Raw genomic sequence first — 56,775 nt, 5'->3', positions numbered from 1 at the left:
CCGGCGGCGACGGCGAGATCGTGCGCCCCGACCTGTTCGCCGAGGAGAGCCTCGACCCCCGCCACCGCGAGGTGGCCGCCCGGCTCGGCTACGCCGCCGGTTACGCGCTGCCCCTGACCACCGAGGCCGCCGGCCGGCTCGGCGCCGCCCTGTGGCTCTACGACGAGCCCGCCGAACCGACCGACCGCCAGCGCCACCTGGCCGGCCTCTACGTCCGCTTCGCCACCGAGCACCTCGCACGTCTGATCGACTGCGAGCGCACGCGCGCGGCCATGGCCACGATGTACGAGGAGCTGCTGCCGTCCCGGCTGCCACGGGTGCCCGGCATCCAGCTCGCCGCCCGGCACCGCACCGGTCCGCGCGGCGGCGGCGACTGGTACGACGCGCTGCCCCTGCCCGACGCCGCGCTCGGCCTCGCGGTCGGCTCCGTCACCGGCTCGGGCCCCGGCGCAATCGCCGCGACGGGCCGGCTGCGCGCCTCCCTGCGGGCGTACGCCGTGATGGAGGGCGAGGACCCCGTCGCCGTCCTGTCCGACCTGGAACTGCTCCTGCGGCTGACCGAGCCCGCCCGCTCGGCCACCGCCCTGTTCGCCTACTGCGAGCCCGCGCTGCGCCGGATCACCGTGGCGGGCGCGGGGCACTGCCCGCCGCTGCTGGTCGGCGAGCGGCGCACCGAGTACGCGGAGACGACCGTGTCGGCGCCGCTGGGCATGCTCGCCTGCTGGGAGGCGCCCAGCGTGGAGTTCCAGGTCACAGCAGGCGAAACGGTGCTGCTCTACACCGACGGGCTGCTGCACCGCACCGGCGACCCCGTCGACCGTGCCTTCGCACGGCTGCACGCCGCCGCGGCGGGCGTCCCGCGCGCGATGCGCCACGACCCGGACGCCGTGGCCGACCACGTGCTGCGCACCGTCCTGCCCGACGGCCTGGACGTGACCGACGGCACGGAGGACGTGGTGCTGGTGGCGGCCCGCTTCGAGTAGCCCGCAGGGCACGCCGTCCGGTGGCGGTGTCCGCATCTTGCCGACGCGCAGCCGGTGACGGCCCCGGCCCGTGACGACACGTCCGGTGGGCGGTACGCCCGCGACGGCGCGCCCAGGGCGGCGCGCACGGTGACGCGTCGCCGGTGGCGTGCTCCCGGTAACAGGTGCGCGCCCCTCGGGGCCCTTCCGTACGACCGTACGATGGGGGGTGGTCCAGTGCCGTATCGAGGAGGAAGACCGTGGCGGACGAGCTCAACCCGGAGACCCCGGAGACCGAGGGCGAAGAGCCGATCAAGCAGCGCAAGAACGGCCTGTACCCGGGCGTGTCCGACGAGCTCGCCGAGAACATGAAGTCCGGCTGGGCCGACACCGAGCTGCGCGACCTGGAGCCGGTCGGACAGGCCGCCCACACCGCCCGCCGCCGCGCCGCCCTGTCCGCGCGCTTCCCCGGTGAGCGCCTGGTGATCCCCGCGGGCAACCTGAAGACCCGCTCCAACGACACCGAGTACGCCTTCCGCTCCTCGGTGGAGTACGCCTACCTCACCGGCAACCAGACGGAGGACGGCGTCCTGGTGCTGGAGCCCACCGCGGACGGCCACCGCGGGACGCTCTACCTGCTGCCCCGCTCCGACCGGGAGAACGGCGAGTTCTGGCTCGACGGGCAGGGCGAGCTGTGGGTCGGCCGCCGCCACTCCCTGACCGAGTCCGAGGCGCTGTACGGCATCCCCGCCGCCGACGTGCGCGAGCTGGCCGGAACGCTGCGCGAGGCCACCGGCCCGGTCCGTGTGGTGCGCGGCCACGACGCCGGCATCGAGGCGGCCCTGACGGACAAGGTCACCGCCGAGCGCGACGAGGAGCTGCGCGTCTTCCTGTCCGAGGCCCGCCTGGTCAAGGACGACTTCGAGGTCGGCGAGCTGCAGAAGGCCGTGGACTCCACGGTCCGCGGCTTCGAGGACGTGGTGAAGGTCCTCGACAAGGCCGAGGCGACCAGCGAGCGCTACATCGAGGGAACGTTCTTCCTGCGCGCGCGCGTGGAGGGCAACGACGTCGGCTACGGCACCATCGCCGCCGCCGGCCCGCACGCCTGCACCCTGCACTGGGTGCGCAACGACGGCCCCGTCCGCTCCGGCGACCTGCTGCTGCTGGACGCGGGCGTGGAGACCCACACCCTGTACACCGCGGACGTCACCCGCACGCTGCCGGTGAGCGGCACGTACAGCGAGATCCAGAAGAAGGTCTACGACGCCGTGTACGAGGCCCAGGAGGCCGGCATCGCGGCGGTGAAGCCGGGCGCCAAGTACCGCGACTTCCACGACGCCGCGCAGCGCGTGCTGGCCGAGAAGCTCGTCGAGTGGGGCCTGGCCGAGGGCCCGGTCGAGCGGGTCCTGGAGCTGGGCCTGCAGCGCCGCTGGACCCTGCACGGCACCGGTCACATGCTCGGCATGGACGTCCACGACTGCGCCGCCGCGCGCACCGAGACGTACGTCGACGGCACGCTGGAGCCGGGCATGGTCCTCACCGTCGAGCCGGGGCTGTACTTCCAGGCCGACGACCTGACGGTTCCCGAGGAGTACCGCGGCATCGGCGTCCGCATCGAGGACGACATCCTCGTCACCGAGGACGGCAACCGGAACCTGTCCGCCGCGCTGCCGCGCCGCTCGGGCGAGGTCGAGGCGTGGATGGCGGCCCTGAAGGGCTGATCGACGGACGGCGGCCGGGCACCCGAGCGGTGCCCGGCCGTACACATGCCCAGGGGGAGGGGTTTCGTGGACATCGGGGACGACAGGGATATTCGGGACTTCCGGGATTTCCGGGACGCGAACGGCTTCTGGTCCGCGGTCGGAGTGGACCTGCATCTGGAACCGGACGCGGCGGCGGGCCGCCGGGCGGGACTGGAGAAGGCGCTCAGGAACGCCGTGCGGGACGGGCGGCTGACCCCCGGGAGCCGGCTGCCGGCGACCCGGCGGCTGGCGTCCGAGCTGGGCGTCTCCCGAGGCACCGCGAAAGCGGCGTACGACCAGCTGGTCGCCGAGGGGTACCTGACGGCACGCCAGGGCTCCGGCACCCGCGTCGCCGCCCTGCCCGCCGTGGACACGGAGGAGCCCGGAGCGGCGGCCCGCGCCCGTGCGCCCCGTCTGGACCTGCGGCCCGGCAGCCCGGACGTGGGCGCGTTCCCGGCGGCGGCCTGGCTGCGGGCGCTGCGCCGCGCCATCGCGACGGCGCCCTCCCTGGCGTACGACTACGGCGACCCGCGGGGCCGGATCGAACTGCGCACCGCCCTGTCGGGCTACCTGGGGCGGGCCCGCGGGGTGATCGCGCCGCCGGAGCGGATCGTGATCACCGCCGGATACGTCCAGGGACTGGCCCTGCTGACGCGCGTGCTGGACGGCGCCTCGGTCGCCATGGAGGACCCCGGGCTGCCCTTCCACCGGGACGTGGTGCGGCACAACGGCGGCACTGTGGCGCCGGTCCGGGTCGACGAGCGGGGGGTGCGCGCGCAGGACCTGGACGAGCACGGCGCCGTCGTCGTCACCCCCGCGCACCAGTACCCGACCGGGGTGACCCTGCACCCCGAGCGGCGGCGGGCGCTGACCGACTGGGCACGCGCGCGTGGTGCCCTGATCGTCGAGGACGACTACGACGGCGAGTTCCGCTACGACCGCCAGCCCGTCGGCGCGCTCCAGGGCATGGCGCCGGGCCAGGTCGCCTACCTCGGCACCGCCTCCAAGACCCTCGGCCCGGCGCTGCGGCTGGGCTGGATGGTCCTTCCGCCGCACCTGGTCGACGCGGTGGCCGACGCCAAGCTGCACAGCGACCACCACACCGAGACCATCGGGCAGCTGGCGCTCGCCGAGCTGATCGACAGCCACGCCTACGACCGGCACGTGCGCGCGTGCCGGCTGCGCTACCGGCGCCGCCGGGACCAGCTCCTGGACCGGCTGGGGCCGCGCCGCTCCGTGCGCGGCATCGCCGCCGGGCTGCACGCCCTGGTCGACGTCGCGGACGAGGACGCGGTGCTGGCCCGCGCGGAGGCGGAGGGGCTCGCCCTCGGCCGCCTGGGCGAGCACTGGCACACCCCCGGCGCGGGACGGCCGCAGGGGCTCGTCGTCGGTTACGGGACGCCGAGGGAGCGGACGTACCCCGAGGCGTTGGACGTGCTGGCGAAGGTCCTGGACGGCGCGTGAGGGAGGCGTACGTGAGGGAGGCGTGGCCGCACGGGGCCCGGGCCGATGCGGCCGGGAGGCCCGCCGGGCCGGTGTGACCGGTGTGACCGGAAGGCGCCCCGGGCCGGTGTGACCGGAGGGCCCGGTGCCGCGCCTAGACCGCCGCCAGGGGTGCGTCCTCGCGCCACTTGAGGATCTTGTCGAAGCTCACCACCGCACCGCCCCGGCCCGGCTTGTTGCCGATGTGGACGTGGTCGGCGAGTTCCCGGATGAGGCACAGGCCCCGGCCGTGCTCGGCCTCCGCGGGCGGGACGCGCGGCGGCACCCGGAGCCCGCCCGCCGGGAAGCCGGGACCCGTGTCGGCCACCTCGATGCGGCACGTCTCCCCGTCGAGGTAGGCCGTCACGCGGTAGGCCTCGCAGGTGGCGCCCCCGCCGTGCTCGACGGCGTTCGCGCAGGCCTCGCTCAGGGCGACGGACAGGTCGTAGGAGACGTCGGGGTCCACGCCCGCGGTCTCCATCGTGCCGAGCAGGAGCCGGCGGGCGAGCGGCACGCTCGCGGCGTCACGCCGCAGATGGAGTGACCACCAGATGCTCATGCTCCAGCCTCCCGGCCGCGGCTCGACATACCGTTACGTATTGCCCCGTGTGCCCGCACGTAAGCACCGAGTTGACGCGAGAGCGCCCGATCGGCGGATGTGGCGGGCACGGAATCGGTGTATGCGTGGGACCATCTGCCACAGAAAGTGACCTATACGGAGGTACCGCACCTTGTGGACCTGCCGTACGGACCGCCGGTGCCCAGTGGGATGATGAGCGCGCCATGACTGCCCCCCACTCGCGCACGGCACCCGCCGGGCGCGGTCTCAGGCTGCTGCGGGCCGCGGTGTTCGCCGCGGTCTGCGTCGTGCTGGCCGCTGCCGGTCACACGATGGGCTCGTGCGCCACGGTCCCGCTGTGGACGCTGGGCGCCGGCTTCCTCGGGGCACTCCTGGTCGTCGTCCCCCTGGCCGGGCGCGCCCGGTCGCTGCCGGGCATCGCGGCGCTGCTCGCGCTCGGGCAGACCGTGCTGCACGCCCTGTTCGGGCTGGGGCAGCACGGAGCGGCGGGCATGGCGTCCGGCGGGATGTCCATGGGCCCGATGGGCTCGATGAGTTCGATGGGCCCGTTCGCCTCGTCCGCGCCGACGGTGCCGGCGGGCTCACTCGCGCACGCCGGGCACGCGCTGTCCGACGCCGCGCTGGTGGAGCGGGCCACGCGGTACATCTGCGGCACGACGACCGCCGCGATCACTCCGGCCCGGGCCTACCGGATCCTCGTCGACGCCCACCTCTACCCCCGCTCCGCCCCCGACCCCTCCGCCGCACCGCACCCCACGGGCGCCCTGCGGGCCCTCGGTCCTGCCGCCTCGCTGCTGCCGTCCCTGCCCATGCTGCTCGGTCACGTGCTCGCCGCGCTCGCCGCGGGCTGGCTGCTGCGCCGCGGTGACCTCGCGCTGCTGCGCCTCATCGCACTGTCGGCGCACGGAGTCGCCGAGGGCACGCTCGTACGATCGCTGCGCGCGGCGCTCGCCCTGGCGTGCGCCCTGTGCGCCGGGCTGCCCACGGCGCCGCGGACGGGCCCGCGCCCCGCGCGCGCCGCCGACTCCGTGCTGCGCCCGCCGGCCACCACGGCGCTCCAGCACACGGTGATCCGCCGCGGCCCGCCCGCCGCCTTCGCCCTCGCTGCCTGACACGACGCGCCCAGCGCTCCACCGGACCCGGCCGACCGGGTTCCGCGGGGGGAGTGGCCGCCGTCGTGCGGCACACGCGCGTGCCCTTCTCCCCGGTGTCCCGCACCGGCGGACACCCCGGCGCACGCGCCCCTCCCGACCACCGGAACTCTCCGGAACCCACCGGAACCCACTCGAAGTGGAGTGCTCTTCGTGATGAAGGCCATCAGCCGCAAGACCTCTCGTCTCGCCACCGTCGGCGCCCTCGCGGGCACGGCCGTCCTCGCCGTCTCCGTCCCCGCGTTCGCGCACGTCACCGTGCAACCGGAGGGCGCGGCGGCCAAGGGCGGCTACGCCGTCGTCGACTTCAAGGTGCCCAACGAGCGCGACAACGCCTCCACCACCAAGCTGGAGGTCAACTTCCCGACCGACCACCCGCTGGCCTCGGTGATGCCGGAACCGATCGACGGATGGAAGATCGCCGTCACCAAGTCCAAGCTGGCCAAGCCGCTGGAGATGCACGGCGAGAAGATCTCCGAGGCCGTCACCAAGGTCACCTGGACCGCCGACGGCAAGGGCGTCCAGCCGGGCTACTTCCAGAAGTTCCCGGTCTCCGTCGGCGCACTTCCCGAGGACGCCGACCAGCTCGTCTTCAAGGCCCTGCAGACGTACTCGAACAATGAGGTCGTCCGCTGGATCGAGGTCCCGCAGAAGGGCCAGGCCGAGCCCGACAACCCGGCGCCCACGCTGCAGCTGACCGCAGCGGACGACGCCCACCAGGCGGCCGCCCAGGGCACCTCGACCGGCTCGAAGGCCGCCGCGAGCACCACCACCGCCTCCGCCGAGAGCGGCAACGACACCACCGCCCGCGTCCTCGGCATCGTGGGCATCGTCATCGGCGCGGCCGGCGTGGCATACGGCGTCTTCGCCGGACGCCGGCGCACCACCGCCGCCTGATCCTGCACGTCCGCGCCGCGCACCGGGGTCCAACCCCTGCCCGTACGGCCCCGTACGACCGCAGAGGCGTACGACCCCGGTGCGCGCCGGAGCTCTCACATCTGGGACATTTCTCTATGCGCAAGAAGACGTTCGCCGCGGCCGCACTGCTCGCCGCCGCGACGATGACCCTCTCCGCCTGCGGCAGCGGCGCGGACAGTGCCAAGCCCGCCACCGTCGTCGCCGAGGAGACCTCGCAGAAGCCCTCGACGGTCCTCGACCAGCCGTTCGAGAAGCCCGACCTGGTGCTCACCGACACTCACGGCAAGAAGTACGACCTCCGCAAGGAGACCGCGGGCCGGCCCACGCTGCTCTACTTCGGATACACCCACTGCCCCGACGTCTGCCCGCTGACGATGAACAACCTCGCCGTCGCCAAGAAAGCCCTGCCCAAGGCGGAGCAGGACAAGCTGCGGGTCGTCTTCGTCACCACCGACCCCGGCCGCGACACCCCCGCCGAACTCGGCAAGTGGCTCAACGGCATAGACCCCCAGTTCGTCGGACTGACCGGCGACTTCGCCACCATCCAGGCGGGAGCACGCAGCGTCGGCATCGCCATCGAACCGACGAAGAAGGACAAGAACGGCAAGCTCGTGTCCGTGCACGGCACCCAGGTGGTCGCCTTCTCCCCCAAGAACGACAGCGGTTACGTGGTCTACGACGAGGACGCCGACGTCGGCGACTACACCAAGGACCTGCCCAAGCTCATGAAGGGACAGAACCCGTGAGGCGCCGCACCACGGCGACCGCCCTGACCGCGGCGGCCCTGGCCGGCACGGTGCTGCTGAGCGGGTGCGGCGGATCGGCCTCCGGCGCGCAGTCCGACGGGAAGGCCGAACTGGCGGTGACCAACGCCTACATGCCCCAGCCGGTCTCCGACTCCATGGCGGCCGGATTCCTGACCATCGTCAACAAGGGCGACGCCGACGACAAGCTGACCTCGGTCACCAGCGACGCCGCCGGTTCCGTCACCGCGCACCAGACGGTCGGCGGGACGATGCGGGAGGCCGGCGCCCTCACCGTGCCCGCCCACGGACAGCTCGTGTTCAAGAGCGGCGGCAACCACCTGATGTTCGACATGCTCAAGCACAAACCCCGCCAGGGCCAGACGGTCCCCGTCGAACTGCACTTCGCCAAGTCCGGCGACCTCCGGGTCGAGATACCGGTGAAGTCGGCCACGTACAACCCCGAGACCGGACACTGAGGGAAGGACCACCGTGCCGCGGACCATCGCCCCCCGCCTCCGGAACCTGGTGCTGCTGCTCCTGGCCGTCACCGGCGCGCTCCTGGCCGGCGCCGCACCGGCCTCCGCGCACGCCGCGGTGACCGGCAGCGCCCCCCAGCAGGGGGCGGTGGTCGCCACGGCACCCGCCCGGGTCTCCCTGACCTTCTCCGAGAAGGTCGCCATGAACGACGACTCAGTGCGCGTGCTCGACCCCGGCGGCAAACGGGTCGACACCGGCAAACCGACCAACACCAGCGGCACCACGTACACCGTCGGGCTCCGCGGCGGCCTGGCCAAGGGCACGTACACCGTCACCTACCAGGTGATCTCCGCCGACAGCCACCCGGTCGGCGGCGCCTACACCTTCTCGATCGGAGCGCCCTCCAAGACGTCCGTCGTGGCCGGCGGCCAGGACGTGGGCGGCGGCCTCGTCGGCTGGCTGTACGGCCTCGGACGGTACGTCTCCTACGCCGGCTTCATCGTCCTGGCCGGCGGCGCCGCCTTCGTCCTGGCCTGCTGGCAGCGCGGAGCGGGCGTACGGGCCCTGCAACGGCTCGTCGTCTCCGGCTGGGTGGCGCTCACCGCGGCGACCCTGGCACTGCTGCTCCTGCGCGGCTCCTACACCACTTCCGGGAAGGCCGGGGACATCGTCGACCTGGACCTGCTGGGCCAGGTGCTCCAGACCAAGACGGGCGCGGCCCTCGTCTCCCGGCTGCTGCTGCTCGCGGCGGCGGCGCTCTTCGTCGCGGTGCTCTTCGGGGCGTACGAGAAGCGGGAGGACGAGGAGAAACGGGACCTGACGTTCGGGCTGGCGATCGGCGGCGTCGTGGTCGCCGCCGGGCTCGCGGCGAGCTGGGCGCTGGCCGAGCACGCCTCGGTCGGCCTCCAGCCGGGCATCGCGATGCCCGTCGACGTCGTCCACCTGCTCGCCGTGGCCGCCTGGCTCGGCGGACTCGTCGCTCTCCTGGTCGCGCTCTACCGCGCCCCGGCGGACACCCCCGTCGAGGCCTCGGCCGTACGCCGCTTCTCCCGCGTCGCCTTCGGCTCCGTGGCAGCCCTGGTGGCCACCGGCGTCTACCAGTCCTGGCGTCAGGTCGGCTCGTGGTCGGCGCTGACCGGCACCCGCTACGGGCAACTGCTCCTGATCAAGGTCGGCCTCGTCGTGCTGATGGTCGCAGTCGCGGGAATCTCGCGGCGCTGGACCGGCCGGCTCGCGGACACGGTGACCGCCAAGGCCGCCACCAGATCCGGCACCATGACCGCCACCGAGGACCGCACGAAAGAACGCGACAGGCACCGGACCCAGGAACCCGCACGCAAGGAACCCGTGGCCGCGGGCAAGGGCGGCGCCGACGGGAAGAACCCGGCCGGGGGCGACTCCCGGCGGGCCGCCCAACTGGCCAGGCAGCGGGCCGCCGTGGACGCCGCACGGCAGAAGCGGCAGCGCGACGCCGACCCGAACCGGTTCGGGCTGCGCCGCTCCGTGATGGCGGAGGCGGGCGTCGCCGTCGTCCTGCTCGCCGTCACCACCGTGCTGACGCAGACCGAACCCGGCCGCACGCAGGAGGAGGCCAAGGCCGCCACGACCTCCTCCTCATCCTCCCCTTCTTCCTCGTCCGCGGCAGAGGCGGTCACCCTCGACATGCCCTTCGACACCGGCGGCCAGGCCGGCAAGGGCGTCGTACGGCTCGACCTCGACCCCGCACGCGTGGGCGGCAACGAGATGCACCTCTACGTACAGCGGCCCGACGGCAAGGCGTTCGACGTGCCCGAGATCAAGACCGCCTTCACCCTGACCGCCCGGAAGATCGGCCCGCTGTCGGTCACCCCCGAGCACATCACCACCGGTCACTGGGCCGCGAGCGGCGTACAGATCCCCATGGCGGGTTCCTGGAAGGTCGCCGTGACGGTACGGACCTCCGACATCGACCAGGTGACCGTCTCCAAGAACGTGCAGATCGGCTGAACGACCATGACCGACCAGTCCTCCTCGAAGGCAGCCTCTTCGGCCTCCTCTCGCGCCTCCTCGCCGGCCGCCCCCTCAGCGGTGCCCGAACCCCGGCGGGCCGGCGCCCCCGCCACGGCGGGCGTCACGCGCCGACAGCTGCTCGGCACGGCCGGCGCCACCGGAATCGTCCTCGGTGCCGCGGGCGCGGCCATCGGCTACACCTCCGCGCCCGCCGGCGCCACACCGCTGACCGCCCTCGGCTCACAGCGGTCGGCGTTTCACGTGAAACATCAGCCCGGCATCACAGACGCCCTCCAGGCCTGCGGCCATCTCCTCGCCTTCGACCTGACGGCAGGCTCGGGCCGCAAGGAGGCCGCCGCGCTGCTGCGCCGGTGGTCGGACACCGCCGCGCGGCTGATGGCGGGCGAACCCGCCGCGCACAACGACACGGACGTCGCCCGGGACGCGGGACCCTCCTCGCTGACCATCACCTTCGGCTTCGGCCGTTCGTTCTTCGACCGGACGGGCCTGCACAAACAGCGCCCGGCCGCCCTCGACCCCCTGCCGGACTTCTCCTCCGACCGGCTCGACAAAGCCCGCAGCGACGGCGACCTGTGGGTACAGATCGGCGCCGACGACGCCCTGGTCGCCTTCCACGCGCTGCGCGCCGTCCAGAAGGACGCGGGAAGCGCCGCACGCGTGCGCTGGCAGATGAACGGCTTCAACCGCTCTCCGGGCGCCACCGCCCACCCCATGACGGCCCGCAACCTGATGGGCCAGGTCGACGGCACCAACAACCCGAAACCGGCCGACGCCGACTTCGACCAGCGCCTCTTCGTCCCCGCCGGGGGCGAACCGGCCTGGATGGCGAACGGCTCCTACGCCGTCGTCCGCCGCATCCGCATGCTCCTGGACGACTGGGAGAAGCTGCCCCCCACCCAGCAGGAGAACGTCATCGGCCGCCGCAAGTCCGACGGCGCACCGCTGACCGGGGGCACCGAGACGACCGCCATGGACCTGGAGAAGACCGGCGCGGACGGCACCTACGTCGTCCCGGTGAACGCACACGCCCGCATCACGCGCCCCGACCAGAACGGGGGCGCGGCCATGCTCCGCCGCCCCTTCTCCTACCACGACGGCATCGCCCCGGACGGCGCACCGGACGCGGGCCTGCTGTTCATCTGCTGGCAGGCCGACCCGCTGCGGGGCTTCGTGCCGGTGCAGCGCAAGCTGGACCGCGGCGACGCCCTGTCGCAGTTCATCCGGCACGAGGCCAGCGGCCTGTTCGCCGTGCCGGGCGGCGCGGCGAAGGGCGAGTACGTCGGACAGCGGCTGCTGGAGGGATGACATGCCGGACGGCCTCAGGGCCGGGGACGTGGCACCGCCGGGACAGACGGCGATGCCACGACAGGGCCTAGGGTGAGGGCATGTCAGCGAGTTACGCCTATCTCGGCCCCGAGGGCACCTTCACCGAAGTGGCCCTGCGTACGCTCCCCGAGGCGGCCACCCGCGAACTGGTCCCGTACGTGTCCGTGCAGTCCGCGCTGGACGCGGTCCGCAACGGCGAGGCCGAGGCGGCCTTCGTGCCGATCGAGAACTCCGTCGAGGGCGGGATCACCACGACGCTCGACGAGCTGGTCGCGGGGCGGCCGCTGGTGATCTACCGCGAGGTGCTGCTGTCGATCACCTTCGCACTGCTGGCCAGACCCGGCACCCGGCTCGCCGACATCAAGACGGTCACCGCCCACCCGGCCGCCCAGCCGCAGGTGCGCAACTGGCTGAAGACGCACCTGCCGAACGCCCTGTGGGAGTCGGCCGCCTCCAACGCCGACGGCGCCCGCCTGGTCCAGGAGGGCCGTTACGACGCCGCCTTCGCCGGTGAGTTCGCCGCCGCGCGCTACGGGCTGGAGCCCCTGGAGAGGGACATCCACGACGCGGAGAACGCGCAGACCCGGTTCGTGCTCGTCGGCCGCCCCGCGCGCCCCGCCGCCCCGAGCGGCGCGGACAAGACGTCCGTGGTGCTGTGGCAGCGCGACGACCACCCCGGCGGGCTGCGCGACCTGCTGGGCGAGTTCTCCGGGCGGGGGATCAACCTGATGCTGCTCCAGTCGCGCCCGACGGGCGCGGGCATCGGCAACTACTGCTTCTGCATCGACGCCGAGGGGCACATCACCGACCGCCGGATGGCCGAGGCCCTGATGGGTCTGAAGCGGATCTGCCTCCAGGTGCGCTTCCTCGGCTCCTATCCGCGCGCGGACGTCGGTACGGCGGACGTACGCCCCCCTCTGGCCGGGACGTCGGACGAGGACTTCGCGGCCGCTGCGGACTGGGTGGCACGCTGCCAGGACGGTCGTTCCTAGCCACCCCTTGACCGTGTGTGACCGGTCGTACCTGCAGATCTTCGTTATCCACAGAAGTTATCCACAGGTCCTCTTCTCGACCTGGGGACAAGTCGACACCGATCGGCGACTCGGTCGACAAATCGCCCTCCAGCCCTCAAGGCGGTCGATCGCCACGCAGGTCACCCTTCGTCCACTCGTTTCCTTTGGTTCATCTTTTGGGACGACCCTTTTCCACCCGAAAGTGGGTGTCGGGGTGGTTTGAGACGGGAATTCTTCCCCCGTGCGGCACTTCCGGAGTGATCAATTCCAAAGTCCACAGATGTTGCGCACAGCCTGTGGATAACTCTCCCGGAGGGGGCGGTTCCTGTGGACAACCGACCGCCCAAGTCCGGTGCCCCACAAGCAGATCCAGTCAACAGGGGGCCTGTCGGCCGCCCTCTTCCAGGGGGCCGGGTTCTCCCTTCTTGACACGATGCGCAATTCCTCCATAACGGTGGGTACGGCCGTGCGGCGGCGCGCTCCGGAATACTGGGTCGTGAGCCGGAACGCCGCACCGGTAGCCTTGGCCACGTGATTGACCTTCGTCTGCTCCGTGAGGACCCTGACCGTGCGCGCGCCTCGCAGCGCGCCCGTGGAGAGGACGTCGCGCTCGTCGACTCCCTCCTGTCTGCCGACGAGCGGCGCAGGTCGTCCGGCGTCCGCTTCGACGAGCTGCGCGCCGAGCAGAAGGCGCTGGGCAAGCTCATCCCCAAGGCCGCCGGCGACGAGAAGGCCGAGCTGCTGAAGAAGGCGAGCCAGCTCGCCGCCGACGTCAAGGCGGCCGACGCGGAACGCGACGCCGCCGACGCGGAGACCCAGGAGCTCCTGCTTCGCCTCGGCAACCTCGTCCACCCCGACGTACCCGTCGGCGGCGAGGAGGACTTCGTCACGCTGGAGACGCACGGCACGATCCGCGACTTCGCCACCGAGGGCTTCGCGCCCAAGGACCACCTGGAACTGGGCCAGCTCCTCGGCGCCATCGACGTGGAGCGCGGCGCGAAGGTGTCCGGCTCGCGCTTCTACTTCCTCACCGGTGTCGGCGCCCTGCTGGAGCTGGCGCTGGTGAACGCGGCGATCGCCCAGGCGACCGCGGCCGGCTTCACGCCGATGCTCACCCCGGCGCTGGTGCGCCCGCAGTCCATGGCGGGAACCGGCTTCCTCGGCCAGGCCGCCCAGGACGTCTATCACCTCGACAAGGACGACCTGTACCTGGTCGGCACGTCCGAGGTGCCGCTGGCGGCGTACCACATGGACGAGATCATCGACGCCGAGCGGCTGCCGCTGCGCTACGCGGGCTTCTCGCCGTGCTTCCGCCGCGAGGCCGGATCGCACGGCAAGGACACGCGTGGCATCTTCCGCGTGCACCAGTTCGACAAGGTCGAGATGTTCTCCTACGTCGCCCCCGAGGACTCGCGGGCGGAGCACCAGCGGCTGCTGGAGTGGGAGAAGCAGTGGCTGACCTCACTGGAGCTGCCGTTCCGCGTGATCGACGTCGCCTCGGCCGACCTCGGCGCCTCGGCGGCCCGCAAGTTCGACTGTGAGGCGTGGATCCCGACCCAGGGCAAATACCGCGAACTGACCTCGACGTCGGACTGCACCGAGTTCCAGTCCCGGCGCCTGTCGATCCGCGTCCGCGACGGCAAGCAGGTCAAGCCGCTCGCCACCCTCAACGGCACGCTGTGCGCCGTCCCGCGCACCATCGTCGCCCTCCTGGAGAACCACCAGCAGGCGGACGGTTCCGTGCGCGTGCCCGAGGTGCTGCGTCCCTACCTCGGCGGCCGGGAGGTCCTGGAGCCGCAGGCCAAGTGACCGCCACCGTCCCCGCGGCCGTCGGCGAGAGGTCCGGCGGCCTTCCCTACCGGCTGGTCGCGACCGACCTGGACGGGACGCTGCTGCGCTCGGACGACTCGGTCTCGCCCCGCACCCGTGAGGCTCTCGCCGCGGCGACCGCGGCGGGCGCCGCGCACATCGTCGTCACCGGCCGCGCGGTCCCCTGGACGCAGCACATCCTCGACGACCTCGGCTACCGCGGCCTCGCGGTCTGCGGCCAGGGCGCCCAGGTCTACGACGCCGGGGAGCGGCGTCTGCTGACGTCGGTGACACTGGACCGGCAGCTGGCCGGTGTGGCCCTGGCGAAGATCGAGGCCGAGGTCGGCCCGCTGTACCTCGCGGCCAGCCGGGACGGGCTGGACGGCGAGGTGCTGGTGGGGCCCGGTTACGCCCTGACCGGCTCCCTGCCCGCCACGCCGCTCACAGACGCCTCGGACCTGTGGAGCGCGCCGCTCAACAAGATCTACGTCCAGCACCCGACGCTGTCCGACGACGAACTGGCCGAGGCGGCCCAGCGGACCGCGGGCGGTTTCGTCACGGTCACGATGGCCGGTGAGGGCATAGTGGAGCTGCTTCCGCTCGGTCTGTCGAAGGCCACGGGGCTCTCGCTGGCCGCCCGGCGGCTGGGTCTGAAGGCGGCCGACACGCTCGCCTTCGGCGACATGCCCAATGACATCCCCATGTTCGCCTGGTCCGCCCACGGCGTGGCCATGGCCAACGCCCACGACGACCTGAAGGCGGTCGCGGACGAGGTCACGGCCTCACACGAGGAGGACGGCATCGCGGTCGTCCTGGAACGGCTGCTGGGCTAGGCGCGACGCACCCGAGGGGCTGCGTGGGGGTGCGTAAGTGCAGGTCTCTGCGGAGGATGCACGGATCGAACGTGCGCGGGGGTGACCCCGACCACGGCTTAGCAAGCCAGTGCCTTACCACTCGGCCAATCCTCCGGGTGGGCGGCCCACGCGACAGCGGGTCGCGTGCTCGAAGCGGCCGCCCCGGGCAGTTCCCGGTGCGGGGCGGGCTCGACGGAGCGGTCAGTCACTCCGGAGTCCGCCGCGGGCTGCCCTGACGGGAGCCGGGCGTACTGCTGTGCATGGGCATCGCCCCGCTCCTCTCCCAGAACATGGCGCCGGTGCGATCCGGCGCTGCGGTCATCTCCACTGTGCCGGTGCGGCGACCGCGACGCCACCGAATTAGAGGCCACCGAGTCGAAGGGGACGATCGCCTCCGCCCCTGCCGTATCCGCCCCGGGTCCGGAGCCGTCGCCGGTCAGCGCCGACGCCACCTGCGGCGGCGCACCTTGCTGAAGAACCAGCCCGCGGGCGGTTCGTCGGAACGCCACGGCTGCGGTTCGGGCGCCTCGCGGCGCCAGCGTGCGGCGAGCATCCGGGCGCGGGCGGACGGCTCCGTGGCCTCGGCGGCCCGTACGAAGTCGGTGTCGAGGACGATGTCGTCCCATTCCCCGCCGGTCGTCTGACGGTCCTCGCTGCGCGGAGTCTCGCCGGTCATCTCCGTCCTCCTGGTCGTCCGTCCGCTGCGCCCAGTGTGCGTGTACGGCGGTGAAGCGTGCGTGAAGGGCGAGCGGAGTCCGCTCGCCCCCCGAAACCGTCGGTGTCTCACTCCTCGCCGGCGAGGGTCAGGGACCGCAGTTTCTGCCCGGCGTACCAGGTGGCCAGCACGGTCACCAGCACCAGCAGGACCGTCGCCGTCGTCAGTCCGACGTCGGAGGTCACCAGTTCACCGCCGGCGACCTTGTGCGCGACGGCCAGGGCCCACTGCTGGATGCTCAGCGTGCGTGCCCCGGGCACCAGGGAGCCGAACAGCGCCTCCCAGACCAGCGCGTACACCAGTCCGAAGACCACCGCGTGCCGGGAGACCGTGCCCAGCAGGAGGAAGAGGGCGGCGTAGGCGATGGAGGCGACCAGCGCGGCCACCGTGTAGGCCACCGCGATCTGCTGGCCGTTGCCGTTGAGGATCAGTCCGGCGATCAGCGTGGGCACCGCGGAGAACACCATGGTCACGGCGACCGCCACGATCAGCTTGGTGAAGATGATGGTCGGGCGCTTCAGCGGCTTGGACAGCAGGTACACCACCGAGCCGTCGTCGATCTCCGGCCCGATCGCGCCGGTACCGGCGATGACGCCGATGATCGGCACCATGGTGGCGAGCGCGAAGCCGCCGAGGACGTTCACCGCGGTCTGGTCGTCGGCGCCGGTGAGGGCGCGCACGACGACCGCGATGACGATCAGCAGCAGGGGCAGTGCGCCGAGGATGAGGGCCCGGCGGCGGCCGAGCAGGGCCCGGTAGGTGAGCCGGGCGACTGTGGGGTCGTACATCTTCGGCCTCCTACGCCGCGACAAGATACGAGAAGACGGACTCGAGGGACTCGTCGGACGGCGAGACCGTGTGCAGCCGGATGCCGTGGTCGCGGGCCACCCGCGGCAGCAGGACGGTGAACCGGCCGAAGTCGACGGCCTGGATGCGCAGCGCGCCCTCGGCGAGGTCCACCTCGATCCCGGAGGTCGACGGGTCGGCGATCAGCGCGGCGGCCAGGGCGCGGTCGTCGCTGGAGCGCACCAGGTAGCGGTGCGGCCGGTCGGTCATCAGGCGGCGGATCTTGCGGAAGTCACCGCTGGCCGCGTGCCGGCCGGCGACGATGACCTCGATGTGCCAGGCGAGCTGTTCGACCTCTTCCAGGATGTGGGAGGAGAACAGCACCGTGCGCCCCTCGTCGCCCATGCGCCGCAGCAGGTCCATCAGCTGCATGCGCTGGCGCGGGTCCATGCCGTTGAACGGCTCGTCCAGCAGGAGCAGGGAGGGGTCGTGCACGAGGGCGCTCGCCATCTTCACGCGCTGGCGCATGCCCTTGGAGTACGTGGAGATCTTGCGGTCCTGGGCGTACTCCATCTCGACCGTGGCCAGCGCCTTCTGTGCCGCCTTGGCGCCCAGGCCGTGCAGTTCCGCATTGGCGACGACGAAGTCGCGGCCGGTGAGGAAGTCGTACATCGCCTCCCGCTCGGGGACGACGCCGATGTGCCGGTAGATCTGCTCGTTGCGCCAGACGGGCCGGCCGTCGAGGGTGACGGTGCCGGTGGAGGGCGCGAGGAAGCCGCCCATCATGTTGATCAGGGTGGACTTCCCGGCGCCGTTGGGGCCGAGCAGGCCGGTGACGCCGGGACCGATCGTCATGGTGATGTCGTTGACGGCGACCACGTTGCCGAACCAGCGGGAGACGTGGTCGATGCTCAGCGTGGTCACAGTCCCACCTTCTTGTAGCGGCGCAGCAGGAGGCCGTAGGCGGCGGCGATGAGGCCGAGGACGACCAGGACGTAGACGACGCCCTGTCCGGTGCCGGGGCCCGCGGCGCCGGGGGCGGAGGAGGTCGCGCCCAGGAAGGCTGTCTGTACGCCGTCGATGAGGGTGATCGGGGAGAACAGGCCGATCCACGGGATGGCGCCGGTGCTGTTCTGGGCGTCCGCGATGGCTTCGAGCGTGGAGACCGCGCCGTAGGAGATGACGAGCACGGCGATCACGGCCGCGATACCGAAGCCACGGCGGGGGGTGACGGCCGCGATCACCAGGCCGATGCCGGCGAAGAGCAGTGAGAGCAGGGCCACGGAGACGAGTCCTTCGGCGAATCCCTTGGTCTGGTCCGCGAAGTCGAGCTTGGCCAGCAGCGCGCCGACGTAGAGCACGAGCAGCGGGGCGGCGGTCAGGATGAACAGCGCCGAGGCCAGCGCCGCGTATTTGGCGCGGACGTAGTCCGCGGTCTCGATGGGTCGCGAGAAGTACAGCGGCACGGTCTTGAAGCGCAGGTCGCGGGAGACGGACTGGGGTGCCTGTGAGGCGACGTACAGGCTGATGACGCCTTGCAGGATGACGGCGTAGCGCGTGTAGTCGACGGGCAGGTCCTTGGCCTTGGTGGCGACCGCGACGGCGACCATGATGGCCGCGGGCACGCACATCACCACGAACAGCAGCATGGGCAGCACCTTGGACTTCACCGAGCGGCCGAGGCCGTAGGAGCCGCGCAGGGACTGCGAGTACAGCGAGCGGCGGGCATAGGCGCGGCCGAGGCGGGGGCCGTCGTAGTTGCGGTAGCCGATGTTGTGGATCCGGGTCTGGTCGCCCGGCGGCGGTACCGGATTGCGCAGGGGCTGCTCAAGCGCCATGGTCGGCCGCCTCCTTCCGCTGTCCTTCGCGCTGTTCGTCGTCGTCCCGGAAGACCTCCGAGATGTGGTGCCTGCGCTGTTCCATGCGGACCAGGCCGAGGCCGAGGTCCGCGATCACGTCGCGCACCAGGTCGTGCGTCTCCTCGCCCTGGGCGGTGAGCAGCAGGACGTGTCCCGCGCCCGGCAGCCCGGTTCCGTCCTCGGTCTCCACACCGCGCGCGTGGAGCGCCTCGCGGACCGCCCGGGTGCCGTCGGGGTGCTCGTCGCTGTCGGTGACCTCGACGGCGAGGGTCGTCGTGGTCTGGGTGAAGTCGGTGGTGGAGCTGGACCGCAGCAGCTTGCCGCCGTCGACGACGACGACGTGGTCGCAGGTGCGCTCCAGCTCGCCCAGCAGGTGGGAGGTGACGAGGACCGAGATGCCGAAGTCGGTGTGGATGCGGCGGATGAGGCCGAGCATGTCGTCGCGGCCGACCGGGTCGAGGCCGTTGGTCGGTTCGTCGAGGAAGACCAGCTGCGGGTCGTGCACCAGGGCCTGGGCGAGCTTGACGCGCTGCTTCATGCCGGTCGAGTAGCCGCCGATGGGCCGGTAGCGCTCCTCGTAGAGACCGACGTGGCGCAGCGTGTCCGCCGTGCGCTCGCGGGCAGCGGTGGGCGGCAGGCCGGACATGCGGGCCATGTGGACGACGAACTCGGTGGCCGAGACGTCGGGCGGCAGGCAGTCGTGCTCCGGCATGTAGCCGACGCGCTCGCGGATCGCGGCGCCCTTGGTGGCGACGTCGAGGCCGAGCACCTCGGCGCGGCCCTCCGTTGCGGGGGACAGACCCAGCAGGATCTTGATCAGTGTGGACTTGCCGGCTCCGTTGGCGCCGACGAGTCCGGTCACACCGGGTCCGACGTCCACGGAGAGCCGGTCAAGCGCGGTCACCCGGGGGAACCGCTTGCTCAGGCTTTCGGTCGCGATCACAGTCACGTCTTCGACGATAGTGACGGCGGCCACGCCGGTCGTCAGACCGCAGAGCCGTCTTGCGGTCCCTCTTGAGTATTACGGGGCCCTAAGGGGTGCACCCCTGAGGTAGCCCATCATCCGGGACAACCGGGGTCTACCAGGCCCCCGCCCACCCTATTGACGTTCAGTCTAACAACTGCCACAGTTCGCCGAAGTCACGTGACGGGCACACGCCCCCGGCGAACGCGAGCATGGGGATGTGCCGCCGGGCGGAGGAGAGGTGATGCGCGTGTCGCCGCTGAAGGGCGCGCGGGAGCGCCGGGTACAGGCCGGCGAGGTCGAGCTGTGCGTGGCCGAACTGGGGGATCCGCGCCGGCCGACGGTCGTCCTGGTGCACGGGTACCCGGACAGCAAGGAGGTCTGGTCCGAGGTGGCCGAACGCCTCGCCGAGCACGGTGACTTCCACGTCGTGCTGTACGACGTGCGGGGCCACGGCCGCTCCACCGCGCCCCGCCCGTTGCGCGGCGGCTTCACGCTGGACAAGCTCACCGACGACTTCCTGGCGGTCGCGGACGCGGTCAGCCCGGGCGAACCGGTGCACCTGGTGGGGCACGACTGGGGCTCGGTCCAGGCCTGGGAGTTCGTCACCGTCGAGCGCACCAAGGGCCGGATCGCTTCCTTCACCTCCATGTCCGGCCCCTCGCTCGACCACTTCGGCCACTGGATCAACTCCCGTGTCACCCGTCCCACGCCGCGCCGGGTGGGCCAACTCCTCGGCCAGGGCGCCAAGTCCTGGTACGTCTACCTGCTGCACACACCCGCGCTGCCCGAACTCGCCTGGCGTGGCCCCCTCGGCAGGCGCTGGCCGAAGATCCTCCAGCGCGTCGAGAAGGTGCCCGCGGGCGACTACCCGACCCGGTCGCTGCCCCAGGACGCGGCGCACGGCGCCTGGCTGTACCGGGACAACGTCAGGGACCGGCTGCGCCGGCCACGCCCTGACGCCCGCGCCCACGCACCGGTGCAGCTCATCACCCCGGTGAACGACGCCTTCCTGTCGGAGAGGCTGTACGACGACCTGGATCAGTGGGTCCCCCGCCTGGTACGCCGCACCCTTCCCGCCCGGCACTGGATCCCCCGCACCCGGCCCGACCGGCTGGCCGACTGGATCACCGATTTCGTGACCGCCGTCGAGGACGGACGGCCGTCGCCGGCCGCCGCCGGACGCCACGCCGACCGGTTCGCCGGACAGCTCGTCCTGGTCACCGGGGCGGGCAGCGGCATCGGACGGGCCACGGCGCTCGCCTTCGCCGGGGCCGGGGCCCGTGTGGTGGCCGTCGACCGGGACGCCGAGGCCGCGACGCGCACGGCCGAGCTGGCCCGGCCGCTGGGCGCGCGGGAGGCCTGGGCGGAGACCGCGGACGTCTCCGACGAGCGGGCCATGGAGAAGCTGGCCGAGAAGGTCGTCGCCGAGTACGGCGTGGTGGACGTGCTGGTGAACAACGCGGGCATCGGCCTGTCCGGCTCGTTCTTCGACCACACCACGGAGGACTGGGGCAAGGTCCTCGACGTCAACCTGTGGGGCGTGATCCACGGATGCCGGCTCTTCGGCCGGCAGATGGCCGAACGCGGCCAGGGCGGCCACATCGTCAACATCGCCTCGGCGGCCGCTTACCAGCCGTCCCGGGCGCTGCCCGCCTACAGCACCTCCAAGGCGGCCGTGCTGATGCTCAGCGAGTGCCTGCGTGCGGAACTTTCCGGGCAGGGGATCGGTGTCACGGCCATCTGCCCCGGGTTCGTCAACACCGGCATCACGTCCGCGGCACGCTTCGCGGGTGCCGACGCGGCCGAGGAGAAGCGCCGCCAGAAGCGCACGGCCCGGCTCTACCGGCTGCGCAACTATCCGCCGGAGAAGGTCGCCGACGCGGTCCTGCGCGCGGTCGTGCGCGACGCCGCGGTGGTGCCGGTGACACCGGAGGCCCGGCTCCTGCACGCGATGTCCCGCTTCACCCCGCGGGCCCTGCGCAGACTGGCACGGGTGCGGCCACGCCTGTGAGGTCCGTTGCGCTCGGCCGATCCCGGCGAAATCCCCAAGGACGCCCGTGAGTTGTCCACAGATTGCTCAATTAGCCTGTGGATAACCTCACTTGCTTGTGGATCAAACCTGCCCGGCGGAGAAGTTCTGCGTGAGGCTGGTCTCTTCCGGCAGGCTGGCGGCATGAACGAAAGGCGCACCGTGCAGGTCTCGAAGTACCTCTCCCGGCACCTGCGCCACCAGCCCGCGAGGATCGGACTCACGCTCGACGAGGCCGGATGGGCCCGGATCGACGCCCTGATCGCGGCGGCGACCACCCACCGCTTCCCCACCACCCGCGAGGAACTCGACCACGTGGTCGCCGCCAACGGCAAACGGCGCTTCGAGATCCAGGGCGACCGCATCCGGGCCGCCCGGGGCCACAGCGTCGATGTCGACCTGGGACTACCGCCGGCGACCCCGCCGCCGTACCTCTGCCACGGGACGGTCGCCGGAGCCCTGGAGGCCATCCACGCCGAGGGCCTGCGGCCCATGAACCGGCACGACGTGCACCTCTCACCCGACCGGGAGACCGCGACCCGCGTGGGTGCCCGCCGCGGCCGGCCGGTCGTACTCGCCGTGGACGCGGCGCCATGCACCGCGACGGTCATGTCTTCCGGGTCAGCGTCAACGGCGTATGGCTGACCGAGGCAGTACCGCCGCGCTACCTGCGGTTCCCTCCTGCCATTGAGCCCGTCCGGCATGATCGGCACCATGGACCGCCCTCTCGCCACGACCCAAGCCGCCGTCACCGCCTGCCGCGCCATCGCCGCCGCCTACGCGCGCGAGATCGAGGTGACCGACGACATCGGGGCCGACCAGACCTCCCGTCGCAGTGCCGCGGGCGTGGGTGTCGCCACCGATCCGGACGGTTCGCTCCCGCACGAGGCCTTCGTCGAGTTCGGTGGCATGCCCCGGCTGACCGTACGGCTCTACCCGGAGGAGGACGCCCTGATCACGGTCGAGGGCGTCGAGTTCCACGACCTGCCCCGCGACGACGTCCCCGCCTTCCTCCGAGCCGTCCTGGACGACACCGCGTTCGTCAAAGGGCGGCGCTTCCCGCCCGGCTACCGGCTGGTCGTCCCACTGCCCGGCGACCGCACGTACAAGGAACCGGTCCCGGTGATCGGTCTCACCTCGTGGCTGAGCAGCCGCGTGCGGTGACTGTTTCACGTGAAACACTCGCGGCCGCTTAGGCTCGGCCCCATGAGCCTGCGTCTGAGCACCGTGATCCTTCCCTACCGCCGCTGGCACGAGGGCGGTCGTTCGGCGTGGACCCGTGCCGAGCAGCTCGGCTTCCACACCGGCTACACCTACGACCACCTGTCCTGGCGCACTTTCCGGGACGGCCCGTGGTTCGGTGCCGTGCCGACGCTGACCGCCGCCGCGACCGCGACCGCGAGCATGCGCCTGGGTACCCTGGTGACCTCGCCGAACTTCCGGCACCCGGTCACCCTCGCCAAGGAACTGATCTCGCTCGACGACATCTCCGGCGGCCGGCTCACGCTGGGCATCGGTGCGGGCGGCACCGGCTTCGACGCCACCGCACTCGGTCAGGAGCCCTGGACGCCACGGGAGCGGGCCGATCGCCTGGCCGAGTTCGTACCGCTGCTGGACCGGCTGCTCTCCGAGGACTCGGTGTCGTACGAGGGTGACTTCTACTCGGCGCACGAGGCACGCAACATCCCCGGGTGTGTGCAACGGCCCCGGCTGCCGTTCGCCGTGGCCGCCACCGGTCCGCGTGGGCTGCGGCTCGCGGCGCGGTACGGGCAGGCGTGGGTGACCACGGGCGACCCCAAGCTGTTCGAGAACGGCACGCCGGAGCAGTCCGTCCAGGCCCTTCGCGGACAGGTCGAGAAGCTGGGCGCGGCGTGCGAGGCTGCCGGCCGCGAGGTCTCCGCGCTCGACAAGACCCTGCTCACCGGATTCACCCCCGACCGCGGGCGCCCTCTGGAGTCCCTGGATGCCTTCGTCGACTTCGCGGGCCGCCACCAGGAGCTGGGATTCACCGAGATCGTGATCCACTGGCCGATTCCCGACTCGGACTTCGCGGCGGACGAGAAGGTCTTCGAGCGGATCGCCCTGGAGGCACCCGCCCAGCTGGCGTGACCGAGGCGACGTCTCACATGACCGAGGCGACGTCTCAGATGTGCGCGGACCCGCACGGTCGTGCGGGCATATGCGGGACAATGACCCGGTGACCTCAGCGACGCGACAGCCCGAGCCCCCGGCCTCTACCCAGCTCTCGACGCTCGCGCAGGGAGGTGCCCCGGTCGTCCCCCCGCGGCTGATCGCCACCGATCTTGACGGAACGTTGCTGCACGACGACAAGTCGGTCTCGCCCCGCACGGTCGCCGCCCTCGCCGCCGCCGAGGAGGCAGGCATCGAGGTCTTCTTCGTCACCGGCCGCCCGGCCCGCTGGATGGGCGTCGTCAGTGACCACGTGCACGGTCACGGCCTGGCGATCTGCGGCAATGGCGCGGCCGTGGTCGACCTGCACGGCGGCCCCGGCGCCCACCGGTTCGTCAAGGTGCGCGACCTCGCCCGGGAGAACGCCCTGGACGCCGTACGGCTGGTGCGCGAGGCGGCACCCGGCACGGTGTACGCGGTCGAGCAGACGTACGGATTCCACCAAGAGCCGGACTACCCGAAGCTGCACATGGAGGCCCCCGACACGCTGGCGCCCGTCGAAGCCCTGCTGGCGCCCGGGGGCTCTGCCGCCGCACACCCGATCCTGAAGATCCTCGCCGCCCACCCCACGCTGGACCCCGACGCCTTCCTCACCGTGGCCCGGCTCGCCGTCGGCGACCGCGCCACCCTCACCCGCTCCAGCCCCAGCGCCCTGCTGGAGATCAGCGGGCCGGGCGTCTCCAAGGCCAGCACGCTCGCCCTGTGCTGCGCGGAGCGCGGCATCTCGCACGAGGAGGTCGTCGCCTTCGGCGACATGCCGAACGACATCGAGATGCTCACCTGGGCCGGCCAGTCCTACGCCATGGGCAACGCGCACCCGGACGCCGTCGCCGCGGCGTCCGGGCGGACCGCGGCCAACAACGAGGACGGAGTCGCGGTCGTGATCGAGCGCATCCTGGGGGAGCGGCGGTAGCAGCACCGCCGCCCGCCTGCCGGGCAGATGGGCGGCAGTGCTCCACTCCGACGGTGGACGGCTCGGGTTCGGCGGCGCGGTTCTGGCCGAGCCGGGCCGGTCGGCGCGGGGCGGGCCGGTCGACGCGGTGGGGTGGTCGGCTGTGGCCGGGCGGGGCCGACTCTGGTCAGGCCCAGGCGGCGACTGTGGCCGGGTCGGTCCCCGCCTCCTACCGCGCCCCCACCAGCAGTTCCGACGCCGCCTCCCGCTCGGCCATCCGCCTCAGAGGGCCGGGCAGGGCCGCCAGCTCCGCGTACGGGCCTCGCTGGACCACGCGGCCCTCGTCCAGCACGATCACCTCGTCCACGGCCTCCAGTTGGGCCAGACGGTGCGTGATGAGCAGCGTCGTACGCCCCTCGGTGGCGGTCAGCAGATCGGCCGTGAGCGCGTCGGCGGTCGGCAGGTCGAGGTGCTCGGCCGGTTCGTCGAGGACCAGGACGGGGAAGTCCGCGAGCAGCGCCCTGGCCAGTGCCAACCGCTGCCGCTGGCCCCCGGACAACCGCGCTCCGTGCTCGCCGACGAGTGTGTCGAGCCCGTCGGGCAGGCTGTCGGCCCAGTCCAGCAGCCGGGCCCGGGCGAGCGCGTCCCGCAGCTCGGACTCGCTCGCGCCCTTCTTCGCCAGCAGCAGGTTCTCCCGCACCGAACTGTCGAACAGGTGCGCGTCCTGAGCGCAGAGCCCGACGATCCGGCGTACGTCGTCGCCGTCCAGCGCGCAGGCGTCGACGCCGCCGAGACGGTAGGCCCCCGCCCGCGGGTCCAGGAACCGGAGCAGGACCTGCGCGAGTGTCGTCTTGCCGGCCCCGGACGGTCCGACCACGGCGATCCTGCGACCCTCCTCCAGAGTGAGGTCCAGTCCGACGAGGGCGTCCTTGCCCTGTTCGGGGTGGCGGGCCGTGAGGCCGCGGACGGTGAGCGGGAAAGGAGACGCGGGCGCCTGCCGCGGCGCCTCCGGCGCGCGCACGGGCTCCGGCGCGTCCAGGACCTCGTACACGCGCTCGGCGCTGCGCCGCACCCGCTGCCGGTACTGCACGGCGAGAGGCATGCCGAGGACCGCCTCGAAGGCGGCCAGCGGGGTGAGGACGACGACGGCCATGGCCACCCCGCCCAGCCGTCCGCCGACTACGGCGTGGGCGCCGACGAGGGCGGTGGCCGCCACGGTCAGCCCCGAGACGAGGGCGGTGAGCCCGTCACCGAGCGCGGTCGCGGTGGCGGCACGCGAGGCGATCCGGGTCAGTACGGTGCCGGCGCGCCGGGTCTCGGCGGTACGCGCGGGCAGCGCACCGGCGACCGTCAGTTCGGCGGTCCCGGTGAGCAGGTCGGTCACGCGGGTCGCGAGGGCACCGCGCGCCGGGGCGAGCCGCTGCTCCGCCCGTCGGGCCACGGCACCCGTGACCAGCGGAACTCCGGCCCCGGCGACCAGCAGTCCCGCGGCGAGTACCGCCCCGGCCTCGGGCAGCAGCCAGGCAGTGAACGCGACGGATGCGGCGGAGACGGTCACCGCGGCCCCGGCCGGCAGCAGCCAGCGCAGCCAGTAGTCCTGCAGTGCGTCGACGTCGGCGACGAGCCGCGTCAGCAGGTCGCCTCGGCGGGCCCGGCGCAGCCCGGCGGGCGCCAGCCGCTCCAGCCGCCGGTAGACGGCCACCCGGGTGTCGGCCAGCATCCGCAGCACCGCGTCGTGCGACACGAGCCGTTCGGCGTACCGGAAGACGGCCCGGCCGATGCCGAAGGCGCGGGTCGCCGTGACGGCGACCATCAGGTACAGCACAGGAGGGTGCTGGGACGCGCGCGAGATGAGCCATCCGGAGGTGGCCATCAGGCCGACGGCGCTGCCGAGGGCGAGGCAGCCCAGCAGCAGGGCGAGGGCGAGGCGGCCGCGTCGGCGGCCCGACATCGAGCGGACCCGGGTGAGGACGTCACCCGCCGCCGAGGCGGACGCGCCGCCGGGCGCCCGCGCAAGCACGAGGGCGTCCACCGGCCGCGTATCGGTCTCGCGGGCCCGGGCGTTCCCGGCCGCCCCTGCACCGCTCTTCCGCCCCCGCGACTCGGTGCCCTCCAACCGCACCACCCGGTCGGCGACGTCCAGCAGCGCGGGCCGGTGCACCACGAGCAGCACCGTGCGGCCGGCGGACAGCCGGCGCACCGCCTCCACGATCTCGGCCTCGGTCGCCCCGTCCAGCGCCGCCGTCGGCTCGTCGAGCAGCAGGACAGGCCGGTCGGCGAGGAAGGCCCGGGCGAGCGCGAGCCGCTGCCGCTGCCCCGCGGACAGGCCCGCGCCGTCCTCGCCGAGCACGGTCAGCGGCCCGTCCGGCAGCGCGTCGACGAAGTCCAGTGCTCCGGCGTCGGCCAGCGCGGCACGGACCGCTGCGTCGTCCGCGTCGGGCCGGGCGAGGCGGACGTTCTCCGCGATCGTCCCGGCATACAGGTGAGGCCGCTGCGGAACCCAGGCGATGCGTGAGCGCCACTGCTCCGGGTCGATGTCGTGGAGGTCGGTTCCCGCGACGCGTACCCGGCCCGCGGTGGGGCGGACGAATCCCAGCAGGACGTTCAGCAGCGTCGACTTGCCCGCGCCGCTCGGACCTACGAGCGCGACAATCTCCCCCGGCTCCACGGCGAAGGACACGTCGGTCACGGCGTCCGCCGACCGGCCCCGGTAGCGGACGCTCACGCTCTCGAAGGCGAGGGCCCCGGCGGGAACAGCCGCCGTGCCGGACCGCGGCACCGGTGTCTGCAGCACCTCGAAGATCTCCTCCGCCGCCGCCAGCCCCTCGGCCGCCGCGTGGTACTGCGCGCCCACCTGCCGCAGCGGCAGATAGGCCTCGGGCGCGAGGACGAGGATGACCAGACCGGTGTACAGGTCCATGCCGCCGCTGACGAGCCGCATGCCGATCGTGACGGCGACCAGGGCCACCGACAGCGTGGACAGGAGCTCCAGCGCGAAGGAGGACAGGAAGGCGATCCGCAGCGTGCGCAGGGTCGCCCGCCGGTACTCGTCCGTGATGCGCCTGATCGACTCCGCCTGGGCCTTGGCGCGGCCGAACACCTTCAGGGTCGGCAGGCCGGCCACCACGTCCAGGAAGTGCCCGGACAGCCGGGACAGCAGACGCCACTGGCGGTCCATGCGGGACTGCGTGGCCCAGCCGATCAGCATCATGAAGACGGGGATGAGGGGCAGGGTGGCCACGATGATGGCCGCGGACACCCAGTCCTCGGTGACGATCCTGGCCAGCACCGCCACCGGAACGACCACCGCGAGTCCCAGCTGCGGCAGATAGCGTGAGAAGTAGTCGTCCAGGGCGTCGACGCCGCGGGTGGCCAGCGCGACCAGCGAGCCGGTCCGCTGCTCACTCAGCCAGCCGGGACCGAGCGCCGCCGCGCGGGCGAGCAGACGCCCGCGCAGCTCGGACTTCACCGCGGCACTCGCCCGGTGCGCTGCCAGTTCGGTGAGCCAGGAGACCAACGCCCGGCCGACGGCGACGGCCACCAACAGCAGCAGTGGCGTGCGCAGTTCGGTCACCGGCATGCTGTGCTGGAAGGCGCCGACCACCACCTCCGCGATGAGCATGGCCTGCGCGATGACGAGCCCCGCGCCCAGGGCGCCCAGGGCGATCACGGCCATCAGGAAGAACCGGGTGGCCCGGGCGTAGCGAAGAAGACGCGGATCGATCGGTTTCACGTGAAACATGCCCTTCGGTCCCAGGGGGTGTTTCACGTGAAACACCCCCTCACCGGACTCAGTGCGCGGCTTCGGCGATGTGCTGTGTGCCGATCCGCTTGCGGAACACCCAGTACGTCCACCCTTGGTAGAGCAGGACGATCGGCGTGGCGATCCCCGCGCACCAGGTCATGATCTTCAGGGTGTAGGGGCTGGACGAGGCGTTGGTGACCGTCAGGCTCCAGTCCGCGTCCAGCGTGGACGGCATGACGTTCGGGAACAGTGACAGGAAGAGCATCGCCACGGCGGCCACGATGGTGACGCCGGACAGGGCGAAGGACCAGCCCTCCCGCCCGATCTGGTTGGCCACCAGCGCGGCGACCAGGGCGACGACCGCGACGACCAGGGCCACCAGGCTGCGACCGTTGCCTGTGTCGGCCTGTGTCCACAGGAGGAAGGCCAGGGCCACCACGGCGGTCACCAGACCGACGCGCAGAGCCGTCCTGCGCGCCCGTTCCCGGATCTCGCCGACGGTCTTCAGCGCCGTGAACACCGCACCGTGGAAGGTGAACAGCGTCAGGGTGACCAGGCCGCCGAGGAGCGCGTACGGGTTGAGCAGGTCACCGAGGCTGCCGACGTACTCGAGGTTCCGGTCGATCTTGACGCCCCGCACGATGTTGCCGAAGGCCACGCCCCACAGGAACGCGGGGGTCAGCGAGCACCAGAAGATCGCGGTCTCCCAGTTGCGCTGCCAGTTCTCCTCCGGCCGCTTGGCCCGGTACTCGAAGGCGACACCGCGGACGATGAGGCAGACGAGGATGACCAGCAGCGGCAGGTAGAAGCCGGAGAACAGCGTGGCGTACCACTCGGGGAAGGCTGCGAAGGTCGCGCCGCCCGCGGAGAGCAGCCACACCTCATTGCCGTCCCAGACGGGGCCGATGGTGTTGATCAGCACCCGCTTCTCGGGCCGGTCGCGGGCGAGCAGCTTGGTGAGGACACCGACTCCGAAGTCGAAGCCCTCCAGGAAGAAGTAGCCGGTCCACAGGACAGCGATCAGGACGAACCAGACGTCGTGGAGTTCCATGACTGTGCCTTCCTCGGCCTAGTAGGAGAAGGCCATCGGCTTGTCGGCGTCCCGGTGGTCGCCGCCGATCTTCGTGGGCGGGTTGAGGTCGGCCTCCGTCAGCTCGGGCGGGCCCGCCTTGACGTACTTGGCGAGCAGCTTCACCTCGACGACGGCGAGGATGGCGTAGAGCGTCGTGAAGACGGCCATGGAGGTGATGACCTCGCCCTGGGAGACGCCGGGGGAGACCGCGTGCCGGGTCTGCAGCACGCCGTAGACGACCCATGGCTGGCGGCCCATCTCGGTGAAGATCCAGCCCCAGGAGTTGGCGATCAGCGGGAACGCCAGGGTCCAGACGGCGATGCGCCAGTACCACTTGGTCAGCTGCGGGCTGAGCGCTTTGTTCCGCAGCAGCACCAGGTGCGGCACCTCGTCGTCGCCCACCCGCAGATGCTGCGGCAGCAGGAACTTCTTTCGGGTGAGCCAGAGTCCGGCCAGGCCGATGGCGAAGGAGGCCATGCCGAACCCGATCATCCAGCGGAAGCCCCAGAAGGTGACAGGGATGTTGGGCCGGTAGTCGCCGGGCCCGAACTTCTGCTGCTCGGCCTTGTTGACGTCGTTGATTCCGGGGACGTAGGAGCTGAAGCTGTCGTCGGCGAGGAAGGACAGCAGGCCGGGGATCTCGATGGCGACCGAGTTGTGGCCCTTCTCGACGTTGCCGTAGGCGAAGATCGAGAAGGGGGCGGGCTTCTGTCCGTCCCACAGGGCCTCGGCGGCGGCCATCTTCATCGGCTGCTGCTTGAACATGACCTTGCCGAGGGTGTCGCCGCTGATCGCGGTGAGCATGCCGGCGATCACCACTGTGATCAGGCCGAGCCGCAGGGAGGTCTTCATCGCACCGACGTGCTTCTTGCGGGCCAGGTGGTAGGCGGCGATGCCTACCATGAAGGCGCCTCCGGTGAGGAAGGCGGCGGAGAGCGTGTGGAAGGCCTGGGTGAGTGCGGTGTTCTGGGTCAGGACGGCCCAGAAGTCGGTGAGTTCGGCACGCCCTTTGGTCTTGTTGATCCGGTAGCCGACGGGGTGCTGCATCCACGAGTTGGCCGCGAGGATGAAGTACGCCGACAGGATCGTGCCGAGCGAGACCATCCAGATGCAGGCCAGGTGGATCTTCTTGGGCAGCTTGTCCCAGCCGAATATCCACAGGCCGATGAAGGTGGACTCGAAGAAGAACGCGATCAGCGCCTCGAAGGCGAGCGGGGCGCCGAAGATGTCACCGACGAAGCGGGAGTAGTCCGACCAGTTCATGCCGAACTGGAACTCCTGCACGATGCCGGTGACGACACCCATGGCGATGTTGATCAGGAAGAGCTTGCCCCAGAACTTGGTCGCCCTGAGGTACTTCTCCTTCTCCGTGCGCACCCAGGCGGTCTGCAGGCCTGCCGTCAGGGCGGCCAGGGAGATCGTCAGGGGGACGAACAGGAAGTGGTAGACGGTCGTGATGCCGAACTGCCAGCGCGCCAGTGTCTCCGGCGCCAAAGCCAGGTTCACGTCGTCACTCTCCTTACGTCGCCGAGTCACGCGGCGGCGGTTTGCCCCGATGTGTCCTACGCAACACGGCAGTAATCGGACGCGCTTGTGAACGCGTTCACATTCACAAGCAATTATGACGTACCGATTCTCAGGGCGGAACCGGGGGTCCCCCCTTCGCCTCCGCGTCGGCCCCTTGGCAAGAACTTCAACAACTTGTTGAATTGCACGCCATGCAGATACGGATCTCCTGGCCCTCCGGCCACCTCACCGCCCACCTCGACGACACCCCGACCACCCGGGCGCTCGCCAAGGAACTGCCGCTGGTCTCCACCGCCCGCACCTGGGGCGAGGAGGTCTACTTCGACACCGGCGTCCGTGTTCCACGTGAAACCGACGCCCGGCAGGTCGTCGAGCCCGGAACGGTCGCCTTCTGGACCGACGGGGACGCACTGGCCCTCCCCTACGGGCCCACGCCGATCTCGCGGGGCGACGAATGCCGCCTCGCGAGCCCGTGCAACGTACTGGGCCGGATCGAGGGCGATCCCCGCAGGCTTGCGACGGTCCGCGGCGGCGACCCCGTGCGCGTCGAGCCGTTGAACGGCTGAGGGCCTGCCCGGCGGACCGCGGAGGAACCGCGCGCCGCCGGGCAGGCCCTGAAGGAACCCCTGGAGCACAGGGGGAGCGCACACACCACCCGGCGGAGATCACCTCTCCGGGTGGGGGGCATGCCTGATCGGGGACGTCACGCCCCCCGGTGGAAGGCCTCCGCCGTCTTGAGGAAGATGTCGTTCGCCTCGCTCTCGGCGACGGTCACCCGCACCCCCTCGCCCGGGAAGGGCCGGACGACCACACCCGCCCGCTCACAGGCCTCGGCGAAGGCGCCGGTGCGCTCCCCCAGCCGCAGCCACACGAAATTGGCCTGCGTCTCGGGGACGGTCCAGCCCTGCGCGCGCAGCGCGTCGACCACGCGCGTGCGTTCGCACACCAGCGAGCCGACCCGGCCCAGCAGCTCGTCCTCGGCACGCAGGGAGGCGATCGCCGCCTCCTGCGCCAGCTGGCTCACGCCGAACGGCACCGCCGTCTTGCGCAGCGCCGCCGCGACCGGCTCGTGGGCGATGGCGAAGCCCACCCGCAGCCCGGCCAGCCCGTAGGCCTTGGAGAAGGTGCGCAGCACGCAGACGTTGGGCCGCTCGCGGTACAGGACCGCGCCGTCGGGCACCTCGGCGTCGCGGATGAACTCGCGGTAGGCCTCGTCCAGCACCACCAGCACGTCACCGGGCACCCGGTCGAGGAACCGTTCCAGCTCGGCCCGGCGCACCACCGTGCCGGTCGGGTTGTTCGGATTGCAGACGAAGATCAGGCGGGTGCGGTCGGTGATCGCGTCCGCCATCGCGTCCAGGTCGTGCACATCACCCGGCGTGAGCGGCACCTTCACCGAGGTCGCCCCGCTGATCTGCGTGATGATCGGGTACGCCTCGAAGGACCGCCAGGCGTACATGACCTCGTCACCGGGCCCGCTGGTGGACTGGATCAGCTGCTGGGCGACGCCGACGGAGCCGGTGCCGGTCGCCACGTGCGAGGCGGGCACCCCGAACCGCTCGGCCAGCTCGTTGATCAGGTCGGTGCAGGCCATGTCCGGGTACCGGTTGAAGGAGCAGGCGGCCGCCGTCACCGTCTCCATGACACCCGGCAGGGGCGGATACGGGTTCTCGTTGGAGGACAGCTTGTACGCCACCGGACCGCCGGACGCGGCGGGCTTGCCGGGCTTGTAGGTGGGGATGCCTTCCAGCTCGGCGCGCAGTTTCGGGTTCGTCTCGCTCACCGCTGTCCTCCTCATGACCACCGCCGACTTCCAATACTCCATACCTTATGAGGATTGGGCGTCCCTGCGAATGGGTCGGAAGCCATCACTCCCGCCGGCTTCCCACGGCACCGCTCGCGCGGCATCGGGGGCATCCATGTACGAATATGCACGAACGAGGGGCGCGTCTCACATATATCTACGCGCCGGTGGCTCGCGCCGTGGCGCGCATCGCTCGTGCAGGTGAGTTGAGACCTCTTCGAGACCTCCAGGGCTCGGCAGGCCTACGGGTGTCGCTGCTTCACGTCCTGGCATGAAATTGATGAACCGCCTTGGTTTCATCGGTAGTTGATGGGCTTCAGCCATGCAGAAACGTGCCTGTCAATGTGTGCATATGCGTCCGCACTACCCCACCGCATGAGCCCTACTATCGGCTCGCCATGACAGCAGCAGGGAAGCACCAGGTGAGCCGCGCGGAAACCTCTCGTCGAGGCAGTCGGCCGGGCCGGGCAGGCATCAGAGACGTCGCCGCCGCCGCCGGAGTCTCCATCACAACCGTCTCCGACGCCCTCAACGGCAAGGGGCGGCTCCCGGACGCCACCCGCCGCCACGTCCGTGAGGTCGCCGACCGGCTGGGGTACCGTCCCTCGGCCGCAGCACGCACGCTCCGTACCGGCAAGTCGGGCCTCATCGGCCTGACCGTGACGACGTACGGGGATGAACCTTTCACCTTCACCGAGTTCGCGTACTTCGCGGAGATGGCGCGCGCCGCCACCTCCGCCGCGCTCGCCCGCGGCTACGCGCTCGTCATCCTCCCGGCGACCTCGCGCCACGACGTGTGGTCGAACGTCGCCCTGGACGGCACGGTCGTCATCGACCCCTCCGACCAGGACCCGGTCGTCAGCGAGCTGGTCCGGCAGGGCTTACCGGTGGTCAGCGACGGCCGCCCCGCCGGTTCCCTCCCGGTCACCGCCTGGGTCGACAACGACCACGAGGCGGCCGTCCTGGACATCCTCGATCACCTCGCCGAGGCCGGCGCCCGCCGCATCGGCCTGCTCACCGGCACCACGACCGACACGTACACCCACCTGTCCACGACCGCCTACCTGCGCTGGTGCGAGCGCGTCGGCCAGGATCCCGTCTACGAGGCCTACCCCGCCCACGACCCGTGCGCAGGCGCCGTCGCCGCCGACCGGCTGCTGGCCCGCCCCGACCGGCCCGACGCCGTCTACGGACTGTTCGACCCCAACGGCACGGACCTGCTCGCCGCCGCCCGCCGCTACGGCCTGCGGGTCCCCGAGGATCTGCTGCTGGTGTGCTGCAGCGAGTCCACGGTCTACGCCAACACCGAACCGCCGATCACCACGCTCTCCCTCAAGCCACGCCGCATCGGCACCGCCGTGGTCCAGCTCCTCATCGACGCCATCGAGGGAGTCGATTCGGACCACCCGGTCGAGCAGGTGATACCGACCGAGTTGATCGTGCGCACCTCCTCGCAGCGGCGCCCGCCGCGCACGACCGTCAGCCCGCCCAGAACGCCGGAGGAGCAGTAAGGGCAGCTCGTCGCGGGACCGCCGAAGACTGCCCAATCGGGGCGAAAGCCGCGGTGAACCTGAGTCCTGCTCCGATTCACCACCCCTGGGTCATCACACGACGCGATCCGCATTCCTATGATGGGCGCACGACACCGCGGGCCGCTGCGACCAGGCAGTCCGAAGCGGTGCAGACGCGGCGCGATGGTGGAGGGGTCGATGACTCAGGGGGCCGGTCAGGGACCCGAGGTGGAGCGGACGGCGCCACTGCGCGATTTCCGCGTGCCCGCGTACATGAACGAGACCGCTCCGTACGCTCCCAGCGCGCCCCCCGCCGATACCGCGCCACCCCTGGAAGAGGGCCCTCCCGCGGCCGAGGAGGGCTACCCGGACGCGTACACGCCCACCCAACGCGACCTGCCCGTCCTCCAGCGCGGGGACGCGGTCCAGGTGGCGGTGGACCCCGCCCCCGCACCGACCGCGCAGCCTCCCACCGGGCCCGGTCCGCTGTACGTCGTCGGCGACGTGCACGGCTACGTCGACCAACTGCTCGCCGCTCTCCAGGAGCAGGGCCTCATCGACGCCGCGGGCCAGTGGTGCGCGGGCACCGCACGGCTGTGGTTCCTCGGCGACTTCACCGACCGCGGCCCGGACGGCATCGGCGTCATCGACCTGGTGATGCGGCTGTCCGCCGAGGCGGCGGCGGCCGGCGGCTACTGCAAGGCCCTCATGGGCAACCACGAACTCCTCCTGCTCGGCGCCAAGCGGTTCGGCGACACCCCCGTCAACTCCGGTGCGGGCACCGCCACCTTCCAGGCCGCCTGGCTGCTCAACGGCGGCCAGAAGTCCGACATGGACCGCCTCCAGGACCACCACCTGCAGTGGATGGCCCGCCTCGACGCGGTCGAGGAGGTCGACGGCTATCTGCTCGTGCACTCCGACACCACCTCCTACCTCGACTACGGCGACTCGATCGAAGCGGTCAACGACACCGTCCGCGAGACCCTCACCCGCAACGACGCGGACGAGTGCTGGGACCTGTTCCGCAAGTTCACCAAGCGCTTCTCCTTCCGCGACGAGGGCGGAGCCGACGCCGTACGGTCCCTGCTCGGTACGTACGGCGGCACCCGCATCGTCCACGGCCACAGCCCCATTCCCTATCTGCTGGGCGAGGTCGGTTCCGAGGACGGCGACGAGCCCACAGGCCCGCTCGTGGAAGGACCGCACGTCTACGCCGACGGACTCGCCATCGCCATGGACGGCGGCGTGACCATGGCCGGAAAGCTGCTGGTCCAGCAACTGCCCCTGGACATCTGAGCGTTCGACGAGCAGGCCTGTGACAGCGGGCCGGACCACGGCTCGGCGCGCAATTTGTGGAAACCCCCTGTCACCGCGCGCCGTCACGGCTCTACCATCGGTTTATCCGTAGCAGGCTCCCCTCCGTTTCTGCCCGACGGCTCGCTGTCATGCGAGCCCCAAGCCCTACGGAGCATCGGGGGATGCACATGAACAGCGTTCCGCAGCACCTGCTGATCGAGGACCGCCAGGAATACGAGCGGCTCCTCGATGAGGCGCTGCGCTCCGCCCCGCACCACCTTGAACCGGGCGCCGCCGGACAGCGGCTCAACACCGAACAACTGCGCACCATGGCACTCGACGCCACGGCCCTGATCACCGCCGCCGCGGCCACCGAGTACCACCACTACGTGAAGGTCCGCGAGGACCTGCGCCGCCCCGCGCCGGCCGTCCCCGCGTCCGTCCGCGAGAGCGGCACCGCGGAGTCCGCAGGAACCGCGGCAGGACTCGCGGCCACCGTCGGCGAGGCCGTCGAGACCAGCGGTGCGGGCGCCGCCGCCGTCGTCGCGGTCCTCGCCCCTGTCCTCGCCGGCGTCGCCGCCGCTCTCTTCCTCCTCGTCGGCTACATACTGAAGATGCTCGACCCCGCACCGGCCTTCGCCCAGAGCCTGGTCACCGTCGGCTGGGTGTTCGGCGCCGTGACCGCTGCCGCCATCCTGGCGGCCGGGGCGGGCCTGCTGCTCACCGCGCTGCGCAACCGCCCGTCACCGGGCACCGCGCCGTACGGGGAACTCGACGGGGAGCTCGCCCAGGCCCGCGCCGCCTGGCAGGAGGCCCTGCTCGAACGGGGCATCCTGCCGTTCCTGCGCGAGGCCCTCGCGGCCTCCGGGTCCGTCACGCCGTACCGGACGGACCCGTCGGCACCGGGCGGCCGCATGCCGCACCTCGGCTACGGCCGTCCCGGCTTCAGCAGCCCGGGCGACGGTGTCCCGGGCCCGCGTCCCAGCTACTCCAGCCCCGACTTCACCAGCCCGGACTTCGGAGGACCGGAACACCAGCCGGAGTGACCACGGCGGCGAACTCACTCAGCGAGCGGCAGGTACACCCGGTTGCCCGCGGCGGCGAACTCCTTCGACTTCTGGGCCATGCCCTCCTCGATCTCGGTCCGGCTGGTGCCGTGCTCCCGGCGGATGTCCTGAGAGATCTTCATCGAACAGAACTTCGGCCCGCACATCGAGCAGAAGTGCGCCGTCTTGGCGGGCTCCGCCGGGAGGGTCTCGTCGTGGAACTCCCGTGCCGTGTCCGGGTCGAGGGCCAGGTTGAACTGGTCCTCCCACCGGAACTCGAAACGGGCGTCGGAGAGCGCGTCGTCCCACTCCTGGGCGCCCGGGTGTCCCTTGGCGAGGTCGGCCGCGTGCGCGGCGATCTTGTAGGTGATGACCCCGGTCTTCACGTCGTCGCGGTTGGGCAGGCCCAGATGCTCCTTGGGCGTGACGTAACAGAGCATCGCCGTGCCCCACCAGGCGATCATGGCGGCACCGATACCGGAGGTGATGTGGTCGTACGCCGGAGCGACGTCCGTCGTCAGCGGTCCGAGCGTATAGAACGGAGCTTCATCACAGATCTCCTGCTGAAGGTCGATGTTCTCCTTGATCTTGTGCATCGGGACGTGGCCCGGGCCCTCGATCATCGTCTGTACGTGGAAACGCTTGGCGACCGTGTTGAGTTCCCCGAGCGTGCGCAACTCAGCGAACTGCGCCTCGTCGTTGGCGTCCGCGATCGATCCCGGCCTGAGGCCGTCACCGAGGGAGTACGTGACGTCGTAGGCGGCGAGGATCTCGCAGAGTTCCTCGAAGTTCTCGTAGAGGAACGACTCCTTGTGGTGCGCGAGGCACCAGGCGGCCATGATCGAGCCGCCGCGCGAGACGATGCCGGTCTTGCGGTTGGCGGTCAGCGGCACGTACGCGAGGCGTACGCCGGCGTGGACGGTCATGTAGTCCACGCCCTGTTCGGCCTGCTCGACGACCGTGTCCTTGTAGACCTCCCAGGTCAGTTCCTCGGCCCTGCCGTCGACCTTTTCCAGGGCCTGGTAGAGCGGCACCGTCCCGATGGGCACGGGGGAGTTGCGCAGTACCCATTCACGCGTCGTGTGGATGTTGCGGCCGGTGGAGAGGTCCATGACGGTGTCGGCACCCCAGCGGGTCGCCCACGTCATCTTCTCGACCTCCTCCTCGATCGAGGAAGTCACCGCGGAGTTGCCGATGTTGGCGTTGACCTTCACCAGGAACCGCTTGCCGATGATCATCGGTTCGATCTCAGGGTGGTTCACGTTGGCCGGGAGCACCGCGCGGCCTGCCGCGATCTCCTCGCGGACGACCTCGGGCGAAACGTTCTCCCGGACGGCCACGAACTCCATCTCCGGTGTGATCTCCCCCCGGCGGGCGTAAGCCAGTTGCGTCACGGCCTGCCCGTCGCGGCCCCGCCGCGGCTGGCGCGGCCGGCCCGGGAACACCGCGTCGAGGTTGCGCAGGCCCCCGCGCGGTGCGGTGTGCTTGATCCCGTCGTCCTCGGGACGGACCGGCCGACCCGCGTACTCCTCGGTATCGCCGCGGGCGATGATCCAGTTCTCCCGCAGCGGCGACAGGCCACGGCGGACATCGGTGTCGACGAGCGGATCGGTGTACGGGCCCGAAGTGTCGTAGAGCGTGACCGACTGCCCGTTGGTGAGGTGCACCTGGCGGACCGGCACCCGCAGATCGGGGCGTGAGCCCTCGACATACGCCTTGTGCCAGCCGATGGACACCCCGGCCTCGTCGCGGGAAGCGGGCTGCTCCCCGTCGCTGGAGAACTGCGCGGAGGCAGGCGTGCGTGCGTCCTTGTTGGTCATGAGACCTACTCCCTACGCCGGCATTACCCGGTAACAGGTTCGGCGGTCGACGCAGCGGCTTCCGTCCGGCGGCGGTTCCCGGGGAACGTCTCTCGTTCCACGTGAAACATCGCGAAGACGAAGGTCAGCGCCCTCTCAGCCCGGTGCTCCGAGCTCCCGCGTGTGCAAAGGTGCCTCCACGCTAGCGTCATATGGGGCGCGGTGAACAGTGGGCCCCTGCCCTTCTTGCGATGATCTGGCGGTGACCACGACACAGCAGTTCCCCCAGCCGCCGCCGGAACCGCGCCCCGACGCCGGGGCCGGGCAGGGACATGCGTCCGGGCAGGGCAGTCCCCACGGCCAGGGGCACGGGCCCGGTCCAGAGCAGGGGCACAGTCACGGGCACGGGCACAGCCACGGCCCCGCCGCCCCGGTCTCCCAGCACCTCCGCAAGGTCATCGCCGCGATCCTGATTCCCTTCGCAGCCGCGGTCGTGGTCGGCCTCGTCGCGCTCTGGCCGGGCGGCGCCCCCGCGCACGAGCGCACCGGCGTGGGATTCGACCGGCAGACGCAGCAGGCCACGGTCACCGTGGTGGTGTCGGTGAGCTGCAAGGCGGTGAACGCCTCCGGTGACACACCCACCGGGGACACCTCCACCGCCGAGGGCGCCTCTGCCCAGGCACAGGCGTCCGGGACCTGCAAGAAGGCCACGGTCCGAGTCGACACCGGCAAGGACGAGGGGCGCACCTTCACCGAGATCGTGCAGCCGGACCAGTCGCGGCAGTTGCACCAGGGCGAGAAGGTCGTGGTCGCCTACGAGCCCGCGGCGCCGCGGGAACTGCAGTACTCGGTCACGGACGTGAGCCGGGGTTTGCCCATGACGCTGCTGGCCGGGATCTTCGCACTCGCCGTCGTGGTCGTCGGGCGGCTGCGGGGCGTCATGGCGCTGGTAGCGCTGGCCATCAGCTTCCTGGTGCTGGACCTGTTCATCCTGCCCGCGATCCTGCAAGGGTCGAACCCGCTGGTCGTGGCCGTGGTCGGGTCGAGCGCGATCATGCTGATCGCGCTGTACATGTGCCACGGCCTGTCCGCCCGGACCTCGGTGGCGGTGCTCGGCACGCTGATCTCCCTGGTGCTGATCGGCGTCCTGGGTTCGCTGTTCATCGGCTGGGCCGCGCTCACGGGCAACACCGACGACGACACCGGCCTGATCCACGGTCTTTATCCGGCGATCGACATGAGCGGCCTGCTCCTCGCCGGCGTGATCATCGGCTCGCTCGGCGTCCTCGACGACGTGACGGTGACCCAGACGTCGGCGATCTGGGAGCTGCACGAGGCCAACCCGTCCATGGGCTGGCGCGGGCTGTACCGCGCCGGCATCCGCATCGGGCGCGACCACATCGCGTCCGTCGTCAACACTCTGGTCCTCGCGTACGCGGGCGCGGCGCTGCCGCTGCTGCTCCTCTTCTCCATCGCGCAGAGCAGCGTGGGGACCGTCGCCACCAGTGAACTCGTCGCCGAGGAGATCGTGCGCACCCTCGTGGGCTCGATCGGCCTGGTCGCCTCGGTGCCGGTCACCACGGCCCTGGCGGCCCTCGTCGTCTCGGCCGACCGCCCGGAGGCGGTGCGGAACCGGGCGGCGGCCGGGCTCCCCGCTCCCGCGCGCGGTGGCCGGGGCAGACGGCGCAAGCAATGAGGCCTCACCGGGGACGGTGAAGGGGCTGAGGGCTGGCCCGGCCTGCTCCTCGGGCCGGGCCTCAGGCCTCGGGCCGCCCCTCAGGCCTCGGATCGGGCCGGCTTCGTGTCTCGGGCCGGGCGGTGAAGCGTTACTCCACAGCACACGCCCGCTTGCAGAAACGCTTCAGCCCGCGCTCTGCTCTTCCGCCAGGATCCGGTCCAGGGCCTCGTCGAGATGCGCGTCGAAGTCGGCCAGAGCACCTTCCTGGCCCAGCGGCACCAGTTTGTCCGTGCGGTCGAGGAACGCCACCAGGGAAGCCGTGGAGGAGCGGAAGAGCGCCCGGTCGACGCCGACCTGAAGCCGGATCAGGACCTCCGCAAGCGAGTCGGACTCGGCGGGCGCGATACGCACGTCGCCGTCCCCGCACGGTCTGCCGACCCCGTCCACCAGCAGTTCCCGCCCGAACGCCCAGGTGACGGGGGCGTCTCCGGGCAGATGGAAGGTCAGCCGTACGGCATAGGGATCACAGGTCTCGTACCGCAACTCCACCGGAATGCGGAAGGAGAGCTCCTCGGACACGAGAAAGCTCATCATGACCTCTGCCTGTACGGACTCGCGCATCACTACCCCGTCATCTGCCGTCGACTGGCCGGGAATGATCCCCATAACACTGGTGGCATCTTGCTGAACGTATATGGCAGATCACAAGGAGTGAGTTTTCAGATACTGATAGCCAGCGCGAGAGACCCGACACGCCGCCCCACCTCGCACTGCAACTGGCGCGCCGCGGGCAGCAACCGGTCGGCCTGATGAGCAGGGAGCGAGAGCGCCATCGTCGCGGCCATGGTGCCCACGGTGATCGGAACGGCCGCGCAGACCGTCCCCAGCGCGTACTCCTGACGTTCCGTCACCGGCTGCATTCGCGGCATCCGCTCCAGACGTCGCAGCATCGTGTGGTCGTCACGGGCCGTGTACGGAGTGATGGACCGCACCGGGTAGCGGGCCAGATGGTCGCGGCGGGCGCTCTCGTCCAGCTGCGAGAGCAGGCACTGGCCGATCGCGTGCGCGTGTCCGGTCTCCCGGAAGTCGGCCCACTCCTGGACAGCCGGATTGCCCGGGGTGTCGGAGACACACACGACCTCGATCTCGCCGTCCCGGTACATCGCGTAGTACACCGGCACACCGATCAGATCGCGCCATTGTGCGAGCGAGTCGACGACCGTGCTGCGACGTTTCTGCGCCGCTCCGCTGCTGCTCAGGCGTTCGGCCGCCTCACCGAGGAAGAACAGGCCCCGATCGCGGTGGAGGTAGCCCTCGTGGACCAGCGTCCGCAGCAGGTGGTAGGCGGTGGGGAGGGCGATGCCGGTCTCGCGGGCGAGCTGCTTGGCGGGGGCGCCGTGCTCGTGCCCCGCGACGGTCTCCAGCAGGCGCATCGCGCGCTGCACGGATCCGATGAGGGTCTGCGCCGCCGACGCGGGCGGCTGCTCCGGAACGCCGACGTGGGGGTGCTCCACCCGCGGCGCGGAACGCGGCTGGGCGGGGAGTCCCGTGGAACCGGACGGTGCCCGCGGGGCCGGGGGCGCGTGCGGTCCTGCGGGGGCGGTGTCAACCGTGGCCAAGGGTCACTCCCGTAGCGCGAGGGGGCAGCCCGTGCTGGGGACACGGGTGGGGGAACGCTGCCCGCGGGGGCCGGCCCCCGCGTCGATTCCCGGACCTTATCGGCCTGTCACCGCTCCCAGGCGGACTGTCCGGAAAACTTCCCTCCCCCGAGGGAACCGCTGCTCCCCGTCCCGGGTCACCGGTGTCCCGGAAGGCTCACCAGTCGCCGCGCGACGACGAACCCGCCATGAACTTCCGCACGATGTAGATCAGACCGCCGACCAGCGCGACGAAGATCAGCAGCTTGAAGAGCAGACCGATCACGAAGCCGACGACCGTCGCTATGAGGCTGCCGAAGACGACCAGGGCGATGACCGGCACCGCGATCCACTTCACCCACCACGGCAGACTCGTGAAGACCTCTCGCATTGCCCCGTCCTTACCTCTCCGCCGGCCCTGCGCCGGTTTCACCGGATGGCCGGCGCCTCGTGGTGCCGGACCCGTCGTACGTCCTGCGTACGTCCTGGCTTCGATGCTAGGGCCGCCGGGGGCCCGGGCGGGGCTTTCGCATCCCTTGTCGTCCCCTGACCCTTCCCTTAGGGAACCCTGAGACGGCTCCTCACGCTTCCGGCGGAGAGAACACCACGAGGACCCGCAGATCCTCACTGATGTGGTGGAACTTGTGAGCGACCCCGGCAGGTACGTACACCACGCTGCCGCGCGCCACTTCCGTCGTCTCCAGGCCGACGGTGATGGAGGCACGACCGCTCACGACGAAGTAGACCTCGTCCTGCCGGTGCGGGTTCTGCGGATCGTGCTCGCCCGCGTCCAGCGCGTACAGCCCCACCGACATGTTCCGTTCCCGCAGGAACTGGAGGTAGGCGCCGTCGTTGGCGGCCCGCTCCGCCTCCAGTTCGTCCAGCCGGAATGCCTTCATCGCCTCGCCCGTGTTCGTCATGGATCTCGTCTGCCACGATCAGACACATGAAGAATTTCGTAGTCAAGACGATCGCCAACGCGGGCGCCCTGGCGGTCGCCGTCTGGCTGCTCGACAAGATCACCCTGACCGGGGACAACACGGCCAAGGAGGTCGGCACCCTCATCGGTGTCGCGCTGGTGTTCGGTCTGGTGAACTTCCTCGTCAAGCCGGTGGTGAAGGTGCTGACCTTCCCGTTGTTCATCCTGACCCTGGGCCTGATCACCCTCGTCGTCAACGCCCTGATGCTGCTGCTGACCTCCTGGGTGTGCGGCAAGGTCGACCTCAGCTTCCACGTGGACGGCTTCTGGACCGCGGTGGTCGGCGGCCTGATCATCTCGGTCGTCTCCTGGGCCCTGCACATGGTCCTGCCGGACGAGGACTGAGGACGGCGCCCGCCCGTCGGCCCACGCGGCACCCCTTCCATCACCGCCGTCGCACCCGTCGCCCCCGCCACCGAGGGTGCGCCACGGATGCGGCGGCTGTGTCCTGAGAGGGTGGAAGCGGCGGGCCACGGCTGCCCGCCACCGCACGAGAACACGTGAAGGGACAGGTGGCATGAACGATTCCGCTGCGAACGGCAGAGAGGGCGCGCCGCGGGCCACCCGTGCACCCGCCGGTGCCGGTGACGGCACGCGAGCCGTCCGGGCCGGGCTCCCCGAGCCGGTCAAGCACGAACCGACCCTGCCCGGTCCCGTGTTCGCCGCCCACTTCCACCTCCCCGGCGACCCCACGGGCCCGTACACCTACGGCCGCGACGAGAACCCGACCTGGACCCTGCTGGAGAGCGCCATCGGCGAGCTGGAGGCGCCCGGAGCGGACGGTGCCGAAACGCTCGTGTTCGCCTCCGGCATGGCGGCCATCTCCTCGGTGCTCTTCTCCCAGCTGCGCGCGGGGGACGCGGTGGTCCTGCCCGACGACGGCTACCAGGCCCTGCCCCTGGTCCGCGCCCAGCTGGAGACGTTCGGCATCGAGGTGCGGACCGCGCCGACCGGCGGAGACGCCCAGCTCGACCTGCTGGACGGCGCACGGCTGCTGTGGATCGAGTCCCCCTCGAACCCCGGGCTCGACGTCTGCGACATCCGGCGACTGGCCGAGGCGGCACGCTCGCGTGGCGCCCTGGTCGCCGTCGACAACACCCTGGCGACACCCCTGGGGCAGCGGCCGCTGGAACTGGGCGCCGACTTCTCCGTGGCCAGCGGCACCAAGCAGCTCACCGGGCACGGCGACATCCTGCTGGGCTACGTCACCGGCCGCGATGCGCAGACCATGGCAGCCGTACGGCGCTGGCGCAAGATCGTCGGAGCCGTCCCGGGGCCCATGGAGGCCTGGCTCGCCCACCGTTCGATCGCCACGCTGCAGCTGCGGGTCGCCCGGCAGAACACCTCGGCGCTGGCCGTCGCCGAGGCGCTGCGCGGACGCCCCGAGGTGACGGGTCTGCGCTACCCCGGACTACCCGGCGACCCCTCCCACGAGATCGCCTCACGGCAGATGCGGCGCTACGGCTGCGTGGTCTCCTTCACCCTGCCCACGCGCGCGCGTGCCGAGCGCTTCCTGGACGCACTGCGGCTCGTGGACGACGCGACCAGTTTCGGCGGTGTGCGCTCCACCGCCGAGCGGCGTGGGCGCTGGGGCGGCGACGCCGTCCCGGAGGGCTTCATCCGGCTGTCCGTCGGCGCGGAGGACCCGGCTGACCTGGTGGCGGACGTGCTGCGGGCACTGGACGAGTCCGCACACTGACGGACGCACGGCGGCGGTCCGAGCCTCCCCCCTCGTGGTTCGGACCGCCCTCGGTTCCGGGTGCCAAGAACCCGGCAACTGGGCCGCCCCCTGTTCCTGCGCCAGGCCCGCGGCGTGACACCGACGTCGATCGGCGAGGAACTCGCGCACAAGGCCGCGCCGCACCTGGACGCGCTGGTGGAGATCGCCGAGGCGGGCCCCGCCGACGAGTCCTCCTCGCGCACCCTGCATCTGCCGGGCCGCCCGAGTTCACCGCGGAACGGGCCCCGCCCGCGCTGAGCGGACTGACCGGGCACGAAGGTCAGGGCTTCGCCCTGCGCGCATCCTTCGGAACGGCCGAAGAGACCCTGGAAGGGCTCTCCGCCGGCCACCACCCTCTGGTCATCAGCACGACACGGCCACATGGCGCCCTCATCACGGCCGCACCGCTGTGCGACGAGGAGCACGTCCTGATCGCCGCTCCGCGCTGGGCGGACGCGATCGGCTCCGCGCAGCGCCGGGGCAAGGACGTGCCCGCTCTGGAGGGCGTCCCGGTGATCGAGGTCCACGAGTCACTGCCCCTCGTCCGCCGTTACTGGGCCTCGGTCTTCGATTCCCGCCCGACCGGGCCGGGCACGGTGATCGTCTCCGATCTGCGCGCGGTCCTGGCGTGCGCGGTGGCCGGTGCCGGGCTCGCGGTGCTGCCCCGCTACCTGAGCGCCGCCGCCCTGAGGCGGGGAGACGTGGTGGCCCTCCATGAGCCGCCGGTTCCATCGCTGCGCACGTACTTCCTGGTCGCACGGGCCGGCACGCTGGCGATGCCGCACCTCGCGCGGGCCCACGAGCGGCTGATGCGGGCAGCGGTCGACTGGTGCTGAGCCCAGCCGTACGCGGGAGTCACCTCGGGTGCGTGGGGGATGACGGTTCGCGATGTTTCACGTGGAACCAGCCGGGCCACATTTCTCCCATGACCGTCCGACCCGTGGTCAAGCGCACCGCCCGCGCCGTCCTGCTCGACGGCGACGATCTGCTCCTGATCAAGCGCACCAAGCCCGGTGTCGATCCCTACTGGGTCACTCCCGGTGGCGGGGTCGAGCCGGGTGACACGACCGTCGTCGACGCCCTGCACCGAGAGGTCCACGAGGAGCTGGGCGCGAAGATCACCGATGTGGTCCCCTGCTTCGTGGACACCGTGGAACACATCGGCGAGGACGGCGGCGCGACCGGAGTGAAGGTCCAGCACTTCTTCGTGTGCCACCTGGAGTCGATGGACCCCTCCCTGAGGCACGGACCGGAGGTGGACGAGCCCACCGGCGAGTACGAGATCGTGCGCGTGCCGTTCACCCGGGTCGGGATCGCCTCGGTGCACCTCGTCCCGCTCTCGCTGCGGCACTACCTGGACGCAAACATCGAGGGCGTACGTGCCATGCACGCCCCGGACCTCGGCTGACCTCCGCGTTCCACGTGAAACAGCCGCCGTCCGGTCGCTGAGCCGCGCCGTCGCCCGCACGTGACATGGCCAAAAGCACGTACGTCTCTTACGAAACGAGTGGACGCCGACGGCCTCCGTCGGACAGCCTGACCTGCGTGTCGACTCCTTCCCCTGCCGCTCTGCCCATCCGCCCCCTGACGCGCCAGGACCTCACCGCCTGCGCCGACCTGTCCGAGAACCGGGGCTGGCCCCGTGAGGAACACAAATGGGGCCTGCTCCTCTCCGCCGGGAAGGGGTTCGGCATCGACGACCCCGACGGAGGTCTGGTGGCCGCCTGCGTGGTCACCGAGTACGGGCCCCACGGCCGACCGGACCTCAGCGCCATCGGCATGGTCCTGGTCGCCGAGCGCCACGCACGCCAGGGCATCGGCCGCCGGCTGATGCGTCACGTCGTCGCGGCGGCAGGCACCACACCGCTGACCCTCCACGCCACCCCCTACGGGCGCCCGCTGTACGAGGAACTCGGTTTCAAGGTCACCGGCCGGTCGGAGATGCTGCTCGGGCGTTTCTCACCGGAGGAACCACTCACCGGGCCCGCCACTCGACCGGCCTCCGCCGACGACCTCGCCGGCATCCTCCGCCTCGACGAGGAGGTCTTCGGCGCGGACCGGACCCCTCTCATCACGCGGCTGCCCGCGTTCGCCGACCAGCTCCGGGTCGCCGAGGAGGACGGCAGGATCACGGGTTACGCGGCTGCCTGGCCCAACATGGACACGCACGTGGTGGGCCCGCTGATCGCCCGGGACACGGAGACCGCCAAGGCCCTCATCACCTCCCTCGCCGCCCACACCGACCGCCTGCTGCGCACCGACATCGACGTACGCCACGAAGAACTGCGGGACTGGGCGAAGCAGCGCGGACTGGCGTCCATCGTCTTCAACGCCGTCATGACGTACGGAATCACGGAACCGCCCGGGGACTGGACCCGACGGTTCGCTCCGCTGACAGTGGCGGCCGGGTGAGCAGCCCGGTCCCCTGGAACGCCTGAGATCGCGAGATGCGGCGGCGGTGTGGTCCTCGGCCTGCTACGACCGCCCTCCTCGTAGTTGCAGGCGCCGGTTGCTTGCACCCGCTGGCAACCCCGGTGGTGCCCTATCCTTGAGGCACCCGCCCCGGGATGGAGGAGACGCCATGACAGCGACGGACCCTGCGCTCACCGCCCTCGCTCAGGGCTGGTGCGCCCTCTCTCTGCTGCACGGCAGGATCGAGACCCACATCGAGCGGGCCCTCCAGTCGGGCCACGGTCTGAGCGTGCGCGAGTACTCCCTGCTCGACGTGCTCAGCCGGCAGCACGACGGCGACGGCGGTCATCTGCAGATGAAGCAGGTCGCCGACGCGGTCGTGCTGAGCCAGAGCGCCACCACCCGGCTCGTCACCCGGCTCGAGGACCGCGGCCTCCTGGAGCGGTACCTGTGCCCCACCGACCGCCGGGGCATCTACACCAATGTCACCGACGCCGGACTGAGCCTTCTGGAGCAGGCCAGGCCGACGAACGACACCGCTCTGCGCGAAGCGCTCGACGAGGCCGCCGAGAACCCGGAGCTGGCGCCCCTGGTCCGGGTCGTGGAGTCGTTGCACGCCCCTGCCCCGGTATAGCGGCGCGCTCCGGCTGGGCGGCGCATAAGCTCCGGGGCATGGGAGATCTTGAGATACGTGCGGCCGTCGCCGAGGACGTCCCCGCCATCGTCGCCATGCTCGCGGACGATCCGCTGGGCGCCCTGCGCGAGTCGCCCGACGACCTCGCCCCGTACCTGGCCGCCCTGGAACGGCTCCGCGCCGATCCGAACCAGCACCTGGTCGTCGCCCTACGGCAGGGGCGTGTCGTCGGAACGCTCCAGCTCTCGGTCATCCCCGGGCTCTCCCGTCGCGGCTCCACGCGGTCGATCATCGAAGGCGTCCGCATCCACGCCGACGAACGCGGCAGCGGCCTGGGCACACAGCTCATCGAGTGGGCGATCGACACCTCACGGCGCGAGGGCTGCCGTCTGGTGCAGCTGACATCGGACCGGACCCGCACCGACGCCCACCGCTTCTACGAACGGCTCGGATTCGAACCCTCGCACGTGGGCTACAAGCTGTCCTTGTGAGCGCCCGCGGTGGCCTCGCTCGCCCTGCAGACCGTCAGGGGACACGCTCGCCGAGGGCCTTCCCCGCGCCGGGTCTCCCCGCCGCCAGGAGTGGCTGTTTCACGTGAAACAGCCACTCCTGCCGTTTTCACCCCGTCGCCAGGGCCGACCTCCCTCCCTCCCTTCGGGGTCAGCCGATCCCCCGCCACCCCTCCAGGGCCACGCCCCCGGGCACCGCGGCCTCGGCGTCGTACGGCTGCCGGGTGAAAACGAACGATCCGAGGTCCAGGTGGTCCACCGCCCCGTCCGGTCGCCGTACCGCACGCAGCAGCTCCCCGGCGTAGTACCCCTCCAGGCCCGTCCAGGTGCCGTCGCCGTTCGCCCGGAACCGCGACCTGCGCCCGGTGCCCGTCAACGGCTCCAGCGACAGCAGTCCGTCCCCGGTCAACCGCAGCCCGAAGCCGTGCGTCCCCCAGTACCACTGGCCCGCCAGCTCCAACACCTCCGGGACGATGTCCCGCAGCGGCCGCCAGGGGTCCGGGATGCGCGGCTCGGCCTCGGCGACGATCCGGACCAGATCCGCCCCCACGGAGACCACCGGGAGGCCGGAGGTGCAGTTGGTCAGCACCACGGCGGCCACATCGTCCTCCACGGCGATGGTGAGAGAGGCGAGGAAGCCCGGGAGCGAACCCGAATGCCCCACCAGCAGCCGCTCACCGGAACGCCGCAACTCCATCCCCAGACCATACGCGTATCCCGCCGTCACGTCCGAGGCCTCGGGCGGAGCGGCCGGGGTGCGCATCTCCCGGACCGAAGCAGCACTCAGCACCCGCTCGTCGCCCCGGGCAAGGAACGCGGCGAACCGGCTCAGATCCCCTGTCGTGGACCAGAGTTGTCCGGCCGGCGCCATCCGGCCGAGGTCCTCGACGGGCTCGGGCAGCATCACGTCGGCCCAGGGGTGCACGGCCCAGCCGCCCGCGTGCGGTGCACGGGGCCGCGCACTCGTGCTGCTCAGGCCCAGGGGTTCGAGCACCTCCCGGCAAAGGACGTCCTCCCACGGAGCGCCGCGCAGCTTCTCGACGAGCGCGCCCAGCACCGTGTAGCCGGGGTTCGAGTAGTGGAACCGCCTGCCGACCGGGTGCCGCAGCGGCTTCTCCCCGAGGACGTCGGCGAGTTCGGGACGCAGCGTGCCCGGGGTCCGCTCCCACCAGGGTGCGGGCGACTCCGCGGCCAGGCCGCCCGTATGGGCCAGCAGATCGGCGATCGTCGCGTCTCCCGCGCCCGTGCCCGGCAGGTGCTTCTCCAGCGGGTCCCCGAGGTCGAGCAGGCCTTCGTCGCGCAGGCGCAGGACGAGCACGGCGGTGAACGTCTTGGTGATGGAACCGATGCGGTACTGCGTGTTCTCGTCCGGCGCGTGCCCGTCCACCGACGTGCGCGCGCCGTGCCAGACCGCCTGCCCGCCCCGTACGACGGACGCGACCAGTGACGGCGTCCGCCCTTCGGCCTGGGCGACGGCGATCCGGTGCGTCAGAGATCGACGGGTGCTGGGCAGCAACTCATCCTGAGGTGTCGTCATGTCCCCAGTCCATCGGGGACGGGCGCGCGCGTCGAGCCGTTTTCGCCAGGTGGGGGCGCTTCCGCCGTACGAACCGGTCCGGACCTCACCGTACGAACCGATCCGGACGGCCCGCAGGCGGCCCCTTGGCGGCCCCCAGGCGGCTCGGGCGGCCCCGAAAAAACGCCTCGTACTAGGCGCGCTCACCCCTCGTCCGCATCCTCCGGTGTGTGGGGCAGCAGGGGGAACAGGCGCGTGATGAGGGCCACCGGGTGAGCGCCGTCCGGGCGGGCCAGGGGCCGCTGCTCGCGATCCTGGTAGGGCGCGAGCGCCCGTCGGATCACATCCGCGACCCGGCCCATCTCCTCGGGCGTCAGGTAGGTGACGGCACTGAAGGCCTCGTCGTGGCGCCATGCGGGCGGGGCGTCGTCCCGCTGGGCCAGCCAGCGCTGCCAGCTCTCGTCCTCCAGCCCCCGGGCCAAGGCGCCGAACTCGTCGTGCGCGGGGCCTCCTTCGGCGGGCGTGCGCGACACCAGACGCCAGGGCCGGGCGCGTCCCCCGCTGTGCGGGACTTCCTCGATGCGCCCGTGGCGAGCGAGCTGCCGCAGGTGGAACGAGCAGAGCCCCGAGCTGTAGCCCAGCCGGGAAGCGGCCTCGGTCGCCGTGACGGTACCGACCTCGGCGAGCAGTTCCAGGAGCGCCGTACGGACCTCGTGCTCACGGAGGGGGGCATCGACGTCCCCTGGTCGGTCGTTCGGGGCGTTCAGCTCTTCAGTCACTTTGCAAAGTCTGCTACTTTGCAAAGCCTCAGGCAAGGGGCCGCCGCAAGAAGCCGTCGCAGGACGCGCCGCGTAGAGCGTCGCCGGAAGCCCTGGCCGAGAAGCCCTGACACAAGTCCTGCAAGAAGGAGAGGCGACCGTGACCGACCGACACCCACGGGGCTCAGTCCGCCGGATCACGGTGGTCGGCGAAGAAGTGCTGGGCCGGCCCTGCGGGGTGGTGACCGAGTTCGGGACGCCGGCCCTGGCGGCGTTGATCGACGACATGTTCCTGACCATGTACGTGGCCGACGGTGCCGGTCTGGCCGCCAACCAGGTCGGCGTCGATCTGCGGCTGTTCGTGTACGACTGTCCGGACGACCACGGGGTCCGGCACGTCGGTCATGTCCTGAACCCGGTACTGGAGCTGCCCGCTCCGGGCGTCCGGCGCCTCGTCGACGACGTCGAGGGCTGTCTGTCCGTCCCCGGTGCCAGCATGCCCGTACCCCGCACCGATCGGGCGGTAGTCCGCGGATTCGACAAGGACGGCAGTCCCGTCGTCATCGACGCAACGGGCTACTTCGCCCGCTGCCTGCAGCACGAGACCGACCACCTGGACGGCCACACGTACCTGGACCGGCTCTCCAAGCGGGACCGCAGGGACGCGCTGCGGCAGATGACGGACCACCGTGACGACGTCTTCGCACAGCGCGCGGCCAAGGCCGCCGCCCTGGACCGGTGAGCAGAGCGGGAAGAGCGCCCGGCGGCGTCGGCTCAGGTCTGGGCCATGTCGACGAACCGTGAGTAGTGGCCCTGGAAGGCGACCGTGATCGTCGCGGTCGGACCGTTACGGTGCTTGGCCACGATCAGGTCGGCCTCCCCCGCACGCGGCGACTCCTTCTCGTAGGCGTCCTCGCGGTGCAGCAGGACGACCATGTCGGCGTCCTGCTCGATGGAGCCGGACTCGCGCAGGTCGGAGACCATCGGCTTCTTGTCGGTGCGCTGCTCGGGGCCACGGTTGAGCTGGGAGAGCGCGATGACGGGGATCTCCAGCTCCTTGGCGAGCAGCTTGAGGTTGCGGGACATGTCCGAGACCTCCTGCTGGCGGCTCTCGGCGCGCTTGGCACCGCCGGACTGCATCAGCTGGAGGTAGTCGATGACGACCAGCTTGAGGTCGTTGCGCTGTTTCAGCCGCCGGCACTTGGCACGGATCTCCATCATCGACAGGTTCGGGGAGTCGTCGATGTACAGCGGGGCGGCGGAGACGTCCGGCATCCTGCGGGCAAGCCGGGTCCAGTCCTCGTCGGTCATCGTGCCCGAGCGCATGTGGTGCAGGGCGACGCGAGCCTCGGCGGACAGCAGGCGCATCGCGATCTCGTTGCGGCCCATCTCCAGCGAGAAGATGACGCTCGGCAGGTTGTGCTTGATCGAGGCGGCTCGCGCGAAGTCGAGCGCGAGCGTCGACTTGCCCATCGCGGGACGCGCGGCGATGACGATCATCTGACCGGGGTGCAGGCCGTTCGTCAGCGAGTCGAAGTCGGTGAACCCCGTGGGCACTCCGGTCATCTCGCCGCTGCGCGACCCGATCGCCTCGATCTCGTCGAGGGCGCCTTCCATGATGTCGCCCAGCGGCAGGTAGTCCTCGCTGGTGCGCTGTTCGGTGACCGCGTAGATCTCCGCCTGGGCGCGGTTGACGATCTCGTCGACGTCGTCGTCGGCCGCGTAGCCCATCTGGGTGATCCGGGTACCGGCCTCGACCAGGCGGCGGAGCACCGCACGCTCGTGGACGATCTCCGCGTAGTAGGCGGCGTTCGCCGCGGTGGGCACCGTCTGCACGAGCGTGTGCAGGTACGACGCGCCGCCCACCTTGTTGATCTCACCGCGCTTGGTCAGCTCGGCCGCGATCGTGATGGGGTCCGCGGGCTCGCCCTTGGCGTAGACGTCGAGGACGGCCTGGTAGATCGTCTCGTGGGCCGGCTTGTAGAAGTCGTGGCCCTTGAGGATCTCGACGACGTCGGCGATGGCGTCCTTGGACAGCAGCATGCCGCCGAGCACGGACTGCTCCGCGTCGAGGTCCTGCGGAGGAACCCGCTCGAACGCCGGGCCCGCACCTTCCCAGGAGCCGCCCTCCCGGCCCCGGTCGTGCTGTTCCTCGCGGCCGCGACCGCCGTCGGGCCGCCTGCGGGAAGCAGGCAGGCGATCACCTGGTCCGCTGTCGGCCCACGGGTCGTCCAAGGGCTCGGAAATGCTCACCGAGCGGCCTCCTCCCGTCCGCCGAGCGGACCTCGCCGTGCCTCTCTTTTCTACGGCACGGCACTGACAAATCGAGAGGCCCACCTCCGCTTCCGGCGCGTCGTTTCGGGACGTTTCGAAAGCCGGCGAACGGAGCGGGCGCCGGACCACGGTAGGCCCCCGGGCACCGTCAGCCAATCTGGTTATCCACAGGCCATGTGGACGACGGGCCGGATGCTGTGGAGAACTCCACGAAACCTGTGCACGACTCGGTGGACAGCGCTGTGAACAAGCCCTCGGCGGTTTCCGCAGACCCTCTTTGACCTGCTACTTTCCCGTCCACCGGCTGTGCAGAAGAAAAACTTCGCCCATCGGACCAAGATCGGTTCGAACGAGGTGCACAAGTGCGCAGCCCACATGGGCAAGTAAGGGTCCCAAAGCCTTTGCATCACTTACCTGTGGACGGTTAGATTGGTGCCCATGACACAGGCTCCCGCACGCCCTACGGCCGACCGGCGCCGGCACGACCGAGAGATCGTCGCGCTGGCCGTCCCGGCCTTCGGCGCACTCGTCGCCGAGCCGCTCTTCGTGATGGCCGACAGCGCGATCGTCGGCCACCTCGGCACCGCACAGCTCGCCGGACTCGGTGTCGCCTCGGCCCTGCTGACGACCGCCGTGAGCATCTTCGTCTTCCTCGCCTACGCCACCACGGCCGCAGTCGCCCGCCGTGTCGGCGCGGGTGACCTCCAGGCCGCTATCCGTCAGGGCATGGACGGTGTGTGGCTGGCGCTGCTGCTCGGCGCCGCCGTCATCGTGGCCGTACTGCCTACAGCACCCGGCCTGGTCGGTCTCTTCGGCGCCTCCCACACGGCCGCTCCGTACGCGACGACGTACCTGCGCATCTCCGCACTGGGCATCCCCGCCATGCTCGTCGTCCTCGCCGCCACCGGTGTGCTGCGCGGACTGCAGGACACCCGGACCCCGCTGTACGTCGCCGTCGCGGGCTTCGTCGCCAATGCCGCCCTGAACGCCGGTCTCGTCTACGGCGCCGGACTCGGTATCGCGGGCTCCGCCTGGGGCACCGTCATCGCCCAGTGGGGCATGGCCGCGGTCTACCTCACCGTGGTCGTCCGCGGTGCCCTCAGGCACGGCGCGTCCCTGCGCCCGGACGCCGCAGGCATCAGGGCCTGTGCCCAGGCCGGCGTTCCCCTCCTGGTCCGCACGCTCTCCCTGCGGGCCATCCTGATGATCGCCACGGCGGTCGCGGCCCGCCTGGGCGACGCGGACATCGCCGCCCATCAGATCATCCTGTCCCTGTGGAGCCTGCTCGCCTTCGCTCTCGACGCCATCGCGATCGCCGGGCAGGCCATCATCGGCCGCTTCCTGGGCGCCTCAGACGCCGAGGGCGCCCGAGGGGCATGTCGTCGCATGGTGGAGTGGGGCATCGCTGCCGGGCTCGTCCTCGGGCTTCTGGTCGTCGTGGCACGGCCGGCATTCCTGCCCCTGTTCACCGGTGACTCCACAGTGAAGGACGCCGCCCTTCCCGCGCTGCTCCTGGTGGCGCTCTCCCAGCCCGTCTGCGGCATCGTCTTCGTGCTCGACGGCGTCCTGATGGGCGCGGGAGACGGTCCGTACCTGGCCGGGGCGATGATCCTGACGCTGGTGGTCTTCGCCCCCGCCGCGCTGCTGGTGCCCGCCCTCGGGGGTGGGCTCACCGCGTTGTGGGCCGCGATGACCCTCATGATGACGGTGCGCATGCTGACCCTGTGGGCGCGTACCCGTTCGGGCCGCTGGCTCGTGACGGGCGCGACACGCTGAAGCGTCCGCCCACTGGATTCGCACTGCCGTCATCGAGCGGTGTTTCACGTGAAACACGCCCTACGTCCCGCGATCCGCTCGCCTCGACGACCACGAAGAGGGGGCCGTACCCCGCCGGGTACGGCCCCCTCTTTCGACTGCGGTCAGCCGAGCACGGCGATCAGGCCGCGACGACCTCGACGTTGACCTTGGCGGCAACCTCGGGGTGCAGACGCACGGACGTCTCGTGGGCGCCCAGGGTCTTGATCGGCGCACCCAGCTCGATGCGACGCTTGTCGACCTCGGGACCACCGGCGGCCTTGATCGCCGAAGCGACGTCGGCCGGGGTGACGGAACCGAAGAGGCGGCCGGCGTCGCCGGAGCGAACGGCCAGACGGACCTTCACACCCTCGAGCTGGGCCTTGATCTGGTTGGCCTGCTCGATGGTCTGGATCTCGTGGATCTTGCGAGCACGACGAATCTGCTCGACATCCTTCTCGCCACCCTTGGTCCAGCGGATAGCGAACTTCCGCGGGATCAGGTAGTTGCGAGCGTAACCGTCCTTGACGTCGACGACGTCGCCCGCGGCACCGAGGCCGGAAACCTCGTGGGTCAGGATGATCTTCATGAATGGCTCACCCTTCCCTTATCGCGCGGTGGAGGTGTAGGGCAGCAGCGCCATCTCACGGCTGTTCTTGACGGCCGTGGCGACGTCACGCTGGTGCTGCGTGCAGTTGCCGGTCACGCGGCGGGCACGGATCTTGCCGCGGTCGGAAATGAACTTCCGCAGCATGTTCGTGTCCTTGTAGTCCACGTACGTGACCTTGTCCTTGCAGAAAGCGCAGACCTTCTTCTTAGGCTTGCGCACAGGCGGCTTCGCCATGGTGTTTCTCCTGTGTGATCAAGAAGTGTGGGTACGGCCCCGCCCCTCGACCCGTCCCGGTCCGCGGACCGGTCCGAAGGCCTAGAAGGGGGGCTCGTCCGAGTAGCCGCCGCCGCTGCCGCCGCTGCCGCCGGAGCCACCGCCCCAGCCGCCGCCACCCTGCTGGCCACCGGCGGGAGCGCCGGTCGCCCAGGGGTCGTCGGCGGGAGCGCCGCCGCCACCCTGCTGGCCGCCGCCGGGGCCGCCGCCCCAGCCGCCGCCACCCTGGCCGCCGCCGGCGCCGCCGCCGTACCCGCCCTGGCCACCTCGGCCGCTGGTCTTGGTGACCTTGGCCGTGGCGTTGCGCAGGCTGGCGCCGACTTCCTCGACGTCCAGCTCGTAGACCGTGCGCTTGACGCCCTCACGGTCCTCGTAGGACCGCTGCTTCAGCCGGCCCTGCACGATGACGCGCATGCCTCGCTGGAGCGACTCGGCGACGTTCTCCGCCGCCTGGCGCCAGACCGAGCAGGTCAGGAACAGGCTCTCGCCGTCCTTCCACTCGTTCGTCTGGCGATCGAAGGTGCGGGGCGTGGACGCGACGCGGAACTTCGCGACCGCCGCACCGGAGGGGGTGAAGCGCAGCTCGGGGTCGTCGACGAGATTGCCGACGACCGTGATGACGGTCTCGCCTGCCATGGGGGTACCTCTCGGCGGGTTTGCTGCTGGCTGCTGGTGCTGCTACTCGGATCCCGAGGCCGGCTGAGCGAAAGGGCTCAGTGGGTCTCGGGGCGGAGGACCTTGGTCCGGAGGACCGACTCGTTCAGGTTCATCTGGCGGTCGAGCTCCTTGACGACCGCAGGCTCGGCCTGCAGGTCGATGACCGAGTAGATGCCCTCGGGCTTCTTCTTGATCTCGTACGAGAGACGACGACGGCCCCAGGTGTCGACCTTCTCGACCTTTCCGCCGCCGTCACGGACGACAGAGAGGAAGTTCTCGATCAGCGGGGAGACAGAGCGCTCCTCGAGATCGGGGTCGAGGATGACCATCACCTCGTAGTGACGCATGTGGAACCCACCTCCTTCGGACTCAGCGGCCACGGTCGTTCCGTGGCAGGAGGGTTGTGATGCGTACGCAATCGTGTCTGCCAGTAAAACAGCCGGCACTGACAACGGGGGTCGGCCGACGGAATCTCCTGACCGTCCCCTGGTTGCCCCGCGCTCGGGCCGGGCAGACACAAGTGCAGACGGAACAGACTACCCGCACCCCCGCTTCCGGTTGAAATCGGGGCGCAGGACCCGGCAATCTGGACACCTCGGGTGTACATGGCGCTACGATGCGCTGCCTTTCGCAGGAGGTGCCCCATGGCACAGACGATGCGACCGAACACCGCCGCGAACAACGGCCTCTTCGCCACGGACGGCAAGGCCCATCCTCTCCAGGACACACTGCTCGCGGTGACCCTGGTGCTGGGCATCCTCGCCTTCATCACCGGGCTCCTCTTCCACGGCCTGCACCTGCTGAGCTCCTGGGCCGGGCTGGTGGGCATCCTCACCGGGGCGTACGGCCAGTGGATCTCGGTGACGACGCGCGAGCGCTTCGGCCTCATCCTCGGTCTCGGTGCCTCCGCCATCGGGTTCTTCCTCGGCATGGCGCACGGCGGTCTCTTCGGCGGCCTCTTCGGCTGACGCCGGCACCGGCCGCTCCCGACACGGGCGGCGTCCGCCGTACCCGGC

52 protein-coding genes, 1 tRNA gene, 2 pseudogenes and 1 riboswitch (1 of these 56 only partly in view) are annotated in these 56,775 nt (G+C 71.1%); of the genes and pseudogenes, 32 read left to right on the top strand and 23 right to left on the bottom strand.

Translation table 11 applies throughout. The features are described 5' to 3' along the window. The 3 genes from ACFC02_RS00275 to ACFC02_RS00265 form a co-directional block, all read left to right on the top strand. Nucleotides 1-983, top strand: the 3' portion of a protein-coding gene (locus ACFC02_RS00275) for a PP2C family protein-serine/threonine phosphatase (protein ID WP_376350032.1). Its footprint begins 565 nt before the window's first position; 983 of the gene's 1,548 nt are visible here — the last part of the coding sequence; the start codon falls outside the window, past its left edge; it ends in the stop codon at nt 981-983. 239 nt (nt 984-1,222) lie between these two features. Further along, the gene (locus tag ACFC02_RS00270) at nt 1,223-2,683 is read left to right on the top strand and encodes an aminopeptidase P family protein (protein WP_376350029.1); all 1,461 of its coding nucleotides are present in this window, start codon (nt 1,223-1,225) and stop codon (nt 2,681-2,683) included. 144 nt (nt 2,684-2,827) lie between these two features. After that, the gene (locus tag ACFC02_RS00265) at nt 2,828-4,168 is read left to right on the top strand and encodes a PLP-dependent aminotransferase family protein (RefSeq protein WP_376350256.1); all 1,341 of its coding nucleotides are present in this window, start codon (nt 2,828-2,830) and stop codon (nt 4,166-4,168) included. 133 nt (nt 4,169-4,301) lie between these two features. Here ACFC02_RS00265 and ACFC02_RS00260 read toward each other — a convergent pair whose 3' ends face one another. After that, on the bottom strand, nt 4,302-4,745 hold the full coding sequence (locus ACFC02_RS00260; RefSeq protein WP_376350026.1) for an ATP-binding protein: 444 nt from the start codon (nt 4,743-4,745) through the stop codon (nt 4,302-4,304). Nucleotides 4,746-4,969: 224 nt separating this feature from the next. Here ACFC02_RS00260 and ACFC02_RS00255 point away from each other — a divergent pair, with 224 nt between their 5' ends. The 9 genes from ACFC02_RS00255 (at nt 4,970) to ACFC02_RS00215 (ending at nt 15,049) form a co-directional block, all read left to right on the top strand. Then, nucleotides 4,970-5,878 (top strand): hypothetical protein, encoded by a 909-nt coding sequence (locus ACFC02_RS00255; RefSeq protein ID WP_376350023.1) that lies wholly within the window; start codon nt 4,970-4,972, stop codon nt 5,876-5,878. Nucleotides 5,879-6,073: 195 nt separating this feature from the next. Continuing rightward, nucleotides 6,074-6,814 carry a YcnI family protein gene (locus tag ACFC02_RS00250; RefSeq protein ID WP_376350020.1) on the top strand — a complete coding sequence of 247 codons (741 nt, stop codon included), beginning with the start codon at nt 6,074-6,076 and terminating at the stop codon, nt 6,812-6,814. Nucleotides 6,815-6,930: 116 nt separating this feature from the next. Further along, nucleotides 6,931-7,581: an SCO family protein gene (locus ACFC02_RS00245; protein ID WP_376350017.1), complete on the top strand. Its 651-nt coding sequence runs from the start codon at nt 6,931-6,933 to the stop codon at nt 7,579-7,581. Then, entirely contained in the window at nt 7,578-8,057 is a 480-nt protein-coding gene (locus ACFC02_RS00240; protein ID WP_376350015.1) for a copper chaperone PCu(A)C, read from the top strand. Before ACFC02_RS00245 ends, ACFC02_RS00240 begins: the two co-directional genes overlap by 4 nt. Before the next feature lie 13 nt (nt 8,058-8,070). Further along, nucleotides 8,071-10,044, top strand: a complete 1,974-nt coding sequence (locus ACFC02_RS00235; RefSeq protein WP_376350012.1) for a copper resistance CopC/CopD family protein — start codon at nt 8,071-8,073, stop codon at nt 10,042-10,044. A gap of 6 nt (nt 10,045-10,050) precedes the next feature. Further along, entirely contained in the window at nt 10,051-11,373 is a 1,323-nt protein-coding gene (gene efeB, locus ACFC02_RS00230) for an iron uptake transporter deferrochelatase/peroxidase subunit (RefSeq protein ID WP_376350008.1), read from the top strand. Between the two features lie 80 nt (nt 11,374-11,453). Next, nucleotides 11,454-12,386 (top strand): prephenate dehydratase, encoded by a 933-nt coding sequence (pheA, locus tag ACFC02_RS00225; RefSeq protein WP_376350005.1) that lies wholly within the window; start codon nt 11,454-11,456, stop codon nt 12,384-12,386. 552 nt (nt 12,387-12,938) lie between these two features. Continuing rightward, nucleotides 12,939-14,216, top strand: a complete 1,278-nt coding sequence (gene serS, locus ACFC02_RS00220) for a serine--tRNA ligase (RefSeq protein ID WP_376350003.1) — start codon at nt 12,939-12,941, stop codon at nt 14,214-14,216. Continuing rightward, entirely contained in the window at nt 14,213-15,049 is an 837-nt protein-coding gene (locus ACFC02_RS00215) for an HAD family hydrolase (RefSeq protein ID WP_376350000.1), read from the top strand. Before serS ends, ACFC02_RS00215 begins: the two co-directional genes overlap by 4 nt. 50 nt (nt 15,050-15,099) lie before the next feature. Here ACFC02_RS00215 and ACFC02_RS00210 read toward each other — a convergent pair. The 6 genes from ACFC02_RS00210 to ACFC02_RS00185 all read right to left on the bottom strand — a co-directional run bounded on the left by ACFC02_RS00210 (nt 15,100) and on the right by ACFC02_RS00185 (nt 19,373). Further along, nucleotides 15,100-15,184 (bottom strand) — tRNA-Ser (locus ACFC02_RS00210). A 322-nt stretch (nt 15,185-15,506) separates the two neighbouring features. Then, entirely contained in the window at nt 15,507-15,746 is a 240-nt protein-coding gene (locus tag ACFC02_RS00205; protein WP_376349998.1) for a hypothetical protein, read from the bottom strand. Between the two features lie 107 nt (nt 15,747-15,853). Next, a complete protein-coding gene (locus ACFC02_RS00200; RefSeq protein ID WP_376349996.1) occupies nt 15,854-16,573 on the bottom strand; it encodes an ABC transporter permease subunit in 720 nt (239 codons plus the stop codon). Between the two features lie 10 nt (nt 16,574-16,583). Then, nucleotides 16,584-17,495 (bottom strand): ABC transporter ATP-binding protein, encoded by a 912-nt coding sequence (locus ACFC02_RS00195; RefSeq protein WP_376349995.1) that lies wholly within the window; start codon nt 17,493-17,495, stop codon nt 16,584-16,586. Beyond that, nucleotides 17,492-18,409, bottom strand: coding sequence for an ABC transporter permease (locus tag ACFC02_RS00190; RefSeq protein ID WP_376349992.1), 918 nt, complete (start codon nt 18,407-18,409; stop codon nt 17,492-17,494). The genes ACFC02_RS00195 and ACFC02_RS00190 overlap by 4 nt, the downstream gene beginning before the upstream one ends. Continuing rightward, nucleotides 18,399-19,373, bottom strand: a complete 975-nt coding sequence (locus ACFC02_RS00185; RefSeq protein ID WP_376350253.1) for an ABC transporter ATP-binding protein — start codon at nt 19,371-19,373, stop codon at nt 18,399-18,401. The genes ACFC02_RS00190 and ACFC02_RS00185 overlap by 11 nt, the downstream gene beginning before the upstream one ends. Before the next feature lie 265 nt (nt 19,374-19,638). Here ACFC02_RS00185 and ACFC02_RS00180 point away from each other — a divergent pair, with 265 nt between their 5' ends. The 5 genes and pseudogenes from ACFC02_RS00180 (at nt 19,639) to ACFC02_RS00160 (ending at nt 24,529) form a co-directional block, all read left to right on the top strand. Then, nucleotides 19,639-21,408, top strand: coding sequence for an SDR family oxidoreductase (locus ACFC02_RS00180; RefSeq protein WP_376349989.1), 1,770 nt, complete (start codon nt 19,639-19,641; stop codon nt 21,406-21,408). A 162-nt stretch (nt 21,409-21,570) separates the two neighbouring features. After that, nucleotides 21,571-22,106 (top strand): annotated as a pseudogene (locus tag ACFC02_RS00175) (RNA 2'-phosphotransferase); the annotation flags it as partial. 22 nt (nt 22,107-22,128) lie between these two features. Further along, nucleotides 22,129-22,590: a hypothetical protein gene (locus ACFC02_RS00170; protein WP_376349986.1), complete on the top strand. Its 462-nt coding sequence runs from the start codon at nt 22,129-22,131 to the stop codon at nt 22,588-22,590. A 42-nt stretch (nt 22,591-22,632) separates the two neighbouring features. Next, a complete protein-coding gene (locus ACFC02_RS00165; RefSeq protein WP_376349984.1) occupies nt 22,633-23,535 on the top strand; it encodes an LLM class flavin-dependent oxidoreductase in 903 nt (300 codons plus the stop codon). A gap of 70 nt (nt 23,536-23,605) precedes the next feature. Then, on the top strand, nt 23,606-24,529 hold the full coding sequence (locus ACFC02_RS00160) for an HAD hydrolase family protein (protein WP_376349981.1): 924 nt from the start codon (nt 23,606-23,608) through the stop codon (nt 24,527-24,529). Nucleotides 24,530-24,737: 208 nt separating this feature from the next. Here ACFC02_RS00160 and cydD read toward each other — a convergent pair whose 3' ends face one another. From cydD to ACFC02_RS00145, 3 genes are read right to left on the bottom strand one after another with little or no spacing between them, the layout of a single operon-like run. Next, a complete protein-coding gene (gene cydD / locus ACFC02_RS00155; RefSeq protein WP_376349978.1) occupies nt 24,738-28,250 on the bottom strand; it encodes a thiol reductant ABC exporter subunit CydD in 3,513 nt (1,170 codons plus the stop codon). 49 nt (nt 28,251-28,299) lie between these two features. Beyond that, entirely contained in the window at nt 28,300-29,304 is a 1,005-nt protein-coding gene (cydB, locus tag ACFC02_RS00150) for a cytochrome d ubiquinol oxidase subunit II (protein ID WP_376349975.1), read from the bottom strand. An 18-nt stretch (nt 29,305-29,322) separates the two neighbouring features. Next, nucleotides 29,323-30,831 (bottom strand): cytochrome ubiquinol oxidase subunit I, encoded by a 1,509-nt coding sequence (locus tag ACFC02_RS00145; protein ID WP_376349973.1) that lies wholly within the window; start codon nt 30,829-30,831, stop codon nt 29,323-29,325. A 212-nt stretch (nt 30,832-31,043) separates the two neighbouring features. On the opposite strand from ACFC02_RS00145, the gene ACFC02_RS00140 reads away from it, so the two are divergent. Next, a complete protein-coding gene (locus tag ACFC02_RS00140; protein WP_376349970.1) occupies nt 31,044-31,418 on the top strand; it encodes a cyclophilin-like fold protein in 375 nt (124 codons plus the stop codon). A gap of 137 nt (nt 31,419-31,555) precedes the next feature. Here ACFC02_RS00140 and hisC read toward each other — a convergent pair whose 3' ends face one another. Further along, nucleotides 31,556-32,635: a histidinol-phosphate transaminase gene (gene hisC, locus ACFC02_RS00135; protein WP_376349967.1), complete on the bottom strand. Its 1,080-nt coding sequence runs from the start codon at nt 32,633-32,635 to the stop codon at nt 31,556-31,558. A 419-nt stretch (nt 32,636-33,054) separates the two neighbouring features. On the opposite strand from hisC, the gene ACFC02_RS00130 reads away from it, so the two are divergent. From ACFC02_RS00130 to ACFC02_RS00120, 3 genes are all read left to right on the top strand, one after another. Further along, the gene (locus ACFC02_RS00130; protein WP_360966610.1) at nt 33,055-34,167 is read left to right on the top strand and encodes a LacI family DNA-binding transcriptional regulator; all 1,113 of its coding nucleotides are present in this window, start codon (nt 33,055-33,057) and stop codon (nt 34,165-34,167) included. 183 nt (nt 34,168-34,350) lie between these two features. Continuing rightward, nucleotides 34,351-35,463, top strand: coding sequence for a metallophosphoesterase (locus ACFC02_RS00125; RefSeq protein WP_376349964.1), 1,113 nt, complete (start codon nt 34,351-34,353; stop codon nt 35,461-35,463). A gap of 182 nt (nt 35,464-35,645) precedes the next feature. Then, nucleotides 35,646-36,509: a hypothetical protein gene (locus tag ACFC02_RS00120; protein WP_376349962.1), complete on the top strand. Its 864-nt coding sequence runs from the start codon at nt 35,646-35,648 to the stop codon at nt 36,507-36,509. Between the two features lie 14 nt (nt 36,510-36,523). Here ACFC02_RS00120 and thiC read toward each other — a convergent pair whose 3' ends face one another. Continuing rightward, nucleotides 36,524-38,329, bottom strand: a complete 1,806-nt coding sequence (gene thiC, locus ACFC02_RS00115) for a phosphomethylpyrimidine synthase ThiC (protein ID WP_376349959.1) — start codon at nt 38,327-38,329, stop codon at nt 36,524-36,526. Then, nucleotides 38,322-38,499: riboswitch (TPP riboswitch) on the bottom strand. (Overlaps the previous gene by 8 nt.) 71 nt (nt 38,500-38,570) lie before the next feature. Between thiC and ACFC02_RS00110 the strand changes: the two genes are divergently transcribed. Continuing rightward, nucleotides 38,571-40,004, top strand: a complete 1,434-nt coding sequence (locus ACFC02_RS00110; protein WP_376349957.1) for a YibE/F family protein — start codon at nt 38,571-38,573, stop codon at nt 40,002-40,004. A 165-nt stretch (nt 40,005-40,169) separates the two neighbouring features. Here ACFC02_RS00110 and ACFC02_RS00105 read toward each other — a convergent pair whose 3' ends face one another. The 4 genes from ACFC02_RS00105 to ACFC02_RS00090 form a co-directional block, all read right to left on the bottom strand. Beyond that, entirely contained in the window at nt 40,170-40,607 is a 438-nt protein-coding gene (locus ACFC02_RS00105) for an SsgA family sporulation/cell division regulator (RefSeq protein WP_376349954.1), read from the bottom strand. Nucleotides 40,608-40,705: 98 nt separating this feature from the next. Next, nucleotides 40,706-41,605: an IclR family transcriptional regulator gene (locus ACFC02_RS00100; protein ID WP_376349951.1), complete on the bottom strand. Its 900-nt coding sequence runs from the start codon at nt 41,603-41,605 to the stop codon at nt 40,706-40,708. Nucleotides 41,606-41,801: 196 nt separating this feature from the next. Beyond that, entirely contained in the window at nt 41,802-42,014 is a 213-nt protein-coding gene (locus tag ACFC02_RS00095; protein WP_360966594.1) for a DUF5326 family protein, read from the bottom strand. A 190-nt stretch (nt 42,015-42,204) separates the two neighbouring features. Beyond that, nucleotides 42,205-42,522: a cupin domain-containing protein gene (locus ACFC02_RS00090; protein WP_360966592.1), complete on the bottom strand. Its 318-nt coding sequence runs from the start codon at nt 42,520-42,522 to the stop codon at nt 42,205-42,207. A gap of 47 nt (nt 42,523-42,569) precedes the next feature. Between ACFC02_RS00090 and ACFC02_RS00085 the strand changes: the two genes are divergently transcribed. From ACFC02_RS00085 to ACFC02_RS00055, 7 genes and pseudogenes are all read left to right on the top strand, one after another. After that, a complete protein-coding gene (locus ACFC02_RS00085; RefSeq protein WP_360966590.1) occupies nt 42,570-42,947 on the top strand; it encodes a phage holin family protein in 378 nt (125 codons plus the stop codon). Between the two features lie 172 nt (nt 42,948-43,119). Further along, nucleotides 43,120-44,301, top strand: a complete 1,182-nt coding sequence (locus ACFC02_RS00080) for a cystathionine gamma-lyase (protein WP_376349947.1) — start codon at nt 43,120-43,122, stop codon at nt 44,299-44,301. Between the two features lie 72 nt (nt 44,302-44,373). Further along, nucleotides 44,374-45,158 (top strand): annotated as a pseudogene (locus ACFC02_RS00075) (LysR family transcriptional regulator); the annotation flags it as partial. An 89-nt stretch (nt 45,159-45,247) separates the two neighbouring features. Continuing rightward, complete coding sequence (locus ACFC02_RS00070) at nt 45,248-45,730, top strand: NUDIX hydrolase (protein ID WP_360966582.1); 483 nt, start codon at nt 45,248-45,250, stop codon at nt 45,728-45,730. Between the two features lie 137 nt (nt 45,731-45,867). Then, the gene (locus ACFC02_RS00065; RefSeq protein ID WP_376349944.1) at nt 45,868-46,734 is read left to right on the top strand and encodes a GNAT family N-acetyltransferase; all 867 of its coding nucleotides are present in this window, start codon (nt 45,868-45,870) and stop codon (nt 46,732-46,734) included. A gap of 169 nt (nt 46,735-46,903) precedes the next feature. Next, complete coding sequence (locus ACFC02_RS00060) at nt 46,904-47,368, top strand: MarR family winged helix-turn-helix transcriptional regulator (protein WP_376349941.1); 465 nt, start codon at nt 46,904-46,906, stop codon at nt 47,366-47,368. Between the two features lie 38 nt (nt 47,369-47,406). Beyond that, nucleotides 47,407-47,859, top strand: coding sequence for a GNAT family N-acetyltransferase (locus ACFC02_RS00055; protein WP_360966573.1), 453 nt, complete (start codon nt 47,407-47,409; stop codon nt 47,857-47,859). Nucleotides 47,860-48,028: 169 nt separating this feature from the next. Here ACFC02_RS00055 and ACFC02_RS00050 read toward each other — a convergent pair whose 3' ends face one another. Both ACFC02_RS00050 and ACFC02_RS00045 read right to left on the bottom strand, forming a co-directional pair. After that, entirely contained in the window at nt 48,029-49,414 is a 1,386-nt protein-coding gene (locus tag ACFC02_RS00050) for a serine hydrolase domain-containing protein (RefSeq protein ID WP_376349937.1), read from the bottom strand. A gap of 182 nt (nt 49,415-49,596) precedes the next feature. Beyond that, nucleotides 49,597-50,172, bottom strand: a complete 576-nt coding sequence (locus tag ACFC02_RS00045) for a helix-turn-helix domain-containing protein (RefSeq protein WP_376349935.1) — start codon at nt 50,170-50,172, stop codon at nt 49,597-49,599. Between the two features lie 139 nt (nt 50,173-50,311). Between ACFC02_RS00045 and def the strand changes: the two genes are divergently transcribed. Then, on the top strand, nt 50,312-50,893 hold the full coding sequence (def, locus tag ACFC02_RS00040; protein ID WP_376349933.1) for a peptide deformylase: 582 nt from the start codon (nt 50,312-50,314) through the stop codon (nt 50,891-50,893). A gap of 32 nt (nt 50,894-50,925) precedes the next feature. Here the strand turns inward: def and dnaB are convergent, their stop codons facing one another. Beyond that, nucleotides 50,926-52,404, bottom strand: a complete 1,479-nt coding sequence (gene dnaB, locus ACFC02_RS00035; protein WP_376349930.1) for a replicative DNA helicase — start codon at nt 52,402-52,404, stop codon at nt 50,926-50,928. Between the two features lie 459 nt (nt 52,405-52,863). Here dnaB and ACFC02_RS00030 point away from each other — a divergent pair, with 459 nt between their 5' ends. After that, nucleotides 52,864-54,201, top strand: coding sequence for an MATE family efflux transporter (locus ACFC02_RS00030; protein ID WP_376349927.1), 1,338 nt, complete (start codon nt 52,864-52,866; stop codon nt 54,199-54,201). Between the two features lie 160 nt (nt 54,202-54,361). Here ACFC02_RS00030 and rplI read toward each other — a convergent pair whose 3' ends face one another. The 4 genes from rplI to rpsF form a co-directional block, all read right to left on the bottom strand. Further along, nucleotides 54,362-54,808 (bottom strand): 50S ribosomal protein L9, encoded by a 447-nt coding sequence (gene rplI, locus ACFC02_RS00025; RefSeq protein ID WP_360966555.1) that lies wholly within the window; start codon nt 54,806-54,808, stop codon nt 54,362-54,364. Between the two features lie 18 nt (nt 54,809-54,826). Then, nucleotides 54,827-55,063, bottom strand: a complete 237-nt coding sequence (rpsR, locus tag ACFC02_RS00020) for a 30S ribosomal protein S18 (RefSeq protein ID WP_003949403.1) — start codon at nt 55,061-55,063, stop codon at nt 54,827-54,829. An 81-nt stretch (nt 55,064-55,144) separates the two neighbouring features. Further along, nucleotides 55,145-55,738: a single-stranded DNA-binding protein gene (locus tag ACFC02_RS00015; RefSeq protein WP_376349923.1), complete on the bottom strand. Its 594-nt coding sequence runs from the start codon at nt 55,736-55,738 to the stop codon at nt 55,145-55,147. Between the two features lie 77 nt (nt 55,739-55,815). Beyond that, a complete protein-coding gene (gene rpsF, locus ACFC02_RS00010; RefSeq protein ID WP_019324683.1) occupies nt 55,816-56,106 on the bottom strand; it encodes a 30S ribosomal protein S6 in 291 nt (96 codons plus the stop codon). 297 nt (nt 56,107-56,403) lie between these two features. Between rpsF and ACFC02_RS00005 the strand changes: the two genes are divergently transcribed. Next, nucleotides 56,404-56,727 (top strand): hypothetical protein, encoded by a 324-nt coding sequence (locus ACFC02_RS00005; protein WP_376349920.1) that lies wholly within the window; start codon nt 56,404-56,406, stop codon nt 56,725-56,727. Nucleotides 56,728-56,775 lie beyond the last annotated feature (48 nt).

Origin of the sequence: Streptomyces sp. NPDC056160 (genome assembly GCF_042268205.1) — a bacterium.
Classification (GTDB): domain Bacteria; phylum Actinomycetota; class Actinomycetes; order Streptomycetales; family Streptomycetaceae; genus Streptomyces.
This window is presented reverse-complemented; position numbering and strand designations above follow the sequence as displayed.

Excerpts from the sequence above, each read along its gene's own strand:
- ACFC02_RS00260 (WP_376350026.1), bottom strand. The coding sequence starts at position 4,745 with ATGAGCATCTGGTGGTCACTCCATCTGCGGCGTGACGCCGCGAGCGTG.
- ACFC02_RS00015 (WP_376349923.1), bottom strand. The coding sequence starts at position 55,738 with ATGGCAGGCGAGACCGTCATCACGGTCGTCGGCAATCTCGTCGACGAC.
- ACFC02_RS00130 (WP_360966610.1), top strand. The coding sequence starts at position 33,055 with ATGACAGCAGCAGGGAAGCACCAGGTGAGCCGCGCGGAAACCTCTCGT.
- cydD (WP_376349978.1), bottom strand. The coding sequence starts at position 28,250 with ATGTTTCACGTGAAACCGATCGATCCGCGTCTTCTTCGCTACGCCCGG.
- ACFC02_RS00125 (WP_376349964.1), top strand. The coding sequence starts at position 34,351 with ATGGTGGAGGGGTCGATGACTCAGGGGGCCGGTCAGGGACCCGAGGTG.
- thiC (WP_376349959.1), bottom strand. The coding sequence starts at position 38,329 with ATGACCAACAAGGACGCACGCACGCCTGCCTCCGCGCAGTTCTCCAGC.
- ACFC02_RS00070 (WP_360966582.1), top strand. The coding sequence starts at position 45,248 with ATGACCGTCCGACCCGTGGTCAAGCGCACCGCCCGCGCCGTCCTGCTC.
- ACFC02_RS00180 (WP_376349989.1), top strand. The coding sequence starts at position 19,639 with ATGCGCGTGTCGCCGCTGAAGGGCGCGCGGGAGCGCCGGGTACAGGCC.
- rpsF (WP_019324683.1), bottom strand. The coding sequence starts at position 56,106 with ATGCGTCACTACGAGGTGATGGTCATCCTCGACCCCGATCTCGAGGAG.
- ACFC02_RS00030 (WP_376349927.1), top strand. The coding sequence starts at position 52,864 with ATGACACAGGCTCCCGCACGCCCTACGGCCGACCGGCGCCGGCACGAC.
- ACFC02_RS00165 (WP_376349984.1), top strand. The coding sequence starts at position 22,633 with ATGAGCCTGCGTCTGAGCACCGTGATCCTTCCCTACCGCCGCTGGCAC.
- rpsR (WP_003949403.1), bottom strand. The coding sequence starts at position 55,063 with ATGGCGAAGCCGCCTGTGCGCAAGCCTAAGAAGAAGGTCTGCGCTTTC.
- ACFC02_RS00170 (WP_376349986.1), top strand. The coding sequence starts at position 22,129 with ATGATCGGCACCATGGACCGCCCTCTCGCCACGACCCAAGCCGCCGTC.
- ACFC02_RS00205 (WP_376349998.1), bottom strand. The coding sequence starts at position 15,746 with ATGACCGGCGAGACTCCGCGCAGCGAGGACCGTCAGACGACCGGCGGG.
- ACFC02_RS00255 (WP_376350023.1), top strand. The coding sequence starts at position 4,970 with ATGACTGCCCCCCACTCGCGCACGGCACCCGCCGGGCGCGGTCTCAGG.
- ACFC02_RS00200 (WP_376349996.1), bottom strand. The coding sequence starts at position 16,573 with ATGTACGACCCCACAGTCGCCCGGCTCACCTACCGGGCCCTGCTCGGC.
- pheA (WP_376350005.1), top strand. The coding sequence starts at position 11,454 with ATGTCAGCGAGTTACGCCTATCTCGGCCCCGAGGGCACCTTCACCGAA.
- ACFC02_RS00080 (WP_376349947.1), top strand. The coding sequence starts at position 43,120 with ATGAACGATTCCGCTGCGAACGGCAGAGAGGGCGCGCCGCGGGCCACC.
- ACFC02_RS00085 (WP_360966590.1), top strand. The coding sequence starts at position 42,570 with ATGAAGAATTTCGTAGTCAAGACGATCGCCAACGCGGGCGCCCTGGCG.
- ACFC02_RS00050 (WP_376349937.1), bottom strand. The coding sequence starts at position 49,414 with ATGACGACACCTCAGGATGAGTTGCTGCCCAGCACCCGTCGATCTCTG.
- cydB (WP_376349975.1), bottom strand. The coding sequence starts at position 29,304 with ATGGAACTCCACGACGTCTGGTTCGTCCTGATCGCTGTCCTGTGGACC.
- ACFC02_RS00160 (WP_376349981.1), top strand. The coding sequence starts at position 23,606 with ATGCGGGACAATGACCCGGTGACCTCAGCGACGCGACAGCCCGAGCCC.
- ACFC02_RS00245 (WP_376350017.1), top strand. The coding sequence starts at position 6,931 with ATGCGCAAGAAGACGTTCGCCGCGGCCGCACTGCTCGCCGCCGCGACG.
- ACFC02_RS00120 (WP_376349962.1), top strand. The coding sequence starts at position 35,646 with ATGCACATGAACAGCGTTCCGCAGCACCTGCTGATCGAGGACCGCCAG.
- rplI (WP_360966555.1), bottom strand. The coding sequence starts at position 54,808 with ATGAAGATCATCCTGACCCACGAGGTTTCCGGCCTCGGTGCCGCGGGC.
- ACFC02_RS00105 (WP_376349954.1), bottom strand. The coding sequence starts at position 40,607 with ATGCGCGAGTCCGTACAGGCAGAGGTCATGATGAGCTTTCTCGTGTCC.
- ACFC02_RS00005 (WP_376349920.1), top strand. The coding sequence starts at position 56,404 with ATGGCACAGACGATGCGACCGAACACCGCCGCGAACAACGGCCTCTTC.
- ACFC02_RS00055 (WP_360966573.1), top strand. The coding sequence starts at position 47,407 with ATGGGAGATCTTGAGATACGTGCGGCCGTCGCCGAGGACGTCCCCGCC.
- ACFC02_RS00190 (WP_376349992.1), bottom strand. The coding sequence starts at position 18,409 with ATGGCGCTTGAGCAGCCCCTGCGCAATCCGGTACCGCCGCCGGGCGAC.
- ACFC02_RS00250 (WP_376350020.1), top strand. The coding sequence starts at position 6,074 with ATGAAGGCCATCAGCCGCAAGACCTCTCGTCTCGCCACCGTCGGCGCC.
- ACFC02_RS00090 (WP_360966592.1), bottom strand. The coding sequence starts at position 42,522 with ATGAAGGCATTCCGGCTGGACGAACTGGAGGCGGAGCGGGCCGCCAAC.
- efeB (WP_376350008.1), top strand. The coding sequence starts at position 10,051 with ATGACCGACCAGTCCTCCTCGAAGGCAGCCTCTTCGGCCTCCTCTCGC.
- ACFC02_RS00060 (WP_376349941.1), top strand. The coding sequence starts at position 46,904 with ATGACAGCGACGGACCCTGCGCTCACCGCCCTCGCTCAGGGCTGGTGC.
- ACFC02_RS00140 (WP_376349970.1), top strand. The coding sequence starts at position 31,044 with ATGCAGATACGGATCTCCTGGCCCTCCGGCCACCTCACCGCCCACCTC.
- ACFC02_RS00095 (WP_360966594.1), bottom strand. The coding sequence starts at position 42,014 with ATGCGAGAGGTCTTCACGAGTCTGCCGTGGTGGGTGAAGTGGATCGCG.